44 protein-coding genes, 1 tRNA gene and 1 pseudogene (2 of these 46 running past the window's edge) are annotated in these 57,671 nt (G+C 69.1%); 28 read left to right on the top strand and 18 right to left on the bottom strand.

Translation table 11 applies throughout. The annotated features are described in order from the left end of the window. From gltB to ACFQW8_RS17680, 5 genes are all read left to right on the top strand, one after another. Positions 1 to 1,639, top strand: the 3' end of a protein-coding gene (gene gltB, locus ACFQW8_RS17700) for a glutamate synthase large subunit (RefSeq protein ID WP_380089659.1). The gene continues 2,906 nt to the left of window position 1, outside the view; 1,639 of the gene's 4,545 nt are visible here — the last part of the coding sequence; its start codon lies beyond the left edge, outside the window; its stop codon occupies positions 1,637 to 1,639. Continuing rightward, positions 1,632 to 3,095, top strand: a complete 1,464-nt coding sequence (locus ACFQW8_RS17695) for a glutamate synthase subunit beta (RefSeq protein ID WP_380089656.1) — start codon at positions 1,632 to 1,634, stop codon at positions 3,093 to 3,095. The genes gltB and ACFQW8_RS17695 overlap by 8 nt, the downstream gene beginning before the upstream one ends. 43 nt (positions 3,096 to 3,138) lie before the next feature. Next, the gene (gene pyk, locus ACFQW8_RS17690) at positions 3,139 to 4,599 is read left to right on the top strand and encodes a pyruvate kinase (RefSeq protein ID WP_380089653.1); all 1,461 of its coding nucleotides are present in this window, start codon (positions 3,139 to 3,141) and stop codon (positions 4,597 to 4,599) included. A 60-nt stretch (positions 4,600 to 4,659) separates the two neighbouring features. After that, a tRNA-Leu gene (locus ACFQW8_RS17685) sits at positions 4,660 to 4,745 on the top strand. Positions 4,746 to 4,763: 18 nt separating this feature from the next. Continuing rightward, positions 4,764 to 5,411, top strand: coding sequence for an ANTAR domain-containing response regulator (locus tag ACFQW8_RS17680; RefSeq protein ID WP_380089651.1), 648 nt, complete (start codon positions 4,764 to 4,766; stop codon positions 5,409 to 5,411). Between the two features lie 134 nt (positions 5,412 to 5,545). Here the strand turns inward: ACFQW8_RS17680 and ACFQW8_RS17675 are convergent, their stop codons facing one another. Then, the gene (locus tag ACFQW8_RS17675; protein WP_380089649.1) at positions 5,546 to 6,385 is read right to left on the bottom strand and encodes a DUF554 domain-containing protein; all 840 of its coding nucleotides are present in this window, start codon (positions 6,383 to 6,385) and stop codon (positions 5,546 to 5,548) included. A gap of 119 nt (positions 6,386 to 6,504) precedes the next feature. Between ACFQW8_RS17675 and ACFQW8_RS17670 the strand changes: the two genes are divergently transcribed. Beyond that, entirely contained in the window at positions 6,505 to 7,074 is a 570-nt protein-coding gene (locus tag ACFQW8_RS17670) for a GNAT family N-acetyltransferase (RefSeq protein ID WP_380089647.1), read from the top strand. Between the two features lie 3 nt (positions 7,075 to 7,077). Here the strand turns inward: ACFQW8_RS17670 and ACFQW8_RS17665 are convergent, their stop codons facing one another. Beyond that, entirely contained in the window at positions 7,078 to 7,533 is a 456-nt protein-coding gene (locus ACFQW8_RS17665) for a hotdog fold thioesterase (protein WP_380089645.1), read from the bottom strand. A gap of 48 nt (positions 7,534 to 7,581) precedes the next feature. On the opposite strand from ACFQW8_RS17665, the gene polA reads away from it, so the two are divergent. Both polA and ACFQW8_RS17655 read left to right on the top strand, forming a co-directional pair. After that, positions 7,582 to 10,257: a DNA polymerase I gene (gene polA, locus ACFQW8_RS17660; protein ID WP_380089644.1), complete on the top strand. Its 2,676-nt coding sequence runs from the start codon at positions 7,582 to 7,584 to the stop codon at positions 10,255 to 10,257. Positions 10,258 to 10,405: 148 nt separating this feature from the next. After that, the gene (locus ACFQW8_RS17655) at positions 10,406 to 11,431 is read left to right on the top strand and encodes a UDP-glucuronic acid decarboxylase family protein (protein WP_380089642.1); all 1,026 of its coding nucleotides are present in this window, start codon (positions 10,406 to 10,408) and stop codon (positions 11,429 to 11,431) included. Here the strand turns inward: ACFQW8_RS17655 and ACFQW8_RS17650 are convergent. Together ACFQW8_RS17650 and ACFQW8_RS17645 are read right to left on the bottom strand one after the other, a co-directional pair. Next, positions 11,377 to 12,147 carry a class I SAM-dependent methyltransferase gene (locus ACFQW8_RS17650; RefSeq protein ID WP_380089641.1) on the bottom strand — a complete coding sequence of 257 codons (771 nt, stop codon included), beginning with the start codon at positions 12,145 to 12,147 and terminating at the stop codon, positions 11,377 to 11,379. The genes ACFQW8_RS17655 and ACFQW8_RS17650 overlap by 55 nt on opposite strands. A gap of 29 nt (positions 12,148 to 12,176) precedes the next feature. Next, a complete protein-coding gene (locus ACFQW8_RS17645) occupies positions 12,177 to 13,400 on the bottom strand; it encodes a lipopolysaccharide biosynthesis protein (protein ID WP_380089639.1) in 1,224 nt (407 codons plus the stop codon). A 171-nt stretch (positions 13,401 to 13,571) separates the two neighbouring features. Between ACFQW8_RS17645 and ACFQW8_RS17640 the strand changes: the two genes are divergently transcribed. The 6 genes from ACFQW8_RS17640 to ACFQW8_RS17615 all read left to right on the top strand — a co-directional run bounded on the left by ACFQW8_RS17640 (position 13,572) and on the right by ACFQW8_RS17615 (position 22,386). Further along, positions 13,572 to 14,417 (top strand): class I SAM-dependent methyltransferase, encoded by an 846-nt coding sequence (locus ACFQW8_RS17640; protein WP_380089637.1) that lies wholly within the window; start codon positions 13,572 to 13,574, stop codon positions 14,415 to 14,417. Beyond that, entirely contained in the window at positions 14,414 to 18,535 is a 4,122-nt protein-coding gene (locus tag ACFQW8_RS17635; protein ID WP_380089635.1) for an alpha-(1->3)-arabinofuranosyltransferase domain-containing protein, read from the top strand. The genes ACFQW8_RS17640 and ACFQW8_RS17635 overlap by 4 nt, the downstream gene beginning before the upstream one ends. A 104-nt stretch (positions 18,536 to 18,639) precedes the next feature. After that, positions 18,640 to 19,695 carry a glycosyltransferase family 4 protein gene (locus ACFQW8_RS17630; RefSeq protein WP_380089633.1) on the top strand — a complete coding sequence of 352 codons (1,056 nt, stop codon included), beginning with the start codon at positions 18,640 to 18,642 and terminating at the stop codon, positions 19,693 to 19,695. Beyond that, positions 19,692 to 20,507, top strand: a complete 816-nt coding sequence (locus tag ACFQW8_RS17625; protein ID WP_380089632.1) for a glycosyltransferase family 2 protein — start codon at positions 19,692 to 19,694, stop codon at positions 20,505 to 20,507. Before ACFQW8_RS17630 ends, ACFQW8_RS17625 begins: the two co-directional genes overlap by 4 nt. Then, positions 20,504 to 22,243 (top strand): hypothetical protein, encoded by a 1,740-nt coding sequence (locus ACFQW8_RS17620; RefSeq protein WP_380089630.1) that lies wholly within the window; start codon positions 20,504 to 20,506, stop codon positions 22,241 to 22,243. Before ACFQW8_RS17625 ends, ACFQW8_RS17620 begins: the two co-directional genes overlap by 4 nt. Further along, the gene (locus tag ACFQW8_RS17615) at positions 22,240 to 22,386 is read left to right on the top strand and encodes a hypothetical protein (protein ID WP_380089628.1); all 147 of its coding nucleotides are present in this window, start codon (positions 22,240 to 22,242) and stop codon (positions 22,384 to 22,386) included. Before ACFQW8_RS17620 ends, ACFQW8_RS17615 begins: the two co-directional genes overlap by 4 nt. Positions 22,387 to 22,473: 87 nt before the next feature. Here ACFQW8_RS17615 and ACFQW8_RS17610 read toward each other — a convergent pair whose 3' ends face one another. Next, on the bottom strand, positions 22,474 to 23,577 hold the full coding sequence (locus tag ACFQW8_RS17610) for a glycosyltransferase family 4 protein (RefSeq protein WP_380089627.1): 1,104 nt from the start codon (positions 23,575 to 23,577) through the stop codon (positions 22,474 to 22,476). An 80-nt stretch (positions 23,578 to 23,657) separates the two neighbouring features. Here ACFQW8_RS17610 and ACFQW8_RS17605 point away from each other — a divergent pair, with 80 nt between their 5' ends. Both ACFQW8_RS17605 and ACFQW8_RS18175 read left to right on the top strand, forming a co-directional pair. After that, complete coding sequence (locus ACFQW8_RS17605; protein ID WP_380089625.1) at positions 23,658 to 24,392, top strand: class I SAM-dependent methyltransferase; 735 nt, start codon at positions 23,658 to 23,660, stop codon at positions 24,390 to 24,392. A gap of 38 nt (positions 24,393 to 24,430) precedes the next feature. Next, positions 24,431 to 27,397: pseudogene (locus tag ACFQW8_RS18175) on the top strand (alpha-(1->3)-arabinofuranosyltransferase domain-containing protein); the annotation flags it as partial. An 882-nt stretch (positions 27,398 to 28,279) separates the two neighbouring features. Here ACFQW8_RS18175 and ACFQW8_RS17595 read toward each other — a convergent pair. Then, positions 28,280 to 29,467: an acyltransferase family protein gene (locus tag ACFQW8_RS17595; protein WP_380089623.1), complete on the bottom strand. Its 1,188-nt coding sequence runs from the start codon at positions 29,465 to 29,467 to the stop codon at positions 28,280 to 28,282. Positions 29,468 to 29,579: 112 nt separating this feature from the next. On the opposite strand from ACFQW8_RS17595, the gene ACFQW8_RS17590 reads away from it, so the two are divergent. Continuing rightward, complete coding sequence (locus tag ACFQW8_RS17590) at positions 29,580 to 30,584, top strand: DUF3068 domain-containing protein (RefSeq protein WP_380089621.1); 1,005 nt, start codon at positions 29,580 to 29,582, stop codon at positions 30,582 to 30,584. A gap of 78 nt (positions 30,585 to 30,662) precedes the next feature. Here ACFQW8_RS17590 and ACFQW8_RS17585 read toward each other — a convergent pair whose 3' ends face one another. Next, entirely contained in the window at positions 30,663 to 31,475 is an 813-nt protein-coding gene (locus ACFQW8_RS17585; protein WP_380089820.1) for a class I SAM-dependent methyltransferase, read from the bottom strand. A gap of 145 nt (positions 31,476 to 31,620) precedes the next feature. Here ACFQW8_RS17585 and rpsA point away from each other — a divergent pair, with 145 nt between their 5' ends. Beyond that, positions 31,621 to 33,135, top strand: coding sequence for a 30S ribosomal protein S1 (gene rpsA, locus ACFQW8_RS17580; RefSeq protein WP_380089620.1), 1,515 nt, complete (start codon positions 31,621 to 31,623; stop codon positions 33,133 to 33,135). Positions 33,136 to 33,263: 128 nt separating this feature from the next. Here the strand turns inward: rpsA and ACFQW8_RS17575 are convergent, their stop codons facing one another. Together ACFQW8_RS17575 and ACFQW8_RS17570 are read right to left on the bottom strand one after the other, a co-directional pair. Continuing rightward, on the bottom strand, positions 33,264 to 33,836 hold the full coding sequence (locus ACFQW8_RS17575) for a M23 family metallopeptidase (RefSeq protein WP_380089618.1): 573 nt from the start codon (positions 33,834 to 33,836) through the stop codon (positions 33,264 to 33,266). A gap of 165 nt (positions 33,837 to 34,001) precedes the next feature. Then, the gene (locus ACFQW8_RS17570; RefSeq protein ID WP_380089616.1) at positions 34,002 to 34,931 is read right to left on the bottom strand and encodes a hypothetical protein; all 930 of its coding nucleotides are present in this window, start codon (positions 34,929 to 34,931) and stop codon (positions 34,002 to 34,004) included. A 487-nt stretch (positions 34,932 to 35,418) separates the two neighbouring features. On the opposite strand from ACFQW8_RS17570, the gene ACFQW8_RS17565 reads away from it, so the two are divergent. From ACFQW8_RS17565 to ACFQW8_RS17545, 5 genes are all read left to right on the top strand, one after another. Then, entirely contained in the window at positions 35,419 to 35,931 is a 513-nt protein-coding gene (locus ACFQW8_RS17565) for a SigE family RNA polymerase sigma factor (RefSeq protein ID WP_380089613.1), read from the top strand. Further along, positions 35,928 to 36,920, top strand: a complete 993-nt coding sequence (locus ACFQW8_RS17560) for a hypothetical protein (protein ID WP_380089612.1) — start codon at positions 35,928 to 35,930, stop codon at positions 36,918 to 36,920. Before ACFQW8_RS17565 ends, ACFQW8_RS17560 begins: the two co-directional genes overlap by 4 nt. A 59-nt stretch (positions 36,921 to 36,979) precedes the next feature. Beyond that, positions 36,980 to 37,465, top strand: coding sequence for a PPOX class F420-dependent oxidoreductase (locus ACFQW8_RS17555; protein ID WP_380089610.1), 486 nt, complete (start codon positions 36,980 to 36,982; stop codon positions 37,463 to 37,465). Positions 37,466 to 37,569: 104 nt separating this feature from the next. Continuing rightward, positions 37,570 to 38,736 carry a dephospho-CoA kinase gene (coaE, locus tag ACFQW8_RS17550; RefSeq protein ID WP_380089609.1) on the top strand — a complete coding sequence of 389 codons (1,167 nt, stop codon included), beginning with the start codon at positions 37,570 to 37,572 and terminating at the stop codon, positions 38,734 to 38,736. Between the two features lie 187 nt (positions 38,737 to 38,923). Then, positions 38,924 to 40,777, top strand: coding sequence for a hypothetical protein (locus tag ACFQW8_RS17545; RefSeq protein WP_380089607.1), 1,854 nt, complete (start codon positions 38,924 to 38,926; stop codon positions 40,775 to 40,777). A 42-nt stretch (positions 40,778 to 40,819) separates the two neighbouring features. Here ACFQW8_RS17545 and ACFQW8_RS17540 read toward each other — a convergent pair whose 3' ends face one another. Continuing rightward, positions 40,820 to 41,866 (bottom strand): Gfo/Idh/MocA family protein, encoded by a 1,047-nt coding sequence (locus ACFQW8_RS17540; RefSeq protein ID WP_380089605.1) that lies wholly within the window; start codon positions 41,864 to 41,866, stop codon positions 40,820 to 40,822. Positions 41,867 to 42,166: 300 nt separating this feature from the next. On the opposite strand from ACFQW8_RS17540, the gene ACFQW8_RS17535 reads away from it, so the two are divergent. The 3 genes from ACFQW8_RS17535 (at position 42,167) to ACFQW8_RS17525 (ending at position 45,742) form a co-directional block, all read left to right on the top strand. Further along, positions 42,167 to 43,141, top strand: a complete 975-nt coding sequence (locus ACFQW8_RS17535) for a glycoside hydrolase family 43 protein (RefSeq protein ID WP_380089603.1) — start codon at positions 42,167 to 42,169, stop codon at positions 43,139 to 43,141. A gap of 83 nt (positions 43,142 to 43,224) precedes the next feature. Continuing rightward, positions 43,225 to 45,339, top strand: coding sequence for an excinuclease ABC subunit UvrB (uvrB, locus tag ACFQW8_RS17530; protein WP_380089601.1), 2,115 nt, complete (start codon positions 43,225 to 43,227; stop codon positions 45,337 to 45,339). Positions 45,340 to 45,367: 28 nt separating this feature from the next. Next, entirely contained in the window at positions 45,368 to 45,742 is a 375-nt protein-coding gene (locus ACFQW8_RS17525) for an MmcQ/YjbR family DNA-binding protein (RefSeq protein ID WP_380089600.1), read from the top strand. On the opposite strand, the gene ACFQW8_RS17520 is transcribed toward ACFQW8_RS17525, so the two are convergent. Further along, positions 45,706 to 46,533 carry an alpha/beta hydrolase family protein gene (locus ACFQW8_RS17520; protein WP_380089598.1) on the bottom strand — a complete coding sequence of 276 codons (828 nt, stop codon included), beginning with the start codon at positions 46,531 to 46,533 and terminating at the stop codon, positions 45,706 to 45,708. The two genes, ACFQW8_RS17525 and ACFQW8_RS17520, sit on opposite strands and share 37 nt — an antisense overlap. Before the next feature lie 559 nt (positions 46,534 to 47,092). Here ACFQW8_RS17520 and ACFQW8_RS17515 point away from each other — a divergent pair. Continuing rightward, positions 47,093 to 48,076 (top strand): TerC family protein, encoded by a 984-nt coding sequence (locus ACFQW8_RS17515; protein WP_380089818.1) that lies wholly within the window; start codon positions 47,093 to 47,095, stop codon positions 48,074 to 48,076. Between the two features lie 31 nt (positions 48,077 to 48,107). Here ACFQW8_RS17515 and ACFQW8_RS17510 read toward each other — a convergent pair whose 3' ends face one another. From ACFQW8_RS17510 to ACFQW8_RS17495, 4 genes are read right to left on the bottom strand one after another with little or no spacing between them, the layout of a single operon-like run. Then, positions 48,108 to 48,980, bottom strand: a complete 873-nt coding sequence (locus ACFQW8_RS17510; RefSeq protein ID WP_380089596.1) for an EamA family transporter — start codon at positions 48,978 to 48,980, stop codon at positions 48,108 to 48,110. Between the two features lie 23 nt (positions 48,981 to 49,003). Next, on the bottom strand, positions 49,004 to 49,681 hold the full coding sequence (locus ACFQW8_RS17505; RefSeq protein WP_380089594.1) for an MBL fold metallo-hydrolase: 678 nt from the start codon (positions 49,679 to 49,681) through the stop codon (positions 49,004 to 49,006). 2 nt (positions 49,682 to 49,683) lie between these two features. Further along, complete coding sequence (locus ACFQW8_RS17500; protein ID WP_380089593.1) at positions 49,684 to 50,367, bottom strand: maleylpyruvate isomerase N-terminal domain-containing protein; 684 nt, start codon at positions 50,365 to 50,367, stop codon at positions 49,684 to 49,686. A 4-nt stretch (positions 50,368 to 50,371) separates the two neighbouring features. Next, positions 50,372 to 51,556 carry a hypothetical protein gene (locus ACFQW8_RS17495; RefSeq protein ID WP_380089591.1) on the bottom strand — a complete coding sequence of 395 codons (1,185 nt, stop codon included), beginning with the start codon at positions 51,554 to 51,556 and terminating at the stop codon, positions 50,372 to 50,374. Positions 51,557 to 51,616: 60 nt separating this feature from the next. On the opposite strand from ACFQW8_RS17495, the gene uvrA reads away from it, so the two are divergent. Beyond that, positions 51,617 to 54,862 carry an excinuclease ABC subunit UvrA gene (uvrA, locus tag ACFQW8_RS17490; RefSeq protein WP_380089816.1) on the top strand — a complete coding sequence of 1,082 codons (3,246 nt, stop codon included), beginning with the start codon at positions 51,617 to 51,619 and terminating at the stop codon, positions 54,860 to 54,862. Between the two features lie 92 nt (positions 54,863 to 54,954). Here the strand turns inward: uvrA and ACFQW8_RS17485 are convergent, their stop codons facing one another. The 3 genes in view from ACFQW8_RS17485 to ACFQW8_RS17475 are tightly spaced (at most 5 nt apart) and all read right to left on the bottom strand, a layout consistent with a single transcriptional unit that may run on beyond the window. Then, positions 54,955 to 55,659, bottom strand: a complete 705-nt coding sequence (locus ACFQW8_RS17485) for an ABC transporter ATP-binding protein (RefSeq protein WP_449274541.1) — start codon at positions 55,657 to 55,659, stop codon at positions 54,955 to 54,957. Positions 55,660 to 55,664: 5 nt separating this feature from the next. Further along, entirely contained in the window at positions 55,665 to 56,549 is an 885-nt protein-coding gene (locus ACFQW8_RS17480; RefSeq protein WP_380089587.1) for an ABC transporter ATP-binding protein, read from the bottom strand. Further along, positions 56,546 to 57,671 carry the 3' portion of a branched-chain amino acid ABC transporter permease gene (locus ACFQW8_RS17475; RefSeq protein ID WP_380089583.1) on the bottom strand. 623 nt of this gene lie beyond the right edge of the window, so only the last 1,126 of its 1,749 coding nucleotides appear in the window; its start codon lies off the right edge, out of view — the gene reads right to left on this strand; it ends in the stop codon at positions 56,546 to 56,548. Before ACFQW8_RS17475 ends, ACFQW8_RS17480 begins: the two co-directional genes overlap by 4 nt.

The raw sequence follows: 57,671 nt of genomic DNA, 5'->3' as shown, positions 1-57,671 counted from the left end.
CCCCAAGGTCTACCCGTGGGTGGCGCGCACGCGTCACAGCACTCCCGGTGTCGGACTCATCAGCCCGCCGCCGCACCACGACATCTACTCGATCGAGGACCTCGCCCAGCTCATCCACGACCTCAAGAACGCCAACCCGCAGGCTCGGATCCACGTCAAGCTGGTCTCCGAGATCGGCGTCGGCACAGTCGCGGCCGGCGTCTCCAAGGCGCACGCCGACGTCGTGCTCATCTCGGGCCACGACGGTGGCACGGGGGCGTCACCGCTCACCTCTCTCAAGCACGCCGGGGGACCCTGGGAGCTCGGCCTGGCCGAGACCCAGCAGACGCTCGTCCTCAACGGCCTACGGGACCGGATCGTCGTCCAGGTCGACGGCCAGATCAAGACCGGGCGCGACGTCGTCATCGCGGCGCTGCTCGGCGCCGAGGAGTTCGGCTTCGCGACCGCCCCGCTCGTCGTGAGCGGCTGCATCCTCATGCGTGTCTGCCACCTCGACACGTGCCCGGTGGGCATCGCCACCCAGAACCCCGAGCTGCGTTCGCGCTTCACCGGCAAGCCCGAGTTCGTCGAGACCTTCTTCGAGTACATCGCCGAGGAGGTCCGAGAGCACCTCGCGGCGCTCGGCTTCCGCAGCATCGAGGAGGCGATCGGTCAGATCACCGCCCTCGACACGACCAAGGCCGTCGCCCACTGGAAGGCGGCCGGGCTCGACCTCTCGCCGATCCTCGCCGAGGTCGAGAGCCCGGACGGCTCCGGCAAGCGTCACACGACCGGCCAGGACCACGGCCTCGAGAAGGCCCTCGACCACCAGCTCATCGCCATCGCCCGTGAGGCCATCGACGACGGGACCCCGGTGACCGGCGCGGTGTCGGTTCGCAACGTCAACCGGACGGTCGGGACGATGCTGGGCCACGAGGTGACCCGGACCCACTCGGGCGGGCTGCCCGACGGGACGATCGACCTCACCCTCACCGGGTCGGCGGGTCAGAGCTTCGGCGCCTTCGTGCCCAGGGGGATCACCCTGCGGCTCGTCGGTGACGCCAACGACTACGTCGGCAAGGGCCTCTCCGGCGGCCGGATCATCGTCGCGCCCGACCCGGGCTCGCCGCTCACGGCCGAGGACAACGTCATCGCCGGCAACGTCATCGGCTATGGCGCGACCTCCGGTGAGATCTTCCTGAGGGGCCGTGTCGGAGAGCGCTTCTGCGTGCGCAACTCGGGCATCACGGCAGTCGTCGAGGGCGTGGGCGACCACGGCCTCGAGTACATGACGGGTGGCACCGTGCTCATCCTCGGGCCGACCGGGCGCAACGTCGCGGCCGGCATGTCCGGTGGCGTGGCCTACGTCCTGGACCTCGACGCTTCGCGGGTCAACGGCGACCTCGTCGACGTCTCTCCGTTGCGGGACATCGACCTCGCCGTCGTGCGTGACCTGCTCGAACGTCACCAGAGCCACACCGGGTCGGCCGTGGCCACCCGGCTCCTCGAGGACTGGGCCTCGGCGCGTTCGCGCTTCTCGCTCGTCCTTCCCCGCGACTACCAGCGTGTCCTCGACGTGCGCGCCGCTGCCGAGGCCGAGGGCCTCGACCTCGAAGGCGCCGAGGTCTGGGACCGGATCATGGAGGCTTCCCGTGGCTGACCCTCAGGGCTTTCTCAAGAACCGTGAGCGCGAGCTCCCGGCCCGTCGCCCGGTGCCCGTGCGCATCCGGGACTGGCGCGAGGTGTACGAGGAGCAGGAGCTCGGGCAGCTCCAGACGCAGGCCGGTCGCTGCATGGACTGCGGAATCCCGTTCTGCCACAGCGGATGTCCGCTCGGCAACCTCATCCCCGAGTGGAACGACCTTGCCTGGAAGGGTGACTGGCGCTCCGCCATCGAGCGGCTCCACGCCACCAACAACTTCCCGGAGTTCACCGGGCGGCTCTGCCCGGCGCCCTGCGAGACGGCCTGCGTGCTCGGCATCAACCAGCCTGCGGTGACGATCAAGCAGGTCGAGGTCACGACGATCGAGAAGGCCTTCGCCGACGGTGGCGTCTCACCCCGCCCGCCGGAGCGCCTCACCGGCAAGACGGTCGCCGTCGTGGGGTCCGGCCCGGCGGGCCTCGCCGCGGCCCAGCAGCTCACCCGCGCCGGTCACACAGTCGCGGTCTACGAGCGGGCGGACCGGCCCGGTGGCCTGCTCCGCTACGGCATACCGGAGTTCAAGATGGAGAAGTCGGTCCTCGACCGTCGCCTCCAGCAGATGCAGGCGGAGGGCACGCGCTTCCGCAGCTCTGTCGACGTCGGTGGCGACGTCACGTGGGAGCAGCTGCGCGCCCGCTACGACGCCGTCGTCATCGCGATGGGTGCCACGGTTCCCCGCGACCTCGACGTCCCCGGACGCCGAGAGGCCACGGGCGTGATGCAGGCCATGGACTTCCTCCCTCCGGCCAACCGGGCCGCGCTCGGCGAGAGCGTCGAGGGCCAGGTCACGGCGGAGGGCAAGGACGTCATCGTCATCGGCGGAGGGGACACCGGCGCCGACTGCATCGGCACGTCGCACCGTCAGGGCGCCCGATCCGTCACGAGCCTCGAGATCATGCCCCAGCCGGGGGAGGCACGCGCCCCGGGACAGCCGTGGCCGACCTACCCGATGACTTTCCGGGTCGCCTCTGCCCACGAGGAGGGAGGCGAGCGCCTGTATGCCGTGAGCACCCAGGAGGTCGTCTCCGACGACCAGGGTCGGGTCAGCGGTCTGCGGGTCCACGAGGTCCGTCGTGGTGAGAGCGGCTTCGAGCCCGTCGAGGGCACCGAGAAGGTCCTGCCGACGCAGCTCGTGCTGCTGGCGATGGGCTTCCTCGGGCCCCAGACCGAGACGCTCGTGGCGCAGCTGGGTGTCGACCTGGACGAGCGGTCCAACGTGCGTCGCGGCGCTGACTACATGTCCTCGGTCCCCGGGGTCTTCGTCGCCGGCGACGCCGGTCGCGGTCAGTCGCTCATCGTCTGGGCCATCGCCGAGGGCCGCGCCGCGGCCCACCATGTCGACGCTTGGCTGTTGGGCAAACCGTCGCGGTTGCCGCGTCCGGTGAACCCCACCGACCGCCCTCTCACAGTGTGAGCCCCGTCACGGCGCAACCGTTCTCGCAGATAGGCTGACGCCCATGCGCCGCGCCAAGATCGTCTGCACCCTGGGTCCTGCCACCTCCACCCCCGAACAGCTCCGTGAGCTGGTCCGGGCGGGGATGGACGTGGCTCGGTTCAACCTCTCCCACGGTGACCTGGAGGACCACGCCAAGGTCTACATGGAGGTGCGGCGGGCGAGCGACGAGCTCGGTCACGCCGTCGGCATCCTCGCCGACCTCCAGGGTCCCAAGATCCGCACCGGCCGGTTCAGGGACGGCTCGGTCATGCTCGAGAACGGTGCCCGGTTCACGATCACCAACCGTGACGTGGAGGGCACCAAGGACGAGGTCGGCACGACCTATGCGGGTCTGCCCAGCGATGTCTCGGCCGGTGACTCGATCCTCATCGACGACGGCAAGCTCGCCCTCACCGTGCTCGAGTCCACCGACACCGACATCCTCTGTGAGGTCGTCGAGGGGGGCGTGCTCAGCAACAACAAGGGCATCAACGTCCCCGGTGCGGCCATGAGCGTCCCGGCCCTGTCGGAGAAGGACGAGGAGGACCTGCGCTGGGCCCTGGACACCAAGGTCGACATGATCGCGCTGTCGTTCGTGCGCAGCGCCGCGGACATCGAGCCGGTGCACCGGATCATGGACGAGAAGGGCTGGCGCATCCCCGTCATCGCCAAGATCGAGAAGCCCCAGGCCGTCGACAACCTCGACGAGATCATCCGCGCCTTCGACGGGCTCATGGTGGCTCGCGGAGACCTCGGCGTCGAGATGCCCCTCGAGACCGTGCCGCTGGTCCAGAAGCGGGCCTGCGAGCTCGGCCGTCGCAACGCCAAGCCGGTCATCGTCGCGACCCAGGTCCTCGAGTCGATGATCACCAACAGCCGACCGACCCGCGCCGAGGCCTCGGACGCGGCCAACGCCGTCCTCGACGGCGCCGACGCGCTCATGCTGTCCGGCGAGACGAGCGTCGGTGCGCACCCGCTCGAGGCGGTGCGCACCATGGCCCGCATCATCGAGAACACCGAGGAGCACGGCCTCGGCCGGATCAAGCCGCTGGACACCAAGCCACGCACCACGGGTGGCGCGGTGACGGCTGCCGCGGCGGAGATCGGCGAGCTCCTCGGCTGCAAGTACCTCATCACCTTCACCGTCAGCGGTGACTCGTCCCGCCGGCTCGCGCGCGTCCGACCCCGGATCCCCATGCTGGCGTTCTCCCCGCACCAGTGGACCCGCTCCCAGCTGTCCCTCACGTGGGGTGTCGAGACCTTCATCACGGCCCCGGCCCGGCACACGGACCAGTTCGCCATGCAGGTCGACGAGGAGCTGCTCGCATGCGGCAAGGCGGAGGAGGGCGACATGGTCGTCATCGTCGCCGGGTCGCCTCCCGGCATCCCCGGCTCGACCAACGCCCTGCGGATCCACCGCATCGGGGACGCCAAGAACAGGATCGCGCCGGCGTACGGCGATCTCGCGGGCGCCTCGCAGTGACGTGAGGCCGGGGCTGCACATGCAGCCCCGGCGCCGCCGTTAGAATGTCTCCGCACGCCCGCCGGGGTGGTGGAATGGCAGACACGGAGCACTCAAAATGCTTTGCCCGCAAGGGCGTGCGGGTTCAAGTCCCGCCCTCGGCACCAGCCTTGCCCGACTGGTCGATGACGTCCCCTAGGCTGGGCGTCGTGAGCAACTCGACCCCCGGGACGTCCGGGACCCCCGACAGCACGCCGACCGCCAAGCGGATCCTCGTCGCCGAGGACGAGGCCATCATCCGGCTCGACCTCGCCGAGATGCTCGGAGAGGCCGGCTACGACGTCGTGGGCCAGGCCAGCAACGGCGAGCAGGCCGTCCAGATGGCCACCGAGCTCCGTCCCGACCTCGTGGTGATGGACGTCAAGATGCCTGTCCTCGACGGCATCTCGGCCGCCGAGCAGATCGGCAAGGAGCGCATCTGCCCGGTGGTGATGCTCACCGCCTTCAGCCAGACCGAGCTCGTCGAGCGCGCCCGCGACGCCGGCGTCATGGCCTACATCGTCAAGCCGTTCACGGCGACCGACGTCGTCCCGGCCATCGACATCGCGCTGTCCCGCTGGGGTGAGCTCAAGACGCTCGAGTCCGAGGTGGCCGACCTGGGCGAGCGGCTCGAGACCCGCAAGTCCGTCGACCGCGCCAAGGGCGTGCTCATGACCAAGCTCAAGATCAGCGAGTCCGAGGCCTTCCGCTGGATCCAGAAGACGGCGATGGACCGCCGCATGGGCATGAAAGAGGTCTCGGACGCCGTCGTCGCCGGCATGGAGAAGGCCTGACCTGAGTCGGCTTGACCCGACTTTGTGCCGCTCCACCCCAGGTGCCAACCCGGGTTGAGCCGAGCATTATCGGGTGACCCGATAATGCGGCCGAGCTCATCCGGTATGCCGGCCGGCCGGCATACCGTGTCGGTTCACCTCAGGACGATGACGAGCTGCGTGAGCAGCGGTGCGACGATCAGTGCCGGCAGCATGTCGGCCACGGGCACGTCCTTGATGCGCAGCAGTCGCAGGCCGATGCCGGCGAGCATGAGCCCACCGGTGGCGGTGAGGGCGAGGATGTGCGGCTCGGGCAGGACCGACCCGAGGAGGACGCCCACGACCGTCAGCGCCCCCTGGACGACAGCGACCGACACGGCCGACAGGAGCACACCCACGCCGAAGGTCGAGGCGAAGGCCAGTGCCGCGAATCCGTCGAGGACGGACTTGAGGAGCAGCTGGTCGATGCCGCGACCGAGGCCGTCGGAGAGCGAGCCCAGGATCGTGAGCGGGCCGACGCAGAAGAGCAGGGAGGCCCCGAGCCAGCCCTCGATGAACTTCTCGCGCGCGGTGGTCCCGTGGGCGGCGCGGGTGCCCACGGCGGCACCGCCGGAGCCAGCAGCCACGGCGGGACCGGGGTCGTCCGTGTCGGCGAGCGCGGGGGAGCGGCGGGCGAACCAGGCCTCGATGAGGCCCGCGAGCGACTCGAGCCGGTCGCCGATGCGCAGCAGCGACCCGGCGATCGACCCGATAAGGAGCGAGCCGAGGACGATGAGGACGGGCGCTCCGTCCCCGGTCGCGTCGGACAGGGCACGGTCGGTCACGCTGACGGCCGAGAGGCCGGCCATGAGCAGCGTCGTGAGCCCGAGGCAGTCGGTGACCACGGAGCGGGTGCGGTCCGGGAAACGGTGTCCCACAGCCATGCCGAGCAGCGCACCGACGACGACGGTGGCGACGTTGATGACGGTCCCGAGACCGGGGAACGAGGGATCCACGGCGGCGACTCTACGGCGCGGCTTTGCCGGGAATTGCCAAGGGCTACCGCGCGAGCCCTTCTGACCCGTAGGGTCGGGACGTCAACCGCGCAGGGGGCTGTGAGGTCGAGGAGGCGCCAGTGGCGCGCAGCATGGTCGAGGTCGCGGCCGTCCCGCGGGACGAGCTGCAGGACTTCGTCGGACTCTGGCTGGCATCCAAGATCGATGCCGGCGTGCCCCTCGAGGTCGCCACCCGGTTCGCCAACGACGGGCGCCTCGAGCTCGCTCTCGGGCGCCCCGACGTCTACGCCCACGTGGCGCGCATCGACGGCCGCCCCGTCGGCTACGTCGTCACCACCGAGAACCCGTTCGGTCTCCAGCCGGAGCCCGAGATCGCCATCGAGCTCCTCTTCGTCGACCCGGCGTCGCGCCGGCACGGCGTGGCCAGGGCGCTGCTGTCCGCGGTCACGTCGCTGGCCGAGCGGACCGGCTCGGAGGTCGTCGTGTGCAACGTGCCCAGCCAGAGCCGGGAGGCCCATCGCTTCTTCGCCCGCCTCGGCTTCTCGTCGGTCCTCGTGCGCCGGGTCGTCGGCACCACGCAGCTGCGACGTCGGCTCGCCCCTCAGGGCAGCGTGGTCAACGGCACCGTGGACCAGCTGATCCGGCGTCGCCGGTCGCGGCGCTCGATCGCGGCCCGCGCAGCCAGCTGAGGCTCACGCGCCGGGCGGTGCCTGCCGGATGAGGCAGGTGAGCCGCGAGGTGCAGACCCGCCTGCCGTCCTCGTCGGAGACGACGATCTCCCACGAGCTCAGCGTGTTGCCCACGGTCAGGGGCGTCGCCACGCCGGTGACGACACCGCTTCGTGCCGCCCGGTGGTGCGTCGCGTTGATGTCGGTGCCGACGACGATGCGGTCCTTGCCGGCATGGATGGCGGCTCCGATGGATCCCAGGGTCTCGGCGAGGACGACCGATGCGCCACCGTGGAGCAGCCCGTAGGGCTGGGTGTTGCCCTCGACCGGCATCGTCGCGACGATACGATCGGCCGTCGCCTCCGTGACCTCGATCCCCATGCGGTGCATGAGCGAGTTCGGGTTCAGGGCGCTCATCTGCTCCACGAGGGGCATGAGGTCCTTCGGCGAGTTGCCTGCTGCGTCGTCCGTCGTGCTCATCTGCGGTCGCCTTCACTGGTGTCGGGGGTTGGCCATAGGCTGCCACGCGTGAGTCGCCTCCTTCTCCTCGACGGTCATTCCCTTGCCTATCGCGCGTTCTTCGCCCTCCCGGTGGAGAACTTCTCGACGAGCACCGGTCAGCACACCAACGGGGTCTACGGCTTCACCTCGATGCTCATCAACGTCCTGCGCGACGAGGCCCCCACCCACATCGCGGTGGCCTTCGACGTGTCGCGGCAGACCTTCCGCTCGGAGGAGTACGCCGAGTACAAGGCCACCCGGTCCGTGACCCCGAGCGAGTTCCAGGGCCAGGTCGCGCTCGTGCGTGAGGTGCTCGACGCCCTGCGCATCAAGCACGTCCAGGTCGACGGCTTCGAGGCCGACGACGTCATCGCGACCCTGACGACGATGGCCGAGGCCGAGGGCATGGACGTCGTCATCGTCACGGGTGACCGTGATGCCTTCCAGCTCGTGACCGAGAACGTCTCACTGATCTATCCGGTGCGTGGCGTCTCCGACGTGTGGCGGATGGACCCCAAGGCCGTCGAGGACAAGTACCTCGTGTCGCCCGAGCGCTACAGCGACCTCGCCGCGCTCGTCGGCGAGACGAGCGACAACCTCCCCGGTGTCCCCGGGGTCGGGCCCAAGACCGCCGCCAAGTGGCTCGGTCTCTACGGAGACCTCCAGGGAGTCGTCGCCCACGCCGACGAGATCAAGGGCAAGGCGGGGGAGTCCCTGCGCGAGCACCTCAACGGGGTCCTGCGCAACCGCCGCCTCAACCAGCTCGTGCGCGACCTCTCGCTGCCCGTGACGATCGCCGACCTCGAGCGGGCCAACTGGGACCGTGAGGAGGTCCACAAGGTCTTCGACGGGCTCGAGTTCCGCGTCCTGCGCGAGCGCCTCTTCGAGACCTTCGACGCCACTCCCGACGAGGCGGAGGGCGGCTTCGACCTCGACGCGTCGGTGCTCGGGTCCGCCGAGCTGGGTCCCTGGCTCGCCGAGCACACGACCTCCGAGCCGACCGGCGTCCATGTCGTCGGCGCCTGGGGGCGTGGCACCGGGGACGTGACGGCCGTGGCACTGGCCACGGCAGGTGACGCGGCGGCATACATCGATGTCGTGGAGCTCGACGAGAGCGGCGAGCAGGCGCTCGCCGAGTGGCTGGCGGACGCTTCGCGTCCCAAGGTCCTCCACGACGCCAAGGGCCCCATGCATGCCCTGCAGGCACGGGGTATGCCGCTGGGTGGCGTGACGATGGACACCGCCCTCGCGGCCTACCTCGTCAAACCCGACCAGCGCAGCTTCGACCTCGCCGACCTCGTCGTCCGTCACCTCGGGCGTGAGCTCCGGGCGGAGGAACACGACAACCCGCAGGGGATGCTCGAGCTGTCGCTCGACGGCACCGACGACGTGGTCGGGCAGGACGCGATGGTGCGCGCACGTGCGGTCCTCGACCTCTCCGTCCCCCTCGGTGAGCAGCTCGAGGCGACCGGTGGGACCGAGCTGATGCGTGACATCGAGCTCCCGCTCGTGGGCATCCTCGGGTCGATGGAGCGCACGGGGATCGCCGTCGACACCGACGCCCTCACCGCGCTCGAGGCCGACTTCGCCGCCAAGGTGCGGGAGGCGCAGCTCGACGCCTACGACGCCATCGGTGGCGACGAGATCAACCTCGGCTCACCCAAGCAGCTCCAGACGGTGCTCTTCGAGACGCTCGGCCTGCCCAAGACGCGGCGGACCAAGACCGGCTACACGACCGACGCCGACGCGCTCACCGACCTCTATGCCAAGACCGAGCACCCGTTCCTCGAGGCCATGCTGCGCCACCGCGACGCCATGCGGCTGCGGGTCACGGTCGAGGGGCTCATCAAGTCGGTGGCCGAGGACCAGCGCATCCACACGACCTACATCCAGACGATCGCCGCCACCGGGCGGTTGTCGTCGACGGACCCCAACCTCCAGAACGTCCCGATCCGCACCGAGGCGGGGCGACGGATCCGCGAGGTCTTCGTCGTGGGCGACGGTTATGAGTCGCTCATGTCGGCCGACTACAGCCAGATCGAGATGCGGATCATGGCGCACCTCTCCGGCGACGAGGGGCTCATCGAGGCGTTCCGCACCGGTGAGGACCTGCACCGATTCGTCGGTGCACGCGTCTTCGGTGTCGAGCCCGCGGACGTCACGGCCGAGATGCGCAGCAAGGTCAAGGCCATGAGCTACGGCCTCGCCTACGGGCTGTCGGCCTTCGGGTTGTCCAAGCAGCTGACCATCTCGACGGGTGAGGCCCAGGGGCTCATGGACGAGTACTTCGCGCGCTTCGGCGGGGTGCGCGACTACCTGCGCGAGATCGTCGGGCAGGCGCGGGGGACCGGCTACACCCAGACGATGCTCGGCCGCCGTCGCTACCTCCCGGACCTGTCCAGCGACAACCGCCAGCGGCGTGAGATGGCCGAGCGGATGGCCCTCAACGCGCCCATCCAGGGATCTGCGGCCGACATCATCAAGCTCGCGATGATCGGGGTCGACCGGGCGCTGCACGAGTCCGGTGCGGCCTCTCGCATGCTTCTCCAGGTCCACGACGAGCTCGTGCTCGAGATCGCCGAGGGCGAGCGCGACGACGTCGAGGCGCTCGTGCGAGCCGAGATGGGCCGGGCCGTCGAGATGGACGTCCCGCTCGACGTCAGCGTGGGCCTCGGCCGCAGCTGGCACGACGCCGCACACTGAACCGCCCGGGGTCCACTCAGGGACCGGTCCACCCTCGAGGGCGCCGAGCGATGACGGGGCGCTGCGGCGGCTCGCCCGAGCAGTGACCCGTGCCACCTCTCGACGAGGCTGACGTCGACGAGGTGGCGAGCGTCTAGGGTTGGCGCCCATGGCCGACCAACGCGAACTCCACCCGCTCGTCGAGGGGCAGACCTCCGACGAGGCCCGCCCGGGGCGAGCCGTGGTCACCGGTGGCGCGGGCTTCCTGGGCTCGCACCTGTGCGAGCACCTGCTCGACCTCGGCCACGAGGTGGTGTGCGTCGACAACTTCGTGACAGGCAGCCCGGACAACATCGAGCACCTCCGAAGCCGCCGGGGCTTCACGGTCATGCGGGCCGACGTCAGCCACGGGGTGACCGTGCCGGGCCCAGTGGGCTATGTGCTGCACTTCGCGTCCCCGGCATCGCCCGTCGACTATCTCCGCCTGCCGATCGAGACGCTGTCGGTCGGCTCTCGAGGCACCTTCCACGCGCTCGACCTGGCCGTGCACAAGGGGGCTCGCTTCCTGCTGGCCTCCACCTCCGAGGTGTACGGCGACCCCAGTGTTCATCCCCAGCCGGAGTCGTACTGGGGCAACGTCAACCCGGTGGGTCCGCGTGGCGTCTACGACGAGGCCAAGCGCTTCAGCGAGGCCCTCACCACGGCATACCGGAGCACCTACGGGCTCGATGCCTCGATCGCCCGCATCTTCAACACCTACGGACCACGCATGCGACCCGACGACGGTCGTGCGATCCCCAACTTCATTGCGCAGGCGCTTTCCGGCAAGGACCTCACGGTCTTCGGTGACGGCCTGCAGACACGGAGCATCTGCTTCGTCGACGATGAGGTGGCCGGCCTGGTCGCGCTGCTCATGTCCCACCACCCGGGGCCGATGAACATCGGCAACCCCGACGAGATCTCGATGCTGGACCTCGCCCGCAAGATCATCGAGCTCACCGGAAGCGAGTCCAAGGTGGCGTTCGACCCCCTCCCCGTGGACGATCCGCGAGTCCGTCAGCCGGACGTGACCCTCGCGTCGCGGGAGCTGGGCTGGACCCCGCAGCACTCCATGACCGACGGCCTCCAACGCACCATCGACTACTTCCGCTCGCTGCGGTCCTCTGCTCCGGGCTTGGTCACGACGTACAGGTAGGAGATCCACGGGGGGCCGGCCATGGGGTCGTCGCGCACGGCAACCACCGATCCGCCCGTCGTCGACACGGCTGCTTCGACCTCGGTTCGCGACATGGTGTGGAACTCCATGACGGATCGGTAGCCGTAGCGGCGCCTTCGGTAGATGTTCTGGATCGGGTTGGGCAGACGCCGAACCCACCCCATCAGCGTTCGGTCGGCGTGGCTGGGCACGGTGAACACGGCGACGCCACCGGGCCGGAGAACTCGAACGAACTCCCGCAGGTAGGCGGACTTCAGCGCGTTGTTCATGTGCTGGAGCACGACGATGCTCAGGACCAGGTCGACGGAGTCGGAGTCGATCACCCCGAGGTGGTCCACGGAGTTGGTGATGAAGCTGACACGCTCCCAGTGGGGGTTGCGATCAAGGTTCTCCTTGGCCGCGAGGGCCGTCATGGAGGCTGCGATGTCGACGCCGACCACGTGCGAGTAGCTCCTCGACAGGGCCTGGGTGAGGCGGCCGGCGCCACTGCCGAAGTCCAGGGCCACGCCCCGACGGGCGCCGAGACCCAGCTCGTCGAGGAGGTCGAGGTACCCGCGGACCTCGTGGACGCCCGTCGCGAAGAAGTCCTCGCGCGTCCACCTGTTGCCGTGCCGGCGGGGGTCCGCGAGGATCGCCCACAGGGGGTCGACGCGGCCGAGGTCGTCCCAGTTGCGCTCCAGGTGCGTCAGGTCCACCGAGGTCCCCTTTCGTCGCGGTCGCACGGTCAAGCCATCGGGCTGATGGCCGTCGAGGTCTTTGGCCCAGAGGTGGGGGCGGTCCCCCGGAAGGATACGAGCGCCACGACAGCGAGCAGCGCGAGGACGACATTGGCAATGGTGATGATGCCGGAGATCGAAGACGCCCCGGAGGCGAACACGACCCCGACGACCAAGAGGGCGCCGAGCCATGCAGCGAACGTCAGCTGGTGGCGCCCCCGAGCCACGTCGACGTAGGTCCCGAGCTGCACCACTGCGATGAGGGCGCCGGCCAGCGCAAAGGCGCCCACGTGGGGCGTTGCCTGCGCGTATGCCGGTCCTGCCAGCAGGGCGACCAGCTCACCGCTGAAGAGGGACGCCGTGGCCACCGCCAGCACGCCTCCCGCCGCGACGGCGACGACGGAGAGTCGGATCGCACGCGTGGCACCGGACGACCCTGCGACGCGGGGGAAGACCCACAGGCTGAGGAAACTGGTGCCCCAGAAGGTCATCCGCCCGAAGATGGTCAAGAAGGCGTACTGGCCGGACGCGTTGTCCCCGAGGACCGCGCGGGCCGCGAGAAGGTCGACATTGAGGAGCACCATCAACGCGGCCGCGCCCGCGGCGGCTCGTGCCAGACCGACGGTGAACCTCCGTGCGCCCGGGTGCGGCGCGCGGTCATCGGCCGTCCCGCATCGCCGCACGGCCCACAGTCCCAGCCCCATCGAGGCAGTGGCGCTGACCACGGTCGCGCTGAGGGCGAAGGTGATCCCGCCGTCAACGACCTGGGTGACCACGGCACCTGCCAGGCGGGTCACCCCGATGGACACGACCACCACAGCGAAGAGGTCGATCCGGCGGCGTCCCAGAAGGAACCCGGTGAGGGCGCCGGTGAGAGTCTGGGGGAACAGCAGCAGGGCGAGCAGGACGGCATCCCAGATGGTGTCCAGGCGAAGGACGTGGTCGAGCACAGGCGCGAGGGCCAGCCCAGCGACGAGGGAGGCGACGGACACCGACAGCGCGGCGCGCCCGATGACCCACCGTGCGCCCACGGCTTCACCCGAGGCGACCAGCCTCGCGACCTCGAGCTGCAGTGCGGTCGCAGGGACGGACCCGATGACGGCGGCTCCCAAGAGCGCGCCCATGGCCCCGAAGCCTTCGGGGCCGAGCGCCCGGGTGAGGATGAGGTTGAACCCGTAGCTGAGGACTCCCGCCAGCAGCGTCGCGGCCGCGAGTGGCGCCCCTGAGCGCAAGAAGCCCCCGGGGCCAGAGCGAGTCCGAGCGGGGGCGGAAGGCCGTGGCACCTCTGTCCCCCTTCGAGGTCGACGACGGAAGCCCGATCATCTCAGGTGCAGGGACCGCGTCCTACCACCGGGTAGGCTGCGTCGACGTCAGACGGATCGGCAACGACAGTAGGAGAGCTCGTGGACCTGCACGCCTTCAGGAGCGCCCTGCCGGATCGCTTCGGAGGGGACTTCTACAGCGCCGATCTGCCCGACGACGCCTTCGAGAAGATCGTCGCCGACGTCGACGGGATGTCCACGCCGCACTCGCTGACCCTGCTCAACGAGGCCGTCAGGCACCTGGGTCCCGACGAGTACTACCTCGAGGTGGGCACCTACCGCGGCCGCTCCCTGATCGGCGCGATGCTGGGTCATGAGCATGACCGGTTCGTCGCGATCGAGAACTTCCGCGAGTTCGGGTTCGACCCCGAGATCGCCCAGGCAACGGTCTTCGACACCTTGGAGAAGTGGGGAGTGCGCGACCGGGTCCGTTTCCTGCGCGGTGAGGCGTTCACGGTCCTCCCGCGAGGCGTGACACCCGGCCCCGTCGGCGTGTACTTCTATGACGGCGCACACTCGCGTCTGGCCCAGTACCTCGGGCTGGCCGTCGCCGAGGAGTGGCTCGCGGACGAGGCACTGGTCATCGTGGACGACGCGACCTGGCCACAGGTCGCCTCCTCGACCCAGTCCTACATCGACGCGCACCCCGGCTACGAGCTGCTCCACGACTTCCGCGCCGAGCATGACTTCGACCCGCTGTGGTGCAACGGGGTGAAGGTCTATGCATGGCGTCGGCCACAGAACTGGCAGCGGCCGGACGGTTTCGATGTCTCGTGGCGACGGCTGGCCCACATCTATGGTCAGGAGCCCGTCATGAACTTCGCGTGGCGAACCCTGCCCAAGTTTCCAAGGGTCTCCGCCATCCTCAAGAAGGCCTACCTGCACGGTGGGACCTCCGTTCCCGAGGGAAGGCTCGACGCGGAGTGACGCCACGGCCCTGGCTGCGGGCCCATGCCGTGGTCATCGTGACGGCCGTGCTGGCGGGCCTTCTCGCGATCGCGGTCATCGCTCCGTCGTTCGGGAGCCTCCTTCCTGACACCAAACCAGAGGTCTACCTCAACCCCGGTCGGTCGTTCCGGGACTACATCTGGCCGTGGCAGGACAGCCCGGGGATGGGTATGGCGAGCTTCAACGTCGGGCTCGCCCCTGTCTGTGCACTCGTCTGGTTCCTGCAGCTGTTCGGCGCTGAGCCGTGGCTCTCCGCTCGTCTCCTGAGGCTGCTCCTTCTCCTCCTGGCCGGCGCGGGCGCAGCAGCACTGGTCCGCAGGCTCCCCGGGTTGCCCCACTGGCGGTGGACACCACTCGTGGCGGCCACCCTCTTCGTCGCGAACCCCTACACCGTCACCGCGGGCGCGACGTTGCCGGTCCTGCTCCCTCTGGCCACCCTGCCCTGGATGACGCTGTTCCTCTGGCGTGCGCTGATCGAGGAGCGATCACGCAGCTGGGTCTGCGCCTTCGGCCTGGCCTTCGCGGCGGGCAGCGGCATGAATGCCGGCGTCGTCCCCATCTTCCAGCTGCTCGTCGTTCCGGCCGTCGTCGTCATGGCGAGGACAGCAGGTCTGGTGACATGGCGACGTGCTGGCTCGACGATGACCTGGTGCGCTCTCTGGACCGTTGTCCTGTCCTTGTACTGGATCGTGCCCACCGCTGGTGCGCAGGGATCGGGAAGCACCGTGATCGCGACGACCGAGTCCCTTCAGGGCATCGTCGGGCCCAGCTCACTCGCCGAAAGCATCCGGGGCCTGGGTCTCTGGCCCCTGTATGGAGGTGACGCCGGCAGTCCGTGGCAGCCAGGCTTCTCCGCGTACCTGACTCGTCCGTTCGTAGTCGCGTGCTCCTTCCTGATGCCAGCCCTGGTCCTGGCAGTTGGCACCCGAGCTCCCCGCGCCGTACGCGTGGGTGCCGTGGTCATGATCGGCACCGCAGTGGTCGTCATGGCAGGCCCGTTCCCGTTCTCCGGCTCCGCCCCGTTCGGACGTGCCCTGACCTGGGTGTTCGAGGAGCTTCCGGTCGCGGGCGCGTTCCGGACGACCAACAAGGGGGGCGCTCTGCTGCCGCTGGGCATGGCGGTCCTGGGATCGAGTGGCATCGCCGTGCTGTGGCCGGCGGTCGCCGCTCGCCTACGACGACAACGCCGTGGTGCGGTGAAGGTGGTCGCCGCCGCAGTCACGGTGGCGGGGATCGTGGCGGTGGGCGCCTTTCCGCTGGGCACGGGGGGCTTCTACCTCGCCCGCTATGACGTCCCCGCCTATTGGCGCGAGGCTTCCGCGGCCCTGCACTCGGCTCCCGCGGCGGAGCGCATCTGGATGGTGCCGGGGGAGAAGCTCGCCAACTACCGTTGGGCCACTTCGTCGCCGGACGACGTCGGCAGAGCCCTGATAGCGCCACCCAGCGTCGTGCGGACGACCGTGCCGAACGGATCTCAGGAGGCGGCCAACCTGCTTGCCGCTGCCGACGCCGCGTTCTCGGACCCCGACGTGGCTCCGGAGACGCTCGCCACCTACGCCAGGCTCCTGGGCGCAGGTCGCATCCTTGCGCGACACGACCTGGCGCACGAGGAGTCCGGGGCGTTGCCCCCCCAGGTCGTGGCGGACCGTCTCGCAGCGGTGCCGGGCATCCGGCTGGAGCGCGAGTTCGGTGCGCCCGGCATGGGCGCGGGACCGTCGGAGGATGCCAGTGAGCCCTTGGCGCCACTCCAGCTCTTCACGGTCGATCGTCCGGGTCAGGTGTTCAGGACGCGCCCAGCGACCGGTTCGATCCTGCTCGTCGGAGATGCTTTCGCCATCCCCACCCTCGCCGCGGGCGGTCTGATGTCGAACGAACCGTTGATCTCCTCGCTGCGTTCCTTGTCACCGGCCCAAGCCCTTGCGGAGCTGCGGGCGGGTGCACGGGTGGTCATGACCGACACCAACCGCCGTTCCCCGAACGACACGCAGAGGATCACGGCCCACGAGGGCCCTCTCGTCGGCGCGGGGGCCGCCCTGTCGTCCACGCTGGCCGTGGGTCGCCCGGACCAGCAGACCACGTTGGTCGTGGAAGGCGGCTCGGCCTCCACGTCCCTGCCGGCAGAAAGGGTCCCGTCCGCGCAGGCCGCACCGGAGAACGCGTTCGACGGAAATGAGCTCACGACATGGCAGTTCGGCGGCTTCGGACAGTCGGACGGCCAGTCGGTGTCGCGCACGTTCCCCGACGCAGAGCGGCTCGACGAGGTGGTGGTAAGGACCACGTCGTCCGGCGGACGACGGATCACCGGGTTGTCTTTGCTGGCAGGGGAGGAACGCCGTGACGCAGTCGTGGATGCGGACGGCGTGGCTCGGGTGGAACTGGGGGGCGTCCGTGCGGACGCACTGACCGTGACCGTCACCGCCGTGGCCGGGGAGGGTGCAGCCGGTGTGGGCATCTCGGAGATCGAGACCCCCGGACCTCCACTGACACGCGTCGCAGTCCTCCCGACCGTCGTGCAGCAGGTCCGGGCCTCCCTGCCGGACGTCGAGCAGGACGCGTTGGTTCGGGCGCCGCTGGACATCCTCCTCAGCCGTGAGAACGGCGGGCCGGGGCCGGCCGACGATGAGGAGTCGAGCCTCAACCGCGACTTCCTCGTCAGCGGCGACCGCAACTACTTCGTCCAGGCCATGGTCCAGCCATCGCCACGAGCAACCGACACGGACTTCGACACGCTCGCGGGCTTCAGTGACGCGGTCACCGTCCAGGGGTCGAGCCGCGCGTTCGACCTGCCCACCCTGCGCGGCTCGCAGGCACTGGACAGGCGCGCCGACACGGCGTGGATCCCGAGCGGTGGGGTGGGGCAGACCCTGACGATCACGTCCGCCGAGCCTCGGAGCTTCGAAACGCTCAGCGTTCGTCAGGAGGCGGCCCCGGGCGCCGTCCTCGAGAACTGGGCAACGGGCGCAACGGTCTTCGTCGACGGTCGAGAGGTCGGCCGAGGGACGCTGGGGGTCGGTGAGTCGACGTTGCGGTTCCCTGCCACCGTCGGGCGAGAGGTGCGGCTGCAGATCGACACTACGGCCAGGACCTCTGGAGTGATCCGAGTCAGTGAGGTGGACCCGGGCGACCTGCGGATGGAACGTCAGTCGGGAGACACCTCAGGATGCGTCCCCGTCCTTCTTGCCGACGGTGCCCCGGTCCTGATGCGCCCGCAGTTCCCCCTGGTCGACCTGACGAGCAGTGCGTGGACTCCGTGTCGTGGTGCAGGGCTGCCTCTGGCCGACGGCGCACACCGACTGCGGGGCACACCAGCGTGGTCGGTGGACTCCTTGTCCTTGCGGGATGCCACGGGCCTCGAGCAGCCGGCCCCGGCAAACGCTCCGCCTCTTTCAGACGTGCACCTGAGTCCGACTCGGTACTCCGCCACGACAGGCGTGGGGAGCGAACCGTTCACGGTGGTCCTCGCCCAGGGACTGTCGCCCGGGTGGCAGGCCACCCTCGACGGCGAACCACTGCCTGCCCCCTCCGTCGTCGATGGTTTCAGCATGGGCTGGGTCGTCGACGACTCGTCGACACCGCACTCGCTGGAGATCGTGTACGCACCTCGGACGCGCGCCCTCGTGGCACTGGCGCTCTCGCTGGTCGCCACACTCCTGGCGGCGCTCGTGATCCTGCTGGGTCGACTTGGCCCTCGCACGACTCGCCGGGCTTCCACGCCTGCGTCTCCACACCTGAGTTGCACCACCCCGGCTCGGGCTGGGTGGAGGGCGAGATCGCGTAGGCGCGAGCTCGTAGCTCAGGCCCTGGTGCTCGTCCTCGGGGGAGCGGTCGGCGGGTGGATCGGCCTGGCCACTGCTCTGCCGATCGTGGTCCTCCTGCGTCTGGCAGCTGGTCCCAGGCTCATGGGTCTGGTCGCATCCGGGCTCGTCGCCTCGACGGCGGCTGTCTGGCTGACGGGCAACGCTGACCGGCTCGGGACGGTGTCGCCGGACCTCGTGGCCGAACACCTCGCGCCGCACTACGTCGTGCTTGCGGCGATGTTGTGCCTCGTGGCATCCGCGGCGTTGCCCGACACGAGCACTGGAGAGGACGGACTATGAGCAGCTCGACCGGTGGGTTGGGACCAGAGGTGCCTTCTCGCTCCATCCTGTGGGGACGCCTCCCTGACCAGCGACCCGAGAGAGAGCTGTTCTGGCTGTCGCTCATGCCCGGCGCCATGGTGACGGAGGTCGGTTCACCCAGGACCCATCCACCCGACAGCGGCATCGAATGGATAGGGCTGCCGTTCCGCCGCCCGGTGTCGCGCTTCGTCGAGGCCGGGGCCTTCGGCTGGCTCCGCGACCTGTCCACTGTCGATCCGCGACCCTTCCAGTGGGTCGCCAGCCTGGAGCTGTGCGCCCTTGTGACAGGCCAGATGTCCGCGTACGCCGCGCGGCACGGCATACGGCAAGTCGTCTTGACCTGGGAGAACATGCCCGACCAACCTCTGTACCGCATCCCTCCGTACGCGCAGGCCACGCAGCGGGCGTTGGGGGCCGACCTCATGCTGTGCCCGATCGAGGCAGCCCGGGATCATCTGCTGGCGCTGGGCTATCCGGAGGAGCGCATCCACGTGGTCGCTCCGGGGGTGGACCACCATCGCTTCCGGCCCGCCGAGGAGCTCGGGGTGAAGAAGGCTGGCGGGCAGATCGCCTTCGTGTCACCGGTGGCAGCCAACAAGGGCGTGGATCGGGTCCTCGAGGCGTTCGAGCTTGTGAGACGAAGCGAGCCGGACGCGCGGCTCGTGATCGCAGGAGGCGGGCCCCTGGTGGGCCTGGTTCGCGAGGCGGAGCGGCGGACCGGGGGAGCCGTGCGCTACCTCGGAAGGCGCACTCCCGCAGAGATCGGTGCGGTTCTGGCCACCTCCGACGTCTTCGTCACTGCCCCACGTGCCACCTGGAAGTGGAACGAGCAGTTCGGGCTCGCCTATCTCGAGGCGATGTCGGCAGGCATCCCGATCGTCACGACGGTGTGCGGGACCAACCACGAAGCCGTGCGACCACCGAACTTGCGCGTGCAGGACACTCCGGAGGCGCTGGCCGAGGCATTGCTCCATTTCCTCCGGGATGATGGTGCACGAGCGGACGCGGGGGCCGCCAACCGCCAGCGGGTCCTCGATCGTCACGACCTGAGCACCCAGGCCGCCGCCATGGTGGCAGCCTTCGAGGCGGTGGAGTCACTTCCGCTTCGAGCACGCAGACCAGGAGGGAGAGCGCGATGAGGACCAGCCCGCTCGTGTCGGTGATCGTGCCGACCAAGAACGTGGAGCGGACCGTGGACAGCTGCCTGCGCTCGATCCGAACCCAGAGCTTGACCGACATCGAGCTGATCGTCGTCGACAACTTCAGCACGGACAGGACCTTCGAGATTGCCCGCCAGTACGCTCACGTCGCGATCCAGGCCGGGCCCGAGCGCAGTGCCCAGCGCAATCTCGCCGTCGAGCGGTCGCGCGGCGACTACATCCTGTGGATCGACGCCGACATGGTCCTCACGCCACGTGTGGTGGAGGATGCCGTCGCTGCCGCCGAGCGGACCGGGAGCACCGCTGTCTTCATCCCCGAGGTCACAGTGGGCGAAGGCTTCCTCGCGGCGTGCCGCACCCTGGAACGCAGGTGCTACGTCGGTGAGGAGATGATCGAGGCACCGCGCCTCATCAGGCGCGAGTTCTTCGAGGAACAGGGCGGCTTCGTGCTGACAGTCGCCGGGCAGGAGGACGCGGACCTGCGGATGCGTCTGCTGCGAATCCATGCGCCCATGACGCGCATCGACGCCCCGATCCTGCATGACGAGGGCCGGCTGACGTTCCGAGACGTCCTGAGGAAGCGCTACTACTACGGGCAGTCGCTGCCCGCCTACAACGACGCACAACCAGGAGCCATTGCTGCGCAGGGACTCGCGACGGTGAAGGCCTACCTGCGGGGGGTCCCCGTCCTCGTCGGCGATCCGGTGCACGCGGTGGCGCTCGCTGGGCTCCGGGTCGCCGAAGGTGTCGCCTACGCCGCCGGGGCGGCAAAGGCAGTGCGCTCGAGGTGACGCGGGAGGCGCTGCGCCGACGGCTGCCCGGCGTCGTCGCCGTGGTGCAGGCGCTGCTCGTGCTCGGACCCGCGCTGGGTCCGGGGGTGGCCATCGCCTACGACATGCCATGGTCACCGGACCCGCTCTGGACACCCTTCGTGCTGGGTGTGGACACCCCGGCCCCTCGAGCCGTGCCCAGCGATGCGGTCGCCGTCGCCATCGGGTCGGTCGTCGGAGCCGGGCTGGCCCAAGCGGCCATCCTCATGGCGGTCCTGGTCGGCCTCGGTGCAGGGTGCGTCGCCCTGCTCGTCGATCTCGCACCAGAGGTGGGCCTGGCCCCGCGCCTCGCCTGTGTGGTGCTGGCCGTGTGGAACCCCTATGTCTCGGAGCGACTGTTCGTCGGTCAGTGGGTCGTCCTCCTCGGTCTCGCCGTCCTTCCGTGGGCGATGCGGTCCACCCTGCGGGTCGTACGCGGGACAGGTAGCTCGTATGCCCTGCTCCTGTCGTGCGTCGTCGCAGGCATCGGAGGAGTGAACGCCGTTCTCGTGGTCGCACTGGGGGTCGTTCCAGTCCTCCTGATCGCCGTCGCTGGGGGAGCCGCGACACGTGTGCGGGTCACGCTCGCCGCCGTGGTGGCGTGCTTCGTCGGGATGGCGAGCGCGTGGGCGCTCCCGGCGCTCGCATCCGACGTGGCCCCGGATGCCTCCGCAGTGGATGCATTCGCGCCCAGGGCAGACTCGGACCTCGGAGTCCTCGGGTCGGTCCTGAGCGGCGGCGGGTTCTGGAACAGCGCTGCCCATCCCGAGCCGAGGAGCCAGCCGCTGGTCGCGCTCGCCGCCATGCTCCTGGGCATCGTCTCGATCTGGGCCCTGGCCCGGCACGCCCGGGGGAACCGGACCATCGCGATCCTCGTGCCCCCAGCCCTCGGTCTGGGAATCGTCCTGTGCAGCGCCTTCGCCGTGACCCGGACCGGGTGGGAGCAGATGCTCGGTGCCCTGCCCGGTGGGGGCGCCCTCCGGGACAGCCACAAGTTCTTGGCTCCTTGGGTCGTCGGCATCGCCGTCGGCTGCGGGCTGGTCGTCCGGGGAGCCGCCCGGAGGCTGCCGGAGGCGCTGGGCACCCCCGCAGCGATTTGCGTCATCGGTGTGGTCGTGGGGCTGTCCCCGCAGCTCGTCTGGGGCCTGGGCGGCCGACTGGATGCGGTCGAGGTGCCAGAGGGCTACCGTTCCGGAGCGCAGAGGGTCTCCGACCTGCCCGAGGGGGAGGTGGGACTGCTCCCCTGGAACCAGTATCGCCGCTACTCCTGGAACGCCAGTCGCGTGTCCTTGACCCTCGGCCCTCGGATCTTCGACCAAAGAGTCCTGTTCAACGATTCACTGCCGTTGCGCGAAGTCGACGTGGCCGGGGAACGCGACCGGGCGGGGGAGGTGTCGTCGGCCATCGCCAAGGGCGTTGACCCGGTCAGCGCGCTTCAACAGGCGGGCGTGCGCTACGTCGCGGCCGAGCTCGACTCCGGTCTGCCGGTGGACAGCCGTGCTCTGCGGGCGGTGGGAACGGTGGTCGTGGACGAGAGCTCGCTCCTCGTGGTCGACCTCGGGGAGGCGAGTGCTGCTCCCACGACGCACCAGGGACCGCGGTCGGTCGTCCTGGGGTGGGCGGTGACGATCGTCACTGCGGTCCTCGTGATGGGGGCGGGTGTCGCGCGACGAGGTCGCCGTAGGTTACCGGTCGGTCTGTTACGCTCACGCTCATGAATTCCCCTGTTGGAGCCATCGGCTCGATCATTGCCGGTGCGGTCATCGCCCTGTTCGCGGTCATCGGCGGAGTCTCGGCCGTGAGCCCTTCCGCCAACCCGGCGAGCAAGAGCGAGCAGGTCGTCCTCTACGACGCCCCCTGACGAGCAGCTGAACTTCGAAGCCGGCACCCAAGGGGTGCCGGCTTTCGCATGCCCGAGGCTCCCCCCACCGTCGGACGGAGCGGGCAGTCAGCCGGCAGCCGCGTCCTCGAGCACCTGCTCCCAGCGTTGCACGGACTCGTCCCAGTGGAACTGCGGCACCCAGCGCGCCACCTCGTCACTCATCCGCAACCGCTTCTCACCGTCGACGAGGAGCTCACGCACGGCGTCGGTGAACTCGCGGGGATCGTGGCCGACGAGCACCCCCGTCCGGTTGTGCACGATCGAGTCGTTGGGTCCGCCGGCCTCCCGGAAGGCCACTGTAGGTGTCCCGTGGATCCCCGCCTCGACGACAACGAGACCCCAACCCTCCTTGAGGCTGGGCATGAGGTGGACCCACGCTCCCGCGAGCAGGCGGTGCTTCTCGGCCTCGGAGACGTGGCCGTGGAAGGTGACGTACTTCTCGATGCCGAGGACCTCGACGTGGTCACGCAGATGTGGCTCCCACCATCCCGATCCGACGACGTCGAGGGTGAGGTCGGGCATGTCGCCGACCAGGCTCGCGACCACGTCAAGCGCGTACTCCACGCGCTTCTGAGGGACGAGGCGGCCCAGGACGACCAGCGAGGGATGCACTGAGCGAGGTGTGTCGTCGAGCGGCGTGGCATCGGTGCCGTTGTGGATGATGTCCACGCGGTCGGGGTCGATCCCCTGCAGGGTGAGCTCGTGACGTGTCGAGTCGCTCACCGCGACGTATCTCGCGCTCCGATAGATCCACGGGGCCAGTCTGGACTCGATCCACCACCCCGCCTTGGCTGCCCTGGGCCCGAAGGTGACCGGCCATTGCTCCTTGTGGACGTGGTGCACGAGGTTGACGACCGGGTAGCGGCTGACGAGCGGGGTGAGATAGGGCATCCCGTTCTGCACGTCAATGACCACGTCGGGCCGGTGCAGGCTGAGCAGGCCGTTCACCAGCGCTCTTGGGTAGATGCCGAAACGGCCACCCCTCCGCGTGTAGTGGACTCCGTTGACGACCTCCTCAGGGAGGGCGCCGGGATAGGCCGAGGTGCAGAACGTGACGCGGTGGCCCCGCTTCGCGAGCCCTTCGGCAACGGTCACGATGTACTTCTCGGCACCACCCGCCTCCGGGTGATGCATGTCGCGCCAGTTGAAGATCACGACTCGTAGCGGCATGGCCATCCTCTTGTCTGACCCACTCGGAGTGCGGAGGTGGGCGTTGCTCGGGCGTGACGCCCCGCGACTAGCATTCAGGGATGCACCGCGCGCCGACCCGAAGATACCGGACAGTAGGCAGGTCGGCGTCACTCTTCCGCTCCTTCCTCGTGGAGCAGACCGACCCGGACCGCTTCTACACCGAGCTCGCGGACGACACGATCTCGCTGATCACGCGGCACGAGCCCCTCGACGGTCGCGTCGTGCTCGACGTCGGTGCCGGGTCAGAGTACTTCGGACGTCGGTTCGCGACAGGGGGTGCGCGCTATGTCGCGGTCGATCTGGACATCGACGCGCTCGGCACCGGCCCGTCACGCGGCGCCGTGGTGGGTCGAGGCGAGCAGCTCCCCATTGGCGACGCCAGCGTCGACATCATCATGGCCAACAACGTCATGGAGCACGTCCCCCGTCCGGGCGTCGTCGGCGACGAGATGATGCGTGTGGTTCGGCCCGGCGGACTGGTCTTCATCTCCTACACGGCGTGGGCCTCACCCTGGGGTGGTCACGAGACGTCTCCGTGGCACTGGCGAGGCGGGGCGTATGCCGCCCGTCGGTACGAGCAGGTCCACGGACATCCACCCAAGAACGTCTACGGTGAGTCGATGTTCCCGACGACGGTCGCGGGCGGCCTTCGTTGGGCGCGGGCGCAGAAGGGTGCGTGGCTGGTCGAGGCGGCGCCTCGCTACCACCCCGACTGGGCCGACAGCGTGCTCCGCGTGCCGCTGGTGCGCGAGGTGCTGTCCTGGAACCTCATGATGGTGCTCCGCCGAGCGTGACGTTCTTTCGAAGGCTCGACGGCGTCGTCTGGGCGGGCATGTTCGTCGTGTGGACCGTGGCCTGGTCGGTGCCCCTCGGTCGTATCGCGGCAGACACCAAGAACGACCTCTATGTCGATCCGTGGGGTTTCATGGGTCGGGCCCTTCATGCCTGGGATCCACAGGTGACGTGGGGCGGCATCCAGAACCAGGCCTATGGCTACCTCTTCCCCATGGGGCCGTTCTTCGGGATCGGTTCCGAGCTCTTCCCGATGTGGGTGGTGCAGCGCCTGTGGTGGATGACCCTCCTCAGCGCTGGCTTCGTCGCCATGGTCGGTCTGCTCGGCGCCCTGCAGATCGGGTCACGTCGCACCCGTGTCGTGGCTGCCTTGGCCTACGTGCTCGCGCCGCGCGTCGTCAGCACCATCGGCGTGCTCTCCTCGGAGGCCCAGCCCCAGCTGCTCGCACCGGCCGTGCTGTGGCCCCTCGTCCTTGTCGACCGGGGTCGGCTCAGCCCTCGTCGCGGGGCAGCCCTCAGCGCTGCTGCGGTGCTGCTGTGTGGAGGAGTGAATGCCACCGCCACCGCTTTTGCCGTTCTTCCTGCGGCGCTCTGGCTGCTGACGCGAACGGCGTGGTGGCGACGTGCTGTGACCTGGTGGTGGGGTCTGGCCCTCGTGGCCACGACGGCATGGTGGGTCATCCCGCTGTTGCTGATGGGCAGGTACTCGCCACCCTTCCTGGACTGGATCGAGAACTCGAGCGCGGTGTCCGCTCAAATCGGTGCCCTCGACGTCCTGAGGGGAACCACCCACTGGCTCGCCCACGTGGCCACCCAAGGGGGCCCTTGGTGGCCGGCTGGCTACCAGCTCGTCACCTCTCCGGCGCTCACGGTCGCCACGACGGCTGTCATGGCAGCGGGGCTGGCCGGCCTCGCCGTGCGGTCGATGCCCCACCGGACCTTCGTCCTCAGCGCCCTGCTCGTCGGTCTTCTCACCATGTCGCTACCGCACGACGGTCCTCTGGCGTCACCCTTGGTGACGCAGGTTCAAGGCATCTTGGACGGTCCACTGGCTCCGCTCCGCAACGTGCACAAGGCAGACCTTCTCGTGCGACTACCACTGGTGCTGGGACTGGCACACCTGCTCGGTCTGGTCGCGGCATGGCGTCCGCGACGCACGTGGGCACCCGTCGTCGTGCTCGGCACCGCCTCGCTGGTCGTGATCGGCGCGGCTGCCCCCGCCTTCGGTGGGGCGATCGCGGCCCGCGGCAGCGTTGACGCTCTGCCTGAGCACTGGCGAGACCTCGGGGCATGGCTCGACACATCCGGACGCGGACGTGCTCTGATCGTCCCCGCGGCGAACTTCGCCGAGTACACGTGGGGCCGGCCTCTGGACGAACCTCTCCGCGCGCTGACGTCGACCCCGTATGCCGTCCGCGACGGGGTGCCCCTCGCGCCCGCCGGGACGATCCGCCTCCTCGACGAGGTCGAGCGGCGCCTGCAGACCGGTCGAGGTCTCGGGGGGGCCACCCAGGTGCTGCGCGATGCGGGCGTGCACTACCTCGTCGTGCGCAACGACCTCAGCATCGACGAGAGCGGACAGCCACCGGTGGCGTTCGCACGGTCAGCCATCCAGCAGAGTGCAGACGCGCGGTTCGTCAAGGGTTTCGGCCTCTCCCAGCTCAACCTCGTGGGCGATCGTGTCTTCCCGCTCGAGGTGTTCGAGCTCGTCGGTCACGTCGCACCGGAGCTCGCGCTCTGGCCGACGGCGGGGCTGGTGGGTGCGACCGGTGCGACGGAGGACCTTGCGCGGCTGGCCGAGGCCGGGTTCGGCGGTCCTGTCATCTTCGAGGGCGACCGAACGTCCGCGATCAGCCCGAGCCGGGACGTCGTCCTCGACGGGTTTCGTGCTCGAACACGGTGGTTCGGCGCGCCTCGTGGTCAGGACGTGTCCCCGACCCTCACCGAGACCATGGTCGGGGGCGCGCCGGACTACCTCCCGTGGCCGGAGGTCAGCCGGCGCTCGCTCATCTCGTACGAGGGCATCGCCGACGTCCAGGCGTCGACGTCGATCGCCGACGAGTTCGGCTTCGCAGGACTTCAGCCTGCCCACCGCCCCTTCGCCGCACTCGACGGGGATGAGCGCACGGCTTGGGTGACGCTGGGAGACTCGCGACCTCGACTGACTCTGTCGTTGCCCGAGACCACCGAAGTTCGCGAACTGTCGGTTCAGCCCTACGCCGACCGTGTGCGCTTCGGTGAGGGGCTGGGTGTGGCTACCCGGGTCAGCGTCACCACCGACACGGGCACGGTGCGTGCTGCCCTCGCATCGCGGTCAGCGACGCGGATCACGCTGCCGCCGGGGCCTACGACCTCGCTGGTGATCGAGATCGACGACACCACTCGCGGTGCTCCACGAGGAACGGCCACGGGACTGGCGGAGGTACGCATCAACGGCGTCACTCCGATCGAGCTGGTGACCACTCCCGCGACCCGACAGGCCGCCACCACGGTCCTGCTCGGTGCGGGCCTGGCCGGCAAGGACGGCTGCAGCGCACCGACACGGGAGTCGGGCGGACTCACCTGCTTCGCCGGTCAGCTCGTCGACGCCGAGTCGACCGGTGACCTGGTGCGCGAGGTCACGGGGATGATGCCTGGCCCGGCAACTGTGTCCGGGACGCTCGCGGTCAACCCGCTCCGGCCCCCGGAGGGACTGCTCGACATCGCGGGGACCAGGGTGACCGCAAGCAGCCTGCGTGGATACGCTCCGGCGTCGCTGCCGGTTGCCGTCGTCGACGGGGATCCGCGTACCGCGTGGAGCCCTTCGGGTGACGACGAGTCGCCCTCGGTGAGCGTGGAGCTCGACACGCCGACGACCATCTCGGACCTTCGCCTTCAGACGCGCCGGGAGTGGGCCGAGAAGGAGTCGCCTGCTGTTGTGGTCGACGTCGACGGGGTCGAGGTGACCAGACGGCTGCAACCAGAAGGGGGCCTGTCCATTCCTCCGACCACCGGCCGCAAGCTCACCCTGACCTTCACCCACATCCCGGGTCCGCGAAAGCCCGGCCTCGGGGCGCTCGAGCTCGAGGAGCTGGAGCTGTTCGGCAGCCCGTTTGCGTCGGCACCGGCAAGCATCGAGGCAGCCTGCGGCTCAGGACCGGGACTGACGATCGACGGCGTATCCGTACCGACGTCGGCGAGCGCGCGAAGGGACGCGCTGTTCGGACTGTCCGACGTCACCTGGCAGGCTTGCGGGCCGGTCGAGGTGAGTGACCTGCCGCGTCATCGTGTGGTGCTCGAACCCTGGCAGGGGATGTCCCCGCGGTCCGTCGTCCTCACGAGCGGGGACACCCCGACCAGCTCTTCGTCACCGATAGCCGTGCAGGCGCGCAGGCCGGGAGCCACCGAGATCCGGGGCCGCGTGAACAAGGGTGCAGAGCGGCTCCTCGTCATGACCGAGAACGTCAACGCCGGGTGGGAAGCCACCATCGGAGGGCGGGTTCTCGTGCCACAGACACTGGATGCCCGGCGTCAGGGTTTCATCGTGCCGGAGGGGGCTGAGGGGGAGCTCGTCATCCGGTTCGCCCCCGACGGGCCCTATCGAGCGAGCCTCTTCGCAGGTGCCCTCGCCGCGCTGTTCGTCTTCTGCGCCGCTCTCGTGCCGGACCGAGGAGGAGTCCGGTCGCCGCGCCGCTCCTTGTCGGTGGGTCGACCTGGCGTTGTCGCCGGCGTCCTCGCCGGGGTGGGGCTGCTGCTGGCTGGTCCGACTGGGGGCGGAATTGCCCTCCTTGGCGTCGTCCTCGTTCGTCGACTCGACGTGCCTCGGTGGTTCTGGTCGGCCGGGGTCCTCGTCCTGGGTGTCACTGCAGCTGTGACACAGGCGCTGCTGGCCCCCGGCGGCCTGGGGTCGTCAACGGTGGAGGGGAGCGTCCGAGTGCTCGTGCTCGCGGCGCTCGGCCTCGCGGTGGCGGCGGCCAGCCAGGTACCGGCCCGCGAGGCGCGAGGAGGGCAGCTCCACCCAGTGATGGGTCGCCGCCGCCAGCACCAGGCTGAGGGGTAGCCCGAGAGCCATGAGCGGCAGCAAGGCGCCCGTGAACTCGCGAACTCCCGTGACGGCATACAAGGCGATGAACACGGGCACGTGCCAGAGGAAGAGTCCGTAGCTGATGACGCCGAGATACCGCACCATGTGGTGCGACAGGGCAGCCCGGTAGCCGGACGAGCCTCCGTGTGTGAGCGGCAGCAGAAGTCCCAGCGCGACGATGCCCGAGAGGGCAGTGCGCACAACCACGTCCATCGGCGTTCCGGGTGACAGGTCAAGTCCTCCCGCGATGGGGGTGGTGGCCAGGAGATAGGCCCCACCGGCCACGGCAAGGCAAGCGACCACGTCGCCCCCCCACCGGGCGAGCAGGCGCGCCAGCCGGTGCCCCGGGGCGAGGAGGGTCTCCGCGCAGATCATCCCGATGAGGAAGTGCGGCGCCCGCGAGTGCAGCCACCGGTCGTAGAAGATGTCCTGGCCCACGACCGCGTCGCCACCGATGCCCGAGGTCGCAGTGAGTCCCACCGTCAGAACGCACAGGACCGTCAGGGGCACATGGGTACCGCGACTCCGCAGCCGGCGCAGACCTAGCACCAGCAGGGGGAGGGTCGCGTAGAAGGCGACCTCCGTCGCGATGCTCCACGACTGGCCGAACGCTCCGATCCAGGCGTCGGGCCAGTAGATCTGAAGGGCGAAGGCGTGGATCACCACATCCCGCAGCGGGGGCGTCGCCCCCACGGCCACCACCGCCAGGACCACCCAGTACGCCGGCAGCAGTCGGGCGGCCCGCCGCACGGCATAGCCGAACAGGTCCAACCGCCCTGCGGCATCAGCGGCGATGAGTCCTCGGTGCAGCAGGAAGCCGGACAGCGCGAAGAAGATGGCCACCCCGAAGTCACCGCGGGACCACAGCCGCCCCAGGAGGCCACCGGTCGCGCCAAACCCGGTGAGGAACGCCGCATGGGTGAGGACGACGAGGCTCGCGGCGACAGCGCGCAGACCGTCAAGCGCGGGGATCACCGTGACCACCGGGACGGCGCGCGACTCCGTCGTGGTCATGCGTGCATGGTAGGGCAGGGCGACATGGTGCCCATATCCCTTGGCCGGGGTTTACCCACTGGTAGGGTCCACCCAGCACTCCCGCCCCACTTGAGACAAAGGTGTCCCGCAGATGCGCAGAATTATCGGCTTGGTGTTGATGGGCTTGGCCGGCTTCCTCATCACCACCGCTTTGCTGGCGTTGATCTACATCCCCGGGGCGGTTAAGAAGACTCCCCTGGACACCGACTCCTACACTCGCTTGACCGGCAACGCCGCCGCGTTGCCCACCGGTGACGGTTCCGCGGTGAAGGCGTTGAGCCGCACGGTGGCCGATGGACAGAAGTCCGATGGAGACGTCGTTGTCTTCGACACGTTCTCCTGCCTCATCAAGGACCCGAACGGCGACTCGCCGGACTGCGTGGACGACACCGATCCCGACCGCCGCTTGGTGACAGCGACCACTGACAGGTTCGCGACCGACCGCAAGACCGGTCTCGCCGTCAACGACGAGAAGTACATCGGTGACGCACAGCCGCACGACGGTCTGGTCAACAAGTTCCCCTTCGACGTCGAGAAGAAGACCTATCCGTTCTGGGACGGCATCCTCGACCGTGCGGTCGATGCCGCCTTCGAGGGTGAGGAGAAGGTCAACGGCTGGGACACCTACAAGTTCGTCATCGACGTCTCCGACGAGCCGGCCGAGATCTCCACCGGCATCCAAGGCACGTACTCGGACCTCAAGACGATGTTCGTCGACCCGCGCACGGGCTCCATCCTCAAGCAGACCGAGCAGCAGAAGCGTGTCCTCGACAACGGCACGACCGTGCTCGACCTCGACTTCGGCTTCACCGACGAGACCGTCAAGGCCAACATCGACGCGGCCAAGGACAACGACTCCCGGCTCGGCCTCATCGGGAACCTCCCGCTCATCGCAGGTCTTCTCGGTCTCCTCGCCCTCGCTGCAGGATTCTTCCTCTGGAACGGCGCACGTCGCACCGGAGGCGATGACGACCGGCTCGCGGACGACACCCGCGGTCCGGACGGTGATGGCCACGCCAACGACGACACCCGCAACCTCGACGTCTTCGGGGACGACGAGGCAACCCGCAGTCGTTCGGAGATCCACGGACGCTGAACCTCGCACTCCACCGCTCGGCCCCGTCATCTCGAGATGGCGGGGCCGCTCCCTTCCTCGGACCGAGGGAGAGGCAGATCAACCCTCCGACGGGCGGCGGCAGACGAAGATCGCCGTCCCGGGGATGACCTTGCCGCGCGTCGGTGACCATCCGCCCCACGTCGCCGTGTTGTCCTCCGGCCACTCGGGCTCGACGACGTCCTCGACGACGAGCCCGCCGGCGACGATCTCGCGGATCCGGTCGCCCATGGTCCTGTGGTGCTCGACATAGGTGGCGCGCCCCGACCCGTCGGACTCGACGTAGGGCGTGCGGTCGAAGTAGCTGAGCCGGGCCGTCAGCCCGGCCGCGGTCGGGTCGTCCGGGAACGCCCATCGGATCGGGTGGGTCGTCGAGAACACGAACCGACCACCGGGGCGCAGCACCCGCGCCACTTCGGCCATCACCGCCGCGCTGTCCGCGACGAAGGGCACGACGCCGTATGCCGTGAAGACCGTGTCGAACGACGCGTCACCGAAGGGCAGGGCGAGGCCGTCACACTGCACGAGAGGCGGAGCCACCCCGGTGCGTTCACTCACCTCGCGGCCGACGCGCAGCATCCCCGCCGACAGGTCCGACGCCACGACCGACGCGCCCACGTGACGCTGCAGCCACCGGGCGCACTGGCCCGCCCCGGCACCGATCTCGAGGATCCGCTGATCCGACGACGCGCGGAGCAGGTCGAGCATCTCCTCGGTCCACCCCTCGGGACCCCAGACGAACTCGTCGTCACCGAGGAACGAGCCGTGCTCGGCGTAGTACCCGGCTGCCTCGCCGTCCCACCAGGAGCGGTTGGCGGAGTGGGTCTCGTCCGTGTCGGCCGTGCGCCGACCGACGTCGTCACTCACCGGCATACCCCGCTTTGACCGCTCACAGACAACCTCGATAGGGTGGTCGAGCATTCGCGTGTGCTCTCGCCTGCCCACAAGGGCGTGAAAGCCCGTCGAACGGCACCAGTACCAACCCTCATCCATCTGTCCACATCGGAGTTCCTACTACATGACTGCCAGCACGGTCGAAACGACCGCCCCTCAGATCGCCATCAACGACATCGGCTCTGAGGAAGACCTTCTCGCCGCCATCGACGCGACGATCAAGCACTTCAACGACGGCGACATCGTCGAAGGCATCATCGTCAAGGTCGACCGCGACGAGGTCCTGCTCGACATCGGCTACAAGACCGAGGGTGTCATCCCCTCGCGTGAGCTGTCGATCAAGCACGACATCGACCCCAACGAGGTCGTCAAGGTCGGCGACGAGGTCGAAGCCCTCGTTCTCCAGAAGGAGGACAAGGAAGGCCGCCTCATCCTGTCCAAGAAGCGGGCTCAGTACGAGCGCGCCTGGGGCACCATCGAGAAGGTCAAGGAAGAGGACGGCGTCGTCACCGGCACCGTCATCGAGGTCGTCAAGGGTGGACTCATCCTCGACATCGGCCTGCGCGGCTTCCTCCCCGCCTCCCTCGTCGAGATGCGCCGTGTCCGCGACCTCCAGCCGTACGTCGGCAAGGAGATCGAGGCCAAGATCATCGAGCTCGACAAGAACCGCAACAACGTGGTCCTGTCGCGTCGCGCGTGGCTCGAGCAGACCCAGAGCGAGGTCCGCACGACCTTCCTCAAGGAGCTCCAGAAGGGCCAGGTCCGTTCGGGCGTCGTGTCCTCCATCGTCAACTTCGGTGCGTTCGTGGACCTCGGCGGCGTCGACGGTCTCGTCCACGTCTCGGAGCTGTCCTGGAAGCACATCGACCACCCGTCCGAGGTCGTCGAGGTCGGCGACGAGGTCACCGTCGAGGTGCTCGACGTGGACATGGACCGCGAGCGTGTCTCCCTGTCGCTGAAGGCGACGCAGGAGGACCCGTGGCAGCACTTCGCTCGCACGCACGCCATCGGTCAGGTCGTGCCGGGCAAGGTCACCAAGCTCGTCCCGTTCGGCTCGTTCGTGCGCGTCGAGGACGGCATCGAGGGCCTGGTCCACATCTCCGAGCTGGCCGAGCGCCACGTGGAGCTGCCGGAGCAGGTCGTCACCGTCGGCGCCGACATCTTCGTCAAGGTCATCGACATCGACCTCGAGCGTCGTCGCATCTCGCTCTCGCTCAAGCAGGCCAACGAGGACGGCGCCGGGCTCACCGAGTTCGACCCGACCCTCTACGGCATGGCCGCCGAGTACGACGAGGCCGGTGCCTACAAGTACCCCGAGGGCTTCGACTCCGAGACCAACGAGTGGCTCGAGGGATACGAGAAGCAGCGTGAGGTCTGGGAGAAGCAGTACGCCGAGGCACACGCTCGCTGGGAGTCGCACCGCACCCAGGTCGAGGAGGCTGCCAAGGCCGACGCCGAGGCCGCTGCCGGTGGCGACAACGCCACGTCCTACAGCAGCGACTCGTCCTCCTCGTCCTCTGCGTCCGACTCGGACGACGAGGGCACGGACTCGCGTCCGGCCGCTCCCGTGGCCAACGAGGGCACCCTCGCCTCCGACGAGGCCCTCGCCGCACTGCGCGAGAAGCTCACCGGAAACTGAGCCGACCGGCATACCTCGCGTATGCCGTGACGCACGACCGAAGGCCCGGTTCCCCTTGCGGGGATCCGGGCCTTCGGCCTTCTTCCGTGCCGGTCAGAGCGATGGACATCGTTGGTTTCCCTGTCACCTCACGCCTTGTAGTTCGAGCTCGTCAGCAACGCACCCGTCCCGGGCGTCCAGCCTTCAAGGGTCGAGGGAAGCGACTGGCGGGTGTTGCAGTCGATGACGCCGTAGTGCAGGTGGGGTGCTGTGGAGGAGCCGGTGCTGCCGGACCAGCCGACGATTCGGCCCTGCGGCACCCAGTCGCCGGGCTCGTAGAACGAGCGGTTGAGATGGATGTAGTGGGAGCACAGGCCGTTGGGGTGACGGATCATCACCTCGATGCCGCTCGTCCCGTACCAGTCCGACCTGACGATCGTGCCTGCCTGGGTTGCGGTCACCTCATAGTTCGCCGGCAGCGCGATGTCCCACGCGTACCTGTTGTAGTAGTCGAGGTGGGAGTAGCTTCCGCCGGGCCCCTGAGAGATCCGGTAGGTCTCTCCGGCGGGAAAGAGCGCCTCGTAGTAGCCGGCGGCAGATGCGGTCGTCGTGCCGGTGAGGCCTGTCGTGAGGACGACGGCGAGGGAGCCGATGAAGATGCCTGCTCTGCGTGACAGCGTTGCTTTTCCGCCCGAACCTCCGGGGCGCTTCCTTCCGAACATGTGTTTTCCCTTCGGTGACATGGCGTGCTGGGCGTTGCCGATCCGGACTGACTGACCGGCACGAGCACGTGGAACTCACACTCTGGGCAGATCGGCATGGCGGCAAACCCTCAAGCGGATGGCTTGAACGTTGCGTGTGCCAGGCAGAAGCAGCTGCCCTGCTCGTCACACGTGGGGACCCGCCAGGTGCACAGGCTCGACGATGGGGTGGTCCGCTGCGGGGTGGGCCCTGACCATGCGCAGCAGGTCTTCGCCGACCTCGGTTCGTCTGTACAGAACGCATCTTCCGGACCTGGACGCCTCGACCATGCCGGACGTGCGCAGTGCCTGGAGCTGCTGGTTGACCGCCTGTTCGGTCTTGCCGAGGGACGCCGCCAGCTCCCTCGTCGTCGTGGGTCCGTCCAGCATGCCAAGCAGATCCGCCCTCGAGGCACTCAGCAGGTTGTGCCCACCACGGGCACCCGTGGGAGCGGGCTGAGCAGACGTCGACCGCTGGCCCCGTGCGGGGTAGATGACCATGGGAGGGCCGGTGGGGTCGACGGGGTACGAGGCCCCGAGGGTGAAGAAGGAGGGGACGAAGACGAGGTCCCGACCTGAGAGTGATGCGGCATATGAGGTTCCGACCCGGCTCACTGCTGTCAGCTGGTCGACGGCCAGTCGTACATGCGGTGACAGCGTCTCGAGGGCGCCGGCAAGTCCATGGGCAGCCATCTGGGTGGCTCGGTACTGGATGTCTGCTGCCAGGATCGAACGGTGCTCCACCCAGAAACGGGCGAAGGAGTGTGACCAGTAGTGCTCGATCGCCTCGATCACCCGGGACCGAACTGACCATCCGGGACCGCGCAGCGCCTGTGGCAGGTGGCCGTCCCACAGGGCGTCAAGCTCCTTGAGGATGGAGGTCGTGGGCAAGTTCACCACACCGTTGAGCTCGTCGCGGATCCGCGGCTGCGGCGACTCGGGCCGAGGCGTGAGGAAGTCGGGCGTCGTGAAGTCACCGTTGACCAGCGCTGCGAGGAGATCGACGTGAGCAGCCGGGGCCCCGGGCTCGGAGGCGTGGGAACACGCGAGCGGATGCCGGTAGGCGGTCGGTGCCACCAGCGAACGTAAGGACAGGGACATCTCGCCCAATGGCGAGACGCCGAAGCGCATCAATGGCAGTTCCTGGGGTGTGATCCGGTAGGTCAGCAACCCGGCCGGTCTCCTCCCGAATGGTCACTTTGCACTACTGACTCGCACGACCTTGGGCCGTGTGGACCTGCCTGTCAAGAGGACGACAGGCAGGACCTTGTCTGGGAGAAGCAGGACGCCTGGGCGGCTCCCGTGGCCAACGAGGGCACCCTCGCCTCCGACGAGGCCCTCGCCGCACTGCGCGAGAAGCTCACCGGAAACTGAGCCGACCGGCATACCTCGCGTATGCCGTGACGCCGGACCGAAGGCCCGGTTCCCCTCACGGGCAACCGGGCCTTCGGCCTGTCCGGAGGACGTTCGGCCGAAGTCTCGGCCACACTCAACCGATCGGGTCGTGGACTCGTAGGGATGGATGACAGGGCGGGACGGGCTGAACCGGACGACGGGGGGCGATGTGCAGACATCGAGGGGGGCGGATGCCGAGTTCACGGCCTTCGTCGAGGGGGCACAACCGAGGTTGTCCCGGGTGGCGGTGCTGCTCACCGGCAACCGCGCAGTGGCGGAGGACCTGCTCCAGGAGGCCTTCATCCGCACCTACCTCAGCTGGGGGAGGGTGCGACCGGAGGGTGCGTACTCCTACACGCGCAAGGTCCTCGTCAACCTCAACACCGACCGGTGGCGTCGCCGGCACCTCGAACCCGTCGTCGGCGACATCGGCGACCTGCACGTCAGCGGCTCCGCGTCGCGGGCCTACGCCACCGTCGACCATCGCGACGACATCGTGCACGAGCTCGCGGGCCTGAGCCGGCGTGAACGCACGATCGTCGTCCTCCGCTACTACTTCGACCTCAGCGAACGCCAGGTCGCCGAAGAACTCGACATCTCCGTCGGAACAGTGAAGTCCACGTGCTCCCGTGCGCTCGCGCGCCTCGGAACGCAGCGCGTGGAGGAAGGAAGGTTGTCATGAGCCCGATCAGTGAGGACGAGCTCCGCGCCAGGCTCGAGGACGTGCAGCCGTCACCGGCGCGTTCGGGGTTCGCGGAGCGAGTCGTCGAGCAAGGACGCCGGCGTCGCCGTCGGCAGCGTTGGGTGATGGGGGCGGCTGCCGCCGCCGCGGTCGCGGTCATCGGAGGGGGAGCCCTCGCGATCGGGGACCAGATCGAGCGCGAGGACGCCCTACCGGCGTCACCGACGCCCACACCGACGCAACCCGAGGTGACGCCGACGGTGACCGGCATGTCGTCGCCATCGCCGAGTGCGACGGTCACGAGCACCCCCACGCCCTTGATTCGCCCGAGCGAGACCACCACGCGGCCACCGAGATCCAGCCCCTCGACGACACTGACACCCACAGCTACGCCCTCGGCGACAACACGGACACCCACGGCCACGCCCCCGAAGACGGCAACCCCCACACCGACGCGCAGCCCGGCGCCATCACCGATGACGTTTCTCCATGAAGGCTCGCCCGGCTGGGCCACCACGAACGCTGTCGTCGGACCGTGCGACAAGGATGCCCTCACCATCGCCGGACGGCATGACGCCTACCAGTACGACGCCCTCCGTGGGCAGGGCAACGATGGTGACCCGACTGGCGAGGCGTACGTGTTGTTCGCCGACGCGCAATCCGCAGCATCCTTCATGGGCGAGCTGCGTCAGCTCTCACGAAGTTGCGAGGCGACTACCCACGGCAAGCTGGGAGGCGTGGTCCAGAATCTGGCCGGACCGTGGGGGGAGGGGCTCGCGTCCACCTCCTTCGCCTTCACGCAGGACGGGTCTACAGGTGGTGGGACCGTCTTGCTCGCTGTCCGCTCCGGTTTCGCGGTGGCGTTCTCCAGCGCGGCTGGGCCATTCAGCGAGACCGACGTCGTGAACCCGGCACTCATCCAAAGTGCTCGGCCGGGGGTGGAGCACCTGTACCCCCAGCTGTGCCGCTACACCGAAGCGGGTTGCTGACCGGCTGACGGAGCGACGTGCTTCACAGTGGGGCCGATGGTGCGTGCCACAGTTGATCCATGGCACGCACCATCGCGACGAGTACCCAGGTCGACCTTGACGGGCTGTTGGACTTCGTCCGGCCCCGCCACAACCTCGTCCTCATGACCACGCGCAGGGACGGACGTCCGCAGGCCTCACCGGTCACCGGCGGAGTCGACCAAGCGGGCCGCATCGTCATCTCCACCTACCCCGAACGAGCCAAGACCGCCAACGCCCGTCGGGACCAGCAGGTCAGTGTCCTGGTTCTCTCCGACGACTTCGGCGGGGCCTGGGTCCAGGTCGACGGGGACTGCGAGGTCATCGACATGCCGGAGGCCGCGGACGCACTCGTCGACTACTACCGCTGCATCTCGGGGGAGCACCCCGACTGGGACGAGTACCGGCAGGCGATGCGCGAGCAGGACAAGTCACTGCTGCGCATCACGCCGACGCGGTGGGGACCCGTCGCGACGGGCGGGTTCCCGGCCCGGCTGGTGGATGGGCCCTCGCCCACAAGCCCCTGACGAGGTCGCAATGGCGGGCGAGTCGTGAGCTGGGCAGGGCTGGCGATCCTGCGACAGGCTCCCTGCGCGTCGCGGCCGGCACCGGGCACGCATAGGTTGTGGCCATGTTGCGCGTGGGTCTCACCGGTGGAATCGGGTCCGGCAAGTCGACGGTGGCACGCGCGCTCGCGGACCTCGGCGCCGTCGTCGTCGACGCGGACGCGGTGGCGCGAGAAGTCGTCGAACCCGGTATGCCGGCGCTCACGGCGATCCGGGACCGCTTCGGTGACGCCGTGTTCGGCTCCGACGGTACGCTGGACCGGCCGGCCCTCGGCCGGGTCGTCTTCGGGGACGCGGGCGCCCTGACGGACCTGGAGGCGATCACCCACCCGGCGATCTGGGAGAGGACCGCGGAGCTCATGGGCGCCGTGCCCCCGGAAGCCGTGGTCGTCCACGACATGCCGCTGATCGTCGAGAAGGGCCTGGGCGCCGACCACCACCTCGTCGTCGTCGTGGGTGCGGACGAGGCCGAACGGCGCGACCGACTCGTCCGCGACCGGGGCATGGACGTCAAGGACGCGCAGTCCCGCATCGACGCACAGGCCGACGACGCTGCCCGTCGCGCCGCAGCCGACATCTGGCTCGACAACAACGGCACCCGTGACCACCTCCAGGTGGAGGTCCGCAGGTTGTGGGCCGAGCGTCTCGAGCCGTTCAACGAGAACCTGCTCCACGGCATACGTGCTCGTCGTCCGGACGCACTCACGCTGAGCGAGCCGAGCGACGACTGGCCGGCCCAGGCATCGCGGCTCACTGCCCGCATCCAGAGGGCGCTGGGGGAGCGCGCGGTGACGGTGGACCACATCGGCTCCACGTCCGTTCCCGGGCTCGTCGCCAAGGACGTCATCGACCTGCAGGTCGGCGTGCGGACCCTGGCCGATGCCGACGCCCGGGAGTTCGTGGAAGCGTTGGCGCGCACCGGTTTTCCTCGTGTGGAGGGCAACATCAGCGACAACGGCAAGGGCGGGGAGCCTTGGCCCAAGAGATTCCACGGCAGCGCCGACCCGGGACGGGTGGCACACGTCCACGTGCGCGAGGTCGACAGCCCGGGCCATCGATGGGCTTTGGACTTCCGCGACTGGTTGAGGGCCGACGCAACGGCTCGTGAGGAGTACGCCGCGCTCAAGCTGGCCCTGCTCGCGCAAGGCTTGACGACCTCGGAGTATGCCGCCGCCAAGGAGCCGTGGTTCGACTCCGTGCACGCGCACGTGACGGGTCACACGACCGGGTAGCGGACTCCGCACTGCGCCCGGACCTCGACGCACCGCCGACAACAGAAAGATCGCGGAGACCTCGTCCGCAGGGTTGTGGGATCGAACTCCCGCTGGGAAGGTGGACGTTGCGACCACCTCGTCCCCGCCCCTGCGACCGACGTGGCGTGCCGCGCAGACCGTTCGCCCTGGACCACCAAGGAGCGTCATGCGCATTCACCTGCCCGCCGCGGCCATCCTCGCGGCAACAGCTCTCACCCTCGCACCGGGACCGGTCACCGCCGCCCCGATCACGCCCGGCGGGTCGACTGAGGTCACCGTCGGCAGCAACGACAACCTGTTCTCGCAGAACAAGCAGAATGAACCGGGTCTGGCCGTCAACCCGGTTGACCCCGCCATCCTCGTCGCCGGTGCCAACGACAACATCGACATGGAGGCCTGCAACGCGGGTGACGACCGCACCTGCCCTTTCACCCCCGGTGTCGGTCTGTCCGGCGTGCAGATCTCGACGGACTCCGGCCGGACCTGGACCCAGCCGACCTACTCGGGCAACTCCGGCCGGGTGACGCCGAGCTGCCTGGGCGCACCTGATCCCGTGGTGGGACAGCCACCGCTGGGCGACACCGGCTGTGTCCCAGACCCGACGGGCCCGATCGGCACGCTCCCCAAGTACTTCGAGAGCGGGATGGTGTCCAACGGTGACCCTGAGCTGGCCTTCGGGCCGGTCCCGGACGCGAACGGAGACTTCTCCTGGGCCAACGGCCAGCGCCTGTACTACGCCAACATCGCGACCAAGGTGCCGGGGCGGAGCCCGTTCGCGGGTGACGCGGCGATCGCCGTCTCACGCACCGATGACATCCCCGGCGCTCTTGCGGGCGACAACGACGCCTGGATGGCACCGGTCGTCGTGACCCGGCAGAATGGCGCGCTGTTCAGCGACAAGGAGCAGCTGTGGGCGGACAACGCCGAGTCGAGCCCGCATTTCGGCAACGCCTACGTGTGCAACGTCGGCTTCCGCGGGTCGGCCGGCTCGGAGCCGGTCCTGTTCTCCCGGTCGACGGACGGTGGCGACACGTGGCACGTGCGCCAGCTCACCGCGGCAACGAACAACGCCCAGACCGGCGGACGCCAGGGCTGCACGATCCGCACCGACAGCGCCGGCGTTGTCTACGTCGTGTGGGAGGGGACTGACATCCGAACCCGTCAAGGTGTCTTCTTCCAGGCCCGGTCGTGGGACGGTGGTGTCCGATTCGAGCGCCCGCGAGCCATTGCCACGGTGGCGAGCATCGGGCAGCTCGACCCAGCTCAGGGAAGGCTGACCATCGACGGCATCGCCGGGTCGCGGACCAACACGTTCCCGAGCCTTGACATCGCCAACGGTGCGCCGTCGGGTGTCGACGCAACCGACCAGGCGGTGATCACATGGTCCGACGACCGCGCCGGCCAGAACCTGGAGCGGGCCTACGTCATCACCTCGACCAACGGCGGCGACTCCTATACGGCACCGGTGAGCGCCAACGACGGCGCCGACCGCGCCAACCAGCCCGCCATCGCGATCTCGCCCGACGGCACGGACGCCTGGCTGGTCTACAACGCCTGGCTGGACCCCTGGCGCAACGATACGACGTCCGTGCGTCGCACCGTCGGAGTTGTTCGGCACGCCGACGTCAGCACCGCAGGCGAGATCGGGCCCTGGACGACTGAACACCGCGGAGCAGTCGGCGACGGCCGTGGATCCAGCGCCAACGGGCTGACTTCGGAGTTCTTCGGCGACTACAACTACGCGGTGGCGACGCGGGAGTTCGGCTCGTTCGTGTGGCAGGACATGCGTGACGGCGCGGTCTGCGCGGCCATCAACGCCTACCGCCAAGCCTTCGTCGATGACGTGCGTGTCGGCGGGGCCGAGCCGATCGTCGGCGACCGACCGCGGAGCCGGGCGCAGGCGGCAGAGCTACCCAATGCCCACTCCACGGCCCTGCGACCCGGACCGAACACCGAGTGTCCGCCCGCGTTCGGCAACTCCTCGATCTACGGCGGTACGTTCAGCGACCCCACACCGTGACGCCGAGGGACAGGTGTCGGTGGGACCGGAGCGGGTGACGGGTCACTCGCCGGGGTAGCGCACCCCGATCTGTGCTCGGACGTCGTCGAGCACCTCCATGATCCGCAGGGTCTCGGCCGCGGGCAGCAGCGGACTCTCGGTGAGACCGGCGTCGACGCAGCGGGCTGCCTCGCACAGCTCGAAGTGCAGGCCATGGGTGCGGTCCTCGGGCTCCCATGAGATGTCGGTCGCAGCGTCGCGGGACACGAAGCGGACCCGTGACGGGGCGTACCAGCTGCTGGCCGGGTTGTCCGGGTCGCCGACCTCGAGCCGACCCGCAGTGCCGTTGATGCTCGCTCGCGTCCACGTGCGTGACGTCATCGTCGCGTGCAGGAGGCCGCGGCCGCCCCGGCTGCCGGTCACGAGGATGCTCTCCTCGGCGTCGACGCCCTCGTCGGTGAGGCGGCCGGTGGCGGTCACGGAGTCGATGCCACCGAGCGCGAAGGACGCGAACGACGTCGGATAGATCCCGAGGTCGAGCAGGGCGCCGCCGGCGAGGGCAGGGTCGGAGAGGCGTTGCGGGCCACCGGGATGGAGCGGCTGGCCGTGGTCGGCGAAGACGGTCTCGACGTCACCGAGCAGGTCGTTCTCGAGGCACTGCCGCACGACGTCGATGCCGGGCAGGAAGCGCGTCCACATGGCCTCCATCGCGAGGAGCCCCTTGGCCTTCGCGGTGTCGAGGATGTCGCGCGCCTCGGCGGCGTTGCGCGCGAAGGCCTTCTCGACGAGGACGTGCTTGCCGGCGTCGAGCGCGAGCCGGGCGTGCGCGTGGTGCTCGGAGTGCGGTGTGGCGACGTAGACGATGTCGACGTCGGGGTCGCCCACCAGCTCTTCATAGGACCCGTATGCCGTGTGCGCACCGAACTCGTCCGCGAAGCCCTGCGCTCGGGTCAGCTCGCGCGAGGCGACGGCCTGGATCACCTGGTCGGTCTCGGCGCGCAGGGCGGTGGCTGTCGAGCGGGCGATCCCGCCGGGGCCGAGGATGCCCCACCGGAGGGTGGGAGCGGTGCGGGGGTCGGGGGTGCGGGGGGCGGGGAGTGTCGTGGTCACGGGTCCATCGTCTCGCAACCGGCGCAGGAGATGCCGTCCGCGCCGCCAACTCCGGTCGGCGGGTCGCCGAGCAAGGGCTGGGGGAGTCGTCGGCTCGGCCAGCTATTTCCGTCACCGTCCACGGCCAGCGGTGAGAGGATGACGCTTCGAGGACGTCAGGGGCACCCCCGAGGGCATGCGCTCTGCGTCCTCGTCTCCACCACGATGTCGAGGAGCACGATGAACCCAGGACTGTGCCTCCGACCCCGGCGCGGGGCAGACCCTCGACGCCGACGAGCACCCGCGCTCGTGGTGGTCGCCATGCTGCTGCTCGCCGGCTGTCAGGACGGTGGCGTCCCCGACGCCGCACCGACGCAGCAGACGACCGAGGGTGGGACCGGACTGACCAACCCCGTGTGGCGCAGCAACTTCCCCGACCCACAGATCGTGAAGGACGAGGACGGCTACGTCGCCTTCGCCACGAATGGCAACGGCATGAATGTCCAGACCCTGACCAGCACGGACCTCGTCGAGTGGAGCCAGGGCTCGGACGCGCTGCCAGAGCTGCCCGCCTGGACCTTCCCGGGCAAGGTGTGGGCTCCCGAGGCGGCCCGCTTCGGCGACTCGTGGGTCATGTACTACACGACCAGGGCGCCCAACCCGGAGATCCAGTGCATCGGGGTGGCTGTCGCGGACGAGCCCGAGGGGCCCTACCTCGACAACCGACCCGGACCGCTGGTCTGCGAGGCGGACCGGGGCGGGTCGATCGACGCCTCGCCGTTCGTCGCCGCGGACGGCAAGGCCTACCTGTACTGGAAGAACGACGGGAACGCCGTCGGTGTCGACACCTGGATCTCCGTCCAGCCGCTGTCACCCGACGGGACGGGCCTCGTCGGCAAGCCACGGCGGCTGCTCAAGCAGGACCTTGCCTGGGAGGGGGAGCTGGTCGAGGCCCCGAGCCTGATGGAGCGCGACGGGACGTTCCACCTCTTCTACTCGGCCAACGACTTCGGTTCCGACCGGTATGCCGTGGGCCACGCGACGTCGTCGTCACCCCTCGGGCCCTTCGTCAAGACCCCCGAACCTGTGCTCGTGAGCACCGAGGCCGCGGCTGGCCCGGGTCACTGCTCTCTCGTCGAGAAGGACGGGAAGGTCTGGATGGTCTACCACGCGTGGGCACCGGACGCGGTCGGCTCGGAGGTGCCGGGCCGGACGATGTGGCTCAGCGAGGTGACCTTCGACGGGAAGTCGGTCCGGGTCGAGCCGCCGGCGACGACAGGTGCACGGCGTCCCTGACCCGCGCCGCGGCACACGCACGATCACCGGTGCCGGCACCGAGACCTTGGGTGACTGTCGGTGGCACGGCATACCGTGGACCCATGCGTCCCACCACTGACCTGAAGCGCACCGTCGCACCGCTCCGGGTCGTCTCCGACTTCGAGCCCGCCGGTGACCAGCCGACGGCCATCAAGGACCTGACCGAGCGGATCAACGCCGGTCAGCAGAACGTCGTGCTCCTCGGCGCCACGGGCACCGGCAAGTCCGCGACCGCGGCCTGGCTCGTCGAGCAGGTGCAGCGGCCGACGCTCGTCATGGCGCCCAACAAGACGCTGGCTGCCCAGCTGGCCAACGAGTTCCGGGAGCTGTTGCCCAACAACGCCGTCGAGTACTTCGTGAGCTACTACGACTACTACCAGCCCGAGGCCTACGTCCCGCAGACGGACACCTACATCGAGAAGGACAGCTCGATCAACGACGAGGTCGAGCGGCTCCGGCACTCGGCGACCAACTCGCTGCTGACGCGTCGCGACGTCATCGTCGTCGCGTCCGTGTCCTGCATCTATGGGCTCGGCACCCCGCAGGAGTACGTCGACAGGATGGTGCAGCTGCGGGTGGGCGACGAGCTCGACCGTGACGACCTCCTGCGAAGGTTCGTGCAGATGCAGTACACCCGCAACGACCTCGCCTTCACCCGCGGGACCTTTCGGGTTCGCGGCGACACGGTCGAGATCATCCCGATGTACGAAGAGCTCGCCGTGCGCATCGAGTTCTTCGGTGACGAGGTCGACAAGATCTACACGCTGCACCCGCTCACCGGCGAGATCGTCCGCGAGGAGACCGAGATGTACGTCTTCCCGGCGTCGCACTACGTCGCCGGCCCGGACCGCATGGAGCGCGCCATCGCGGGGATCGAGCACGAGCTCGAGGAGCAGCTGAAGACGTTCGAGAGCCAGGGCAAGCTGCTCGAGGCCCAACGGCTCCGTATGCGCACGACCTATGACATCGAGATGATGCGTCAGGTGGGGTCGTGCTCGGGGATCGAGAACTACTCGATGCACCTCGACGGGCGCACCGCGGGCTCGGCGCCCAACTGCCTGCTCGACTACTTCCCCGAGGACTTCCTCCTCGTCCTCGACGAGTCGCACGTGACGGTGCCGCAGATCGGGGCGATGTACGAAGGCGACGCGTCGCGCAAGCGCACCCTGGTCGACCACGGCTTCCGGTTGCCGTCGGCGATGGACAACCGCCCGCTCAAGTGGGAGGAGTTCCTCGAGCGCATCGGCCAGACCGTCTACCTGTCGGCGACTCCGGGCAACTACGAGATGGCGCAGGCCGACGGGGTCGTCGAGCAGATCATCCGCCCGACCGGCCTCATCGACCCCGAGATCGTGCTCAAGCCGACCAAGGGGCAGATCGACGACCTGCTGCACGAGATCAACCAACGGGCAGCGCGCAACGAGCGGGTGCTCGTCACGACGCTGACCAAGAAGATGGCCGAGGACCTCACCGACTACCTCCTGGACAAGGGCGTGCGGGTCCGCTACCTGCACTCCGACATCGACACCCTGCGCCGGGTCGAGCTGCTGCGGGAGCTGCGGATGGGGGAGTACGACGTCCTCGTCGGCATCAACCTGCTCCGTGAGGGACTCGACCTCCCCGAGGTGTCGCTCGTGTCGATCCTCGACGCCGACAAGGAGGGCTTCCTCCGGTCGGCGCGCTCCCTGATCCAGACCATCGGTCGTGCCGCCCGAAACGTCTCAGGGCAGGTCCACATGTATGCCGACAAGGTCACCCCGTCGATGCAGGAGGCAGTCGACGAGACGAGCCGTCGGCGCGCGAAGCAGGTCGCCTACAACCTCGAGCGGGGCGTCGACCCCCAGCCCCTGCGCAAGAAGATCGCCGACATCACCGACCTGCTCGAGCGCGAGGACGCCGACACCGAGGCGCTGCTCGGCTCTGGTCGGGCCCGGTCGCGCGGGAAGAGCGACGGTGGCCGGGGTGGTCGCGGAGCGCTGGCCGCCGACGCCGTCACCGTGGGAGCCGGTCGACTCGAGAACATCGCCGCCGGTGACCTGGCCAACCTCATCCAGGAGCTCACCACGCAGATGCACCAGGCTGCGGGTGACCTGCACTTCGAGCTGGCCGCGCGGCTGCGCGACGAGGTGGGGGACCTCAAGAAGGAGCTCCGGCAGATGAGCGAAGGCACGAGGTGACCTCCACAGACCTGACGGGCGAGCGCGCATGACGCCCGAGGAGGTCACTGCCTACGCGTTGGCCAAGCCGGGCGCGTGGGCCGACCAGCCGTGGGAGGGGGACGACGTCGCCAAGGTCGGCGACAAGATCTTCGCCTTCCTCGGTGGACTGGGTGCGGCGGACGGCCCACGGGTGGGCGTCAAGCTGGGGTCGCGCGCCGAGGCCGATGAGTGGATCGCGGAGTTCCCCGACGACGCGAGCGTGTCGCCCTACATCGGACGCCACGGGTGGAACACGCTGGCGATCGGCGGAGCGATCCCCGACGACGCGCTGCGCGAGGCGATCGACACCTCGTACGACCTCGTCGTCGCCAAGCTGCCGCGGGGTCAGCGACCGGCGAGCTCGTCGAGCAGCTCCAGCTGACGCGTCCAGGCGCTCGAGTCCACGTCGATGACGACGAAGTGGTCCCCGTCCACCTCGCTCGCCGTGGCGTCGGCGCCCGCACGAGCTGCCGCTGCGACGTAGTCCGTGGACTGGCTCAGCGGCACGGTCTCGTCGTTGCGACCGTGGATGCACCGCACGGGGACTTCGAGGGGGATCTGCTGCTGGGGATCGTAGGGACGGTCGGCGTCGGTCGGCACGTGCCCCAGCAGCGCGGCGGCGGCCTCACCACCGAGGCCTGCGTCATGTGCTGACCTCAGGTCGAGCACCCCGGCCTGCGAGACGGCTCCGGTGACATGGACCTTCGCGCGCTGCCACTGCGTCTGGTGCTGTCGTCCCGCTGCCCAGACCGCGAGGTGTCCGCCGGCGGAGTGGCCGAGCGTCAGGGTCGTGGTCGTGTCGACGTCCTCGATCTCGGCGAGACGGTCGATGGCGGTGTGGACGTCGTCGAACGTCGCCGGCGCGCCCCCACCGTTGCCCACCCGGCGGTACTCGATGTTCCAGGCGGTCCAGCCACGCTCCGCGAGCGAGGCGGCGAGCGGTCGGCCGAGCTCGAGGTCGTACTCCGCCTTCCAGAAGCCGCCGTGGATCACCACGACGACGCCCTTGCTCGTGCCCGTCGGCCTGGTCAGCTCACCGAACTGGCTCGGGTCGTCGCCGTAGGTGATCCGCATCGGTTGGTCCTCTTCGTCGGTGCTGGGGGAGTCGGAGGGCCCACACGCCGTCAGGGAAAGGCCGGCCGCTGCCGCGATCAGGGTTCTCCGGGTGGGCACCCACGCAGCGTATGCCGCCACATCGTCACTGGCCGTCGCAGGCAAGTGCCGGTTCGCCGCAGTCCCATCCGCACTCCGCGCGCAGAGCGCACTGCGTGCTCCCGCCAGCCCCAGCCAGCGGTGAGCCGGCACTTGCCCGCTCCTTGTCGTGTCTCGCCGCGGTCGAACTCCCGCTACGAACGTGTTCGTGCCGGGCGGGACCAGCGGAGGGCGGGCCCACTCCGGTCCGCCGAATTCTCGCTACGAACTTGTTCGTGCCGCGCGTGACCAGCGGAGGGCGGGCCCACTTCGGTGGTCAGGATTCATCTCATGAGCGAAGCCATGCGGAGCGGAGGGCGGGCCCACTCCGGTCCGCCGAATTCTCGCTACGAACTTGTTCGTGCGAGAATCGGCGGAGCGGAGGGGAGTATCCCCAGCGCGGTCTCCTCGTCATCACGGCGGCTCATCGCCCGGGGAGCCGGTCCGTCCACTGGACGGGAGAGACCTCCGGGCCCTTGACCCCACCCCGGAAGGTTCCGCGTTGCACTCCCTCACGACCCTCACGGCGGCGACGCCATCAATGAACGTCGCCACCTGGCAGTGGTTCCTCACCATCGGCATCGCCGCAGCAGTCCTGCTGTTCGACGTCGTGATGATCGCCCGGAACCCACACCGGCCGTCGACCAAGGAACTCACCATCACGCTGTCGTTCTACGTCGGCGCCGCGATCCTCTTCGGCGTCTGGGTGTGGTTGAGCCACGGCAGCCAGCTCGCAGGTGAGTTCTATGCCGGATGGCTGACCGAGTACTCGCTCTCGGTCGACAACCTCTTCATCTTCCTGCTCATCATGGCCAAGTTCGCCGTGCCCGAGAAGTTCCAGCAGACCGCCCTCATGTGGGGCATCATCATCGCGATCGTCCTGCGTGGCATCTTCATCGCCGTGGGTGCGGCGGCCATCAACAACTTCTCCTGGGTCTTCTACATCTTCGGTGCGTTCCTCATCTACACCGCGTTCAAGCTCGCGACCGAGGGTGAGAGCGACGACGAGGAGTACGAGGAGAACCGCTTCATGAAGTGGGTCGAGTCGACGTTCCCTTCGACGAAGGAGTGGAGCACCAAGCTCCTCACCAAGGAGAACGGCAAGCGGGTCCTCACTCCGCTCTTCATCGTCGTGCTGGCACTCGGCACGACCGACCTGCTCTTCGCGCTCGACTCGATCCCGGCGATCTATGGCCTGACCCAGGAGCCTTACCTCGTCCTTACCGCGAACCTCTTCGCCCTCATGGGTCTGCGGCAGCTGTACTTCCTGCTCGGCGGCCTGCTGCAGAAGCTCGTCTACCTCAGCCTGGGACTCTCGGTCCTGCTGGCGTTCATCGGCGTCAAGCTCATCCTGCACGCGCTCCACGAGAACGAGCTGCCGTTCCTCAACGGTGGCGAGCACTTCAACGTGCCGGACATCCCGATCGCGGTCTCGCTCGGCGCGATCGTCGTCATCCTCGGTATCACGACCGTGGCCAGCCTCTGGAAGACGCGACGCGACGAGAAGGCGGAGATCAACGCCTGAGGTGAGCGGGCGGCATACGCCGCCAAAGCGTCTAGGACCCCGTCGACTCGGCGGGGTCCTTGCGCGCTCCGAGGCCGAGCACGATCGCTGAGGCGAGCACGACGAGCGCCATCCCCAGCAGCTGCCACCCGTGCAGGCTCTGACTGAGGATGAGGAGCCCGGCAAGGGCCGCGACCGCTGGCTCGAGGCTGAGGAGGATGCCGAAGACCTGGGTGCTCAGGCGGCGCAGGGCCACGATCTCGAGGGAGTACGGCAGCACAGACGACATCACCGCGATCCCAAGGCCCTTGGCGATGAGCTCGCCGTTCCACTCAGGGACCGACGCCAGCCCGAACGGGAGTGTGACGACCGTGGCCACGACCATGGCGAGCGCCAGCCCCTCGAGCTTCTCGAACTCGGCTCCGGTGCGCCCGCTGAAGATGATGTATGCCGCCCAGAAGGCTCCCGCGGTCGCGGCCAGTCCCAGCCCGGTCAGGTTGAGCTCGGCGAAGGGCACCGACAGCGCCTCCGAGATGAGGAGCACGCCGCCGGCAGCTGCGACGACGGCGAGGAGGTCGACGGCCCGGCGCGACATGGCCGCAGCGAGGAGCAGGGGTCCGAGGAACTCGATGGTCACGGCCACGCCGATGGGCAGGTGCGCCAGCGACCCGTAGAACGTGAAGTTCATCAGCCCGAGTGCGAGGCCGAAGCCGATGACGGTGAGCCACGCCCGTCGAGAGTGCCCTCGCCAGCGCGGCCGCGCGATCCCGAGCAGGATGACGGTGGCGAAGAGCAGGCGCATGACCACCGAACCACCGGCCCCGATCTCGGGGACGAGGGTGGCCGCCAGCGCGCCACCGAACTGCACCGAGACGATGCCTGCGAGGACGAGGATCGGGGCTGGCACGGACTCGAGTCGGGACACCTCGTCAGGCTAGGTCGAGCGCGTCACCAGCCACGGTCACGCCACTCCGTGAGATGCGGCCGCTCGGCACCGAGCGTGGTGTCACCGCCGTGTCCGGGATAGACCCACGTGTCGTCGTCGTAGACGTCGAAGACCCGGGTCGTGACGTCCTCGATGAGGCTGTCGAAGCTCTGGTACTCGTAGCGGGTCGTCGCCCCGACTCCACCGGGGAAGAGCGAGTCTCCGGTGAAGAGATGGGTGTGCCCGGCGGGGTCGCCGTAGGCCAGCGCCACAGAGCCCGGCGTGTGGCCGCGCAGGTGGACGACGTCGAGCTCGCACTGTCCCACCGTGATCCGATCACCCTGTGCCAGAAGCACATCGGGTCGGACCGGGAGGGCTTCGGCGTCGTCGCGCCCGGCATACGTGCGAGGGTGGAACGCCTCGACGAGGTCGGGGAGCGCGCGCACGTGGTCCCAGTGCTGGTGGGTGGTGACGAGGTGCTCGAGGCTGCCGGTGCCTTCGCGGACGAGCGTCCTGAGCCGACCCGGGTCGTCGGCGGCGTCGACGAGCAGCTGCTCCCCGGTGGCGCGACAGGTGAGGAGGTAGGCGTTGTTGGACATCTCCGACACGGCGACCTTGCGGATGACGAGGTGGTCCAGCTCGCGGACCTGGGTCGCGTCGCCCGAGGAGACGTCGCCGGTGTAGCCCGGAGCCTCGGACATGGTCACAGCCCGGCCGTGAGGTCGGGCAGGCTCTCGCCACGCACCCCGGACGGGTCCTGGCGAGCCAGCCAGCGCAGTATGCCGGCGCGCGAGCCGACGATGTCGGCGCCACCGTCGCCGATCGACCAGACATCGCCCTCGTCGCTGCGGAGCGTGAGCGATGGGCAGTCGGGCGCGCCCTGCTGGCGCTTCAGCTCGTTCTCGATGAAGAGGACCTGGAGGTCGCCGGCGAGGTCGTGGAAGCCGAACTGGGTGTCGAGGTCGACGTGGTGGTAGACGACCTCGCGAAGTCGCATGAAGAGCAGCATGCCACCCTTGAACGTGGGCCCCCCGGGAGTGCGCTCGAGGACGAGGTCCCGGTGCTCGGGGGTGAGCCTGCGGAGCGCGGTGGCGAGCGGCGCGGCGGTCGCCTCGACGTCGTCGACCACGACCTCAGCCCCACGACCGACACCGGCGTCGATGTCCCCGTCGCGCGCCTCCGGGGAGGCATACATCGTCTCGCCCGTCCCGTCGACGGCTGCCGCGACGAGCCGGCACAGGGCCTCCGCGTTGCGCGCGACGTGGTTGAGGACATGGTCGCGTGTCCAGCCCTCGCACAGACTGGGCGCCGCGAGGTCGTCGGCGCTGCGGGCGTCGGCGACGAGTCGGGCGGTGTGGTCGTCGATGGCAGCCAGGAGGTCGGTCACGACGTCAGGCTACGCGCGAGCGCCACAGCGTGCCGTCCCCCTGCACATCCGTCGTCACCACCCACACCCCGTCACCGTGGACGACCGCGGACGCGGGCGATCCGACCGGCCCGGCCGCGACGGACCACCGTGATCCGGAGCGGCGCAGGACCGAGCTGCCGCGGTCGGACGGTGCGATGACGAGGACGCCGTCGCCAAGGAGGAGCGGCGCGAGAGCCGTCGCCGACTCCGGGACGACGACATCGGGTATGCCGTCCAGCTGGGTTGCGCTCGTGCCCACCACCTCCCACGTGGCGAGCTTCCCGCCCACCACGCCCGAGACGAGGCATCGGTGCTCCGAGCAGGTGGCCGCGTGGGCCAGGGCGGCGTCGGTGCCTCCCTGGCGGCGGGGGAGGTCGATCCGGGTCCACGGCCCGTCTGCGTCCGGCGAGGTCCAGACGGCGGGGTCGACGCGCACGGAGCCAGGCGCGAGGCGGGTGACCGAGCCCGAGAGCATGAGCCCCTCTCCGGCGGACGTGATGGCGGTGGCGGAGACGAGGAGCTGTGGGGTGCTGCCGAGCGGCGTCCCCGTGGACGTCTGCCGGGCCCATCGCGAGCCCGTGCGCGTCCAGGTCGCGATGTCGAGGCCGGTGCGTTCGCTCTGCCAGGCGCCGAGGATCACGGGTGACCCGGCGGCATACGCCAGGCCGACCAGGTCTCCCGCTCCATAGCTGCCGAAGACCCCGAAGGGCTGCTCCTGCTCGGCGACCGAGTCGGCCGTTCCGGACCAGGTCGTCCAGCGGTAGTTGCCGTGGGCGCCACCTCGAGCACCGGCGACGGCGTCGATGCGCCCGGCACGGGTCGCGACCTGGAACCAGCGCCCTTCGAAGGCGTAGCCGGACCGGGGGGTGAGCCCGAGCTCGCGCCACTGCCCCGACCCTGTCCCCGTCAGCAGGTGGGGTCGCGGTCGTCCTGGCCCGTAGGCACCGACGAGGACGGAGTCGTCGTTGCTGGTGAGGGTGACCGCGGAGAGGTCCGCGGGCAGGGGCACGGGCTCCCACGAGAGCGGGCGAGGGTCCTCGCCGGGCGGCCTCGACGCCTCGGATGGCTCGGACGACGTCACGGCAGGGGCGGGGGTGTCCGCGCTGCACGCGCTCGCGAGCAGACCGGACACCAAGACGACTCCGAGGAGGAGCGGACGCACGCCCACGTCTGTCACTGTAGGGGCGCAAGGGACGTTCGTCAGGGGCTGTCGGTGGCGACACCTAGCATGGGGAGCGTGACTTCTGCTGTGACCCCCGCGCCCGCCCGACGCTCCGGCAGCGCCACCCACGACCGACTCGTCGTCCGTGGTGCGCGTGAGCACAACCTCAAGGACGTGTCGGTCGACCTGCCGCGAGACTCCCTCGTCGTCTTCACCGGCCTGTCGGGGTCGGGCAAGTCGTCGCTGGCGTTCGACACGATCTTCGCCGAGGGCCAGCGCCGCTACGTCGAGTCGCTGTCGGCCTACGCCCGCCAGTTCCTCGGCCAGATGGACAAGCCTGATGTCGACTTCATCGAGGGACTCTCCCCGGCGGTCTCGATCGACCAGAAGTCGACCAACCGCAACCCCCGCTCCACCGTCGGCACGATCACCGAGGTCTACGACTACCTCCGCCTGCTCTTCGCCCGCGCCGGCCGGCCGCACTGCCCGACGTGTGGCGAGCCGATCACCCGGCAGAGCCCGCAGCAGATCGTCGACCAGCTGCTCGAGCTGCCGGAGCGCACCCGCTTCCAGGTCCTCGCGCCCGTGGTCCGCGCGCGCAAGGGCGAGTTCGTCGACCTCTTCGCGGAGCTGCAGTCCAAGGGGTTCGCCCGAGCCCGTGTCGACGGCGAGGTCGTCTCGCTCGCCGAGCCGCCGATCCTCGAGAAGCAGATCAAGCACACCATCGACGTGGTCGTCGACCGGCTCGTGGCCAAGGGCGGTGACGCCTCCTCGAAGCGTCGGCTCACCGACTCCGTCGAGACCGCGCTCGGCCTCGCCGGTGGTGTCGTGCTCATCGAGTTCGTCGACGTGCCCGAGGGTCCCGAGGGCGAGGCGCTGCCGCGCGAGCGCCGCTTCTCCGAGAAGATGGCCTGCCCCAACAACCACCCGCTGGCCATGGACGAGGTCGAGCCGCGCTCCTTCTCGTTCAACTCGCCGTTCGGCGCCTGCACCGTCTGCACAGGCATCGGCACCGAGCTCGAGGTCGACCCCGAGCTCGTCGTCCCCAACGACGACCTCTCCCTGGCCGAGGGTGCCATCGCACCGTGGGCGTCGGGCAGCGGCGCGTCCGAGTACTTCCAGCGGGTCCTCGGAGCCCTCGCCGAGGAGCTGAAGTTCAGCATCGACATGCCTTGGCGGGCCCTGCCCGAGCGGGCCCGCGAGTCGCTGCTGCACGGCCGCAACCACAAGGTCCACGTCAAGTACAGGAACCGCTTCGGGCGTGAGCGCTCCTACACGACCGGCTTCGAGGGTGCGATCCCCTTCGTCAAGCGCCGCCACGCCGAGACCGACTCCGAGTGGAGCCGCGAACGCTACGAGGGCTACATGCGCGAGGTGCCCTGCCCGGCCTGCCGCGGCAGCCGCCTCAAGCCGGAGTCCCTCGCCGTGCTCATCGGGGGCAAGAACATCGCCGACGTCTGTGCGCTGCCGATCTCGGACTCGGCCGGCTTCCTCGAGCACGTCGACTTCACCGTGCGCGAGCGGCAGATCGCCGAGCGCGTCATCAAGGAGATCAACGCGCGGCTCGGCTTCCTCCTCGACGTCGGCCTCGACTACCTCAGTCTCGACCGGCCCTCCGGCACCCTCTCCGGTGGTGAGGCCCAGCGCATCCGCCTTGCCACGCAGATCGGCTCCGGCCTCGTCGGCGTGCTCTACGTCCTCGACGAGCCCAGCATCGGTCTGCACCAGCGTGACAACCACCGGCTCATCGAGACGCTCACGCGGCTGCGCGACCTCGGCAACACTCTCATCGTCGTCGAGCACGACGAGGACACGATCGCCACTGCTGACTGGGTCGTCGACATCGGCCCGGGCGCCGGTGAGCACGGGGGAGAGGTCGTCCACTCCGGCACGGTCGCCGACCTGCTCACCCACGAGACGTCGATCACCGGCAAGTACCTCTCGGGTCGCCTCGAGATCCCACTCCCGGCAGTGCGGCGTCCGCAGGAGCGCGGTCGCGAGGTCACGGTCGTCGGCGCCCGCGAGCACAACCTCCACGACGTCACCGCCAGCTTCCCGCTCGGCAACCTCGTGGCCGTGACGGGGGTCTCCGGCTCGGGCAAGTCCACGCTCGTCAACGACATCCTCTACCACGTGCTCGCCAACAAGCTCAACGGCGCGAGGCACGTCCCCGGGCGGCACAAGACGGTCACGGGGCTGGAGCACCTCGACAAGGTCGTCCACGTCGACCAGGGCCCGATCGGCCGGACGCCGCGGTCCAACCCGGCGACCTACACGGGCGTGTTCGACGTGATCCGCAAGCTCTTCGCCACGACGACCGAGGCCAAGATCCGTGGCTACCAGCCGGGACGCTTCTCCTTCAACGTCAAGGGTGGTCGCTGCGACGCGTGCTCCGGCGACGGCACGATCAAGATCGAGATGAACTTCCTCCCGGACGTCTACGTCCCCTGCGAGGTCTGCCACGGAGCGCGCTACAACCGCGAGACGCTCGAGGTGCACTTCAAGGGCAAGACCATCGCCGACGTCCTCGACATGCCGATCGAGGAGGCCGCCGAGTTCTTCGCGGCCGTTCCGGGGATCGCCCGCCACATGAACACCCTGACGGAGGTGGGCCTGGGCTATGTGCGGCTCGGGCAGCCCGCTCCGACGCTCTCCGGTGGTGAGGCCCAGCGTGTCAAGCTCGCCACCGAGCTGCAGAAGCGGTCGACGGGGCGGACGATCTACGTCCTCGACGAGCCCACGACGGGCCTGCACTTCGAGGACATCCGCAAGCTGCTCGGGGTCCTGCAGGGGCTCGTCGACAAGGGCAACAGCGTCCTGGTCATCGAGCACAACCTCGACGTCATCAAGTGCGCCGACTACATCGTCGACCTCGGTCCCGAGGGTGGCAACAAGGGTGGGTCCATCGTCGCGACCGGCACTCCCGAAGAGGTCGCGGCCCATCCCGACAGCTACACCGGCCAGTTCCTGGCACCGGTGCTGGCCAAGACCTCGCGCACGACGACGCGCCCCACCGCTGCTGCCAGGAAGGCGACGACGAGCGCGACGAAGCCCACGAAGGCTGCGGCCGGGAAGTCGTCCACGACGAAGCCGGCCGCGCGGTCGACGTCGACCAAGGCAGGAGCGGCGAAGGCAGCCACCTCGAAGGCGACAGCCGCGAAGGGCACCTCGAAGGTGACGGCCGCGCAGGCGAAGTCGGCAACGACAAAGAAGACCGCTGCGGCGCGGACGGCCACCAGGAGCCAGACGACCTCGGCGACGTCGTCCACGCGGGCCAGCGTCACCAAACGATCGCCGCGCAAGAGCGCCTAGGCCAGCGGGCGGCATACGCAGCGTTCCGGGTGACCACGCAAGAGGGCCCCGCACCGAATCCGGTGCGGGGCCCTTTCGTGTGGTCGTGCCTCTCAGTCCTCGCCGAGGTAGGCCTTGCGGACGTCGTCGCTCTTGAGGAGCTCGGAGCCCGTGCCCGAGAGGACGATCTTGCCGACCTCCAGGACGTAGCCCTTGGTCGCTCGCTTGAGCGCTGCCTGGGCGTTCTGCTCGACGAGCAGGATCGTCGTGCCCTGCTCCTGCAGCGTCGTCACCGTCGACATCACCGTCTTCATCATGAGCGGCGACAGGCCCATCGAGGGCTCGTCGAGCATGAGCAGCTTGGGGCGACTCATCATCGCCCGACCCATGGCGAGCATCTGCTGCTCACCACCGGAGAACGTGCCGGCCGCCTGGGCCTTGCGCTCGCCGAGGATCGGGAAGAGCTCGTAGGCGGCCCTCAGGTCCTTGTGGACGTCGCCGTCACGTCGAGAGAAGGCGCCGAGCAGGAGGTTCTGCTCGACCGACAGCCGCGGGAAGATCCGACGGCCCTCGGGGGAGTGCGCCAGACCGAGCGTGACGATGTCGTGTGCTGCCGTCTCGTCGATACGCTTGCCCTGGAAGCGGATCGAGCCGCTCAGGGGGCGCAGCAGACCCGAGATGGTGCGCAGGGTGGTCGTCTTCCCGGCGCCGTTGGTGCCGATGAGGGTGACGACCTCGCCCTCGTCGACGCTGAAGCTGATGCCCTTGACGGCCTTGATCTTGCCGTAGGCGACGACGAGGTCCTTGACCTCGAGCATGGGGCTCACAGCTTCTCCTCCGTCGAGTGCGAGGCGCGGTCGGAAGACCCGGCCGGGGCCGAGTCGTCCTCGTCGTCATCGTCGTCGTCTCCGCCACCGATGTAGGCCTCGATGACGCGTGGGTCGGACTGGACCTCACCGGGGGTGCCCTCGACAAGGACCTCACCCCGCACGAGACAGAGCACGCGGTCGCAGAGACCGAAGATGAACCGCATGTCGTGCTCGATGACGACCACGGCGAGACCGCTGTCCCGGATCCGGAAGATGAGGTCGGAGGCCTGCTTGGTCTCCTGCGGGTTCATGCCGGCCGTGGGCTCGTCGAGGAGGATGAGCTTGGGGTCCGTGGCCAGGGCGCGAGCGATCTCCAAGCGACGCTGGTCGCCGTAGGGCATGTTGCGGGCCAGGTGCTCCGCGGATCCACCGAGCCCCACGAACTCGAGGAGCTCCTGGGCCCGCGCCCGGGTCGCCTCCTCCTCGCGCCGGAACTTCGGTCCGCGCAGGATCGAGGTCAACGCCATCGAAGTGGTCCGGCAGTACCGGCCGACCATGACGTTCTCGAGCGCCGTCATGTTGGCGAAGAGGCGGATGTTCTGGAAGGTCCGGGCCATCCCTGCGACGACGACTGCTCGTGGCTTGGGAGGCAGGACCTCGCCGCCCAGCGTCACGACGCCCTCGGTCGGCTTGTAGAGACCGGTGAGGCAGTTGAAGAAGGTCGTCTTCCCGGCGCCGTTGGGACCGATGAGGCCGACGATCTCACCCTCTCGAACCGTCATGTCGACGTCCTTGACCGCGGTGAGGCCACCGAAGCGCATCGTGACACCACGCGCCTCGAGGATCGGAGCGCCGACGGTCGCCGCATGTGCGGGCGGGGGAGTCTCGGTGATGGTCATGCCTTGGCCTCCGCTTCCTCGAGGTGGACTTCTTCGATGCGTTTGGCGAGCTCTTCGTCGTCCTCGTGGAACTCGAGCTTGCGTCGCTGACTCGCGATGAGTCCCTCCGGGCGGAAACGCATCATGAGGACGAGCACCAGTCCGAAGATCAGCAGCCGGTAGTCGGCGATGAAGCGCAGCTTCTCGGGAAGGAGCTTGAGGATCGTGGCTCCGACGATGACGCCGGCCACGGTGCCCATGCCGCCCAGGACGATCGCGGCGAGCAGGAACGCGGACTCGAGGAAGATGTACTGGTCGGGCGTCACCGAGACGTCGTGGTGCGCCTTGACCGTGCCCGCCATGCCAGCGAGGAACGCGCCTCCGGCGAAGGCGAACAGCTTGAGCCCGAAGACGTTGACGCCCATGGCCTCTGCTGCCTTCTCGTCCTCGCGGATCGCGACCCAGCCACGGCCGATCCGGCTGTTGTTGAGGCGGGTGAACACGAGGATGATGATGACGGCGATGAGCAGGAGCAGGAAGTAGTAGTTCGCGAACCTTCCGAGGGTGACGCCCAGGATCGTGTGTGGTTGACCGAAGTCGAACGAGCCGATGGCGAGCTCCGGGATCGCCGGGACGCCGTTGGGGCCGTTGGTGAGGTCCGGGCCGTTCTCGCCGTCGAGGTTGCCCATGGTGAACCGGAAGATCTCACCGAACGCCAAGGTCACGATGGCGAGGTAGTCACCGGACACCCGCAGCGTCGGCGACCCGATGATGAGCCCCAGCAGTGCCGAGAAACACGCACCGACCAGGACGACCACGATGAACGGCGGCTTCCAGTCGATCGTCGCGAACGCCGAGGTCGAGAGCACCGCACCGACATAGGCGCCGGCCCCGAGGAAGGCGATGTAGCCGAGGTCCAGCAGGCCGGCAAGGCCGACGACGATGTTGAGGCCGAGGGCCGTCGCCGCGAAGATCAGCACCTGCGTCGCGATGGACATGTTCTCGTCCGAGCCACCCTGGGTGAACGGGAAGAGGAACGCCACCGCGAAGAAGCCGAGCATGAGCACCGGGCGGTTCTTCTGCGCGATGAGCCCGACCCAGGTGAAGACCCCGGCCTTGGACAGGGACACGGCGACGAACGCG

The organism is Knoellia altitudinis (assembly GCF_042666355.1).
Taxonomy (GTDB): domain Bacteria; phylum Actinomycetota; class Actinomycetes; order Actinomycetales; family Dermatophilaceae; genus Knoellia; species Knoellia altitudinis.
This window is presented reverse-complemented; position numbering and strand designations above follow the sequence as displayed.

Excerpts from the sequence above, each read along its gene's own strand:
- ACFQW8_RS17605 (WP_380089625.1), top strand. The coding sequence starts at position 23,658 with ATGCACCGCGCGCCGACCCGAAGATACCGGACAGTAGGCAGGTCGGCG.
- ACFQW8_RS17630 (WP_380089633.1), top strand. The coding sequence starts at position 18,640 with ATGCCCGGCGCCATGGTGACGGAGGTCGGTTCACCCAGGACCCATCCA.
- ACFQW8_RS17590 (WP_380089621.1), top strand. The coding sequence starts at position 29,580 with ATGCGCAGAATTATCGGCTTGGTGTTGATGGGCTTGGCCGGCTTCCTC.
- uvrB (WP_380089601.1), top strand. The coding sequence starts at position 43,225 with ATGCGTCCCACCACTGACCTGAAGCGCACCGTCGCACCGCTCCGGGTC.
- ACFQW8_RS17625 (WP_380089632.1), top strand. The coding sequence starts at position 19,692 with ATGAGGACCAGCCCGCTCGTGTCGGTGATCGTGCCGACCAAGAACGTG.
- ACFQW8_RS17610 (WP_380089627.1), bottom strand. The coding sequence starts at position 23,577 with ATGCCGCTACGAGTCGTGATCTTCAACTGGCGCGACATGCATCACCCG.
- ACFQW8_RS17655 (WP_380089642.1), top strand. The coding sequence starts at position 10,406 with ATGGCCGACCAACGCGAACTCCACCCGCTCGTCGAGGGGCAGACCTCC.
- ACFQW8_RS17485 (WP_449274541.1), bottom strand. The coding sequence starts at position 55,659 with ATGCTCGAGGTCAAGGACCTCGTCGTCGCCTACGGCAAGATCAAGGCC.
- ACFQW8_RS17575 (WP_380089618.1), bottom strand. The coding sequence starts at position 33,836 with ATGTTCGGAAGGAAGCGCCCCGGAGGTTCGGGCGGAAAAGCAACGCTG.
- ACFQW8_RS17615 (WP_380089628.1), top strand. The coding sequence starts at position 22,240 with ATGAATTCCCCTGTTGGAGCCATCGGCTCGATCATTGCCGGTGCGGTC.
- ACFQW8_RS17505 (WP_380089594.1), bottom strand. The coding sequence starts at position 49,681 with ATGTCCGAGGCTCCGGGCTACACCGGCGACGTCTCCTCGGGCGACGCG.
- ACFQW8_RS17480 (WP_380089587.1), bottom strand. The coding sequence starts at position 56,549 with ATGACCATCACCGAGACTCCCCCGCCCGCACATGCGGCGACCGTCGGC.
- ACFQW8_RS17545 (WP_380089607.1), top strand. The coding sequence starts at position 38,924 with ATGCGCATTCACCTGCCCGCCGCGGCCATCCTCGCGGCAACAGCTCTC.
- ACFQW8_RS17515 (WP_380089818.1), top strand. The coding sequence starts at position 47,093 with ATGAACGTCGCCACCTGGCAGTGGTTCCTCACCATCGGCATCGCCGCA.
- ACFQW8_RS17665 (WP_380089645.1), bottom strand. The coding sequence starts at position 7,533 with ATGAGCACGACGGACGACGCAGCAGGCAACTCGCCGAAGGACCTCATG.
- ACFQW8_RS17585 (WP_380089820.1), bottom strand. The coding sequence starts at position 31,475 with ATGCCGGTGAGTGACGACGTCGGTCGGCGCACGGCCGACACGGACGAG.
- ACFQW8_RS17595 (WP_380089623.1), bottom strand. The coding sequence starts at position 29,467 with ATGACCACGACGGAGTCGCGCGCCGTCCCGGTGGTCACGGTGATCCCC.
- coaE (WP_380089609.1), top strand. The coding sequence starts at position 37,570 with ATGTTGCGCGTGGGTCTCACCGGTGGAATCGGGTCCGGCAAGTCGACG.
- ACFQW8_RS17555 (WP_380089610.1), top strand. The coding sequence starts at position 36,980 with ATGGCACGCACCATCGCGACGAGTACCCAGGTCGACCTTGACGGGCTG.
- ACFQW8_RS17560 (WP_380089612.1), top strand. The coding sequence starts at position 35,928 with ATGAGCCCGATCAGTGAGGACGAGCTCCGCGCCAGGCTCGAGGACGTG.
- rpsA (WP_380089620.1), top strand. The coding sequence starts at position 31,621 with ATGACTGCCAGCACGGTCGAAACGACCGCCCCTCAGATCGCCATCAAC.
- ACFQW8_RS17680 (WP_380089651.1), top strand. The coding sequence starts at position 4,764 with ATGACGTCCCCTAGGCTGGGCGTCGTGAGCAACTCGACCCCCGGGACG.
- uvrA (WP_380089816.1), top strand. The coding sequence starts at position 51,617 with ATGGGGAGCGTGACTTCTGCTGTGACCCCCGCGCCCGCCCGACGCTCC.
- ACFQW8_RS17535 (WP_380089603.1), top strand. The coding sequence starts at position 42,167 with ATGCTGCTGCTCGCCGGCTGTCAGGACGGTGGCGTCCCCGACGCCGCA.
- pyk (WP_380089653.1), top strand. The coding sequence starts at position 3,139 with ATGCGCCGCGCCAAGATCGTCTGCACCCTGGGTCCTGCCACCTCCACC.
- ACFQW8_RS17525 (WP_380089600.1), top strand. The coding sequence starts at position 45,368 with ATGACGCCCGAGGAGGTCACTGCCTACGCGTTGGCCAAGCCGGGCGCG.